The following is a 50,749-nucleotide window of genomic DNA, read 5'->3' on the forward strand; positions in this document are numbered from 1 at the left end:
TTTTTTGTTTTCTACACCGTTTGACTGGAGAAACACCATGAGCCTCAAGGACCAGATCACCGAAGACATGAAAACCGCCATGCGCGCCAAGGACAGCGAGCGCCTGGGCACCATCCGCCTGCTGCAGGCCGCCATGAAGCAAAAGGAAGTGGACGAGCGCATCACGCTGGATGACGCGGCCATCCTGGCCATCGTGGACAAGCTGATCAAGCAGCGCAAGGACAGCATCACCGCCTTCGAGGGCGCGGGCCGCCAGGACCTGGCCGACAAGGAAAAGGCCGAAATGGCCGTGCTGCAGGCCTACCTGCCCGAACGCATGTCGGCCGACGAAGTGGCTACCGCAGTGAAGTCCATCGTGGCCGAAGTCGGCGCAGAACTGGGCAAGACGGTGGGCCCCGGAGACATGGGCAAGGTGATGGGCGTGGTCAAGACCCGCCTGGCCGGCAAGGCCGACATGGGCCAGGTGTCGGCCGCCGTGAAGGCCGCGCTGAGCAGTTAATTGCCACTATGCTATTCATAGCTGCTCGCGCTTGATGTGTCTCGATCACAGACCCATTTGGCATTGAGTTCATTCGCTGGCAAGCGCTGGTAGCTATCGTTTTCGCTGCGCCGCACACGCCCCGCTCAACAGCCGCTCGGACACCTACAGACCTGGCTGCTGGCAGACCGCTGGGCTGCGCGGGGCGCGGCCCCCGTACTGGGCGTCCCCCCGCCATTCCGTGCGCAGCGGCAAACGTCCTGCCAACGTCACGAAAGACGCAGACACGGGCGCGCACATTGAACGGACGCTCTCCTCGGTGAACAATGGCGGGCTTACATCGTTTGAAAAGCCACCCATGCAGCAGCAACGCACCCACAAGATCGCCGTGATCGCCGGAGACGGCATCGGCAAGGAAGTCATGCCCGAAGGCCTGCGCGCCGTGCAGGCCGCCGCCCGGCGCTTCGGTCTGAACCTGGAACTGCACACCTTCGACTGGGCGCATTGCGACTATTACGCCCGGCACGGCCAGATGATGCCCGACGACTGGAAGTCGCAGCTGTCGGGCATGGACGCCATCTTCTTCGGCGCCGTAGGCTGGCCGGCGACCGTACCCGATCACATCTCGCTGTGGGGTTCGCTGCTAAAAATGCGCCGCGAGTTCGACCAGTACATCAACCTGCGCCCCGTGCGCCTGTTCGAGGGCGTGCCCTGCCCGCTGGCCGGCCGCAAGCCCGGCGATATCGACTACTACGTGGTGCGCGAAAACACCGAGGGCGAATACACGTCGCTGGGCGGCATCATGTACGAGGGCACGGACCGCGAGATCGTGATCCAGGAATCGGTCTACTCGCGCCACGGCGCCAACCGCCTGCTGAAGTTCGCCTTCGACCTGGCGCAAAGCCGCCCGCGCAAGCACGTGACGCTGGCCACCAAAAGCAACGGCATCGCCATCAGCATGCCCTGGTGGGACCAGCGCGCCGACGATGTCGCCAAGGGCTACCCCGAAGTCACGCTGGACAAGCAGCACATCGACATCCTCACCGCACGCTTCGTGCTGCAGCCCGGCCGCTTCGACGTGGTGGCCGCCACCAACCTGTTTGGCGACATCCTCTCCGACCTGGGGCCCGCCACCACCGGCACCATCGGCCTGGCACCGTCGGCCAACCTGAACCCCGAGCGCACCTTCCCCAGCCTATTCGAGCCCGTGCACGGCTCGGCGCCCGACATCTACGGCCAGAACATCGCCAACCCGATCGCCATGATCTGGTCCGGTGCGCTGATGCTGGACTTCCTGACCCACGGCCAAGGCGCGGGGCGGCAGGCCCACGATGCCATCATTGCGGCCATCGAAGAGATCATCAAAAGCGGCCCGCGCACGCCAGACCTGGGCGGTGCGGCAAGCACCACGCAGGTGGGCGAGGCCATCGCCGCGCGCATCGCGCACGGGTAACCCCCGCCCGCAGGGCGCGGCATGTTTCCGTCAACGGACTTACGCTATTGATTAAATAGCATGTAGCGCTTGTCCATCAAGCGCTGCAGCCCATTTCAGCAACATATTGCGCACGCGCCCGCTGCGCGCAATGGCCGCATTCCCGCCGCGGTCCGTGCGGCCGGGTTAGCATAGCCCCCCACACTATATTTTCGAGTCATTCCATGTCCCACACCCGCGGGCAAAAAGACAAGCTGATCGCACGCGTGCGGCGCATCAAGGGCCAGATGGAGGGCATCGAGCGCGCCCTGGAGGGTGACGCCGCGTGCGCAGAAGTGCTGCGGCAGCTCGCTTCGGCACGCGGCGCCATGAATGGTCTGACCACCGAAGTCATGCTGGGCCACCTGCAGGCTCATGTGGTGGACGCCGGCACCGATGCCGAGCGCCGCACCGGCGGCGAAGAAATGATGGACATCCTGCGCTCGTACCTGAAATGACTTCCTCCACCCTGCACACCGCGGGCGCGGCGCCCGCACCCTTCCCCGCCGACCATCACCACGTCTTCCTGGGCGCAGAGCACCAGCGCAACGAGCGGCGTGTGTGGCTCGTGATCGCGCTGACGGCCGGCATGATGGTCGCCGAGATCCTGGCGGGCAAGCTGTACGGTTCGATGGCCCTGGTGGCCGACGGCTGGCACATGTCCACGCACGCCGGTGCCATGCTGATCACGGCGCTGGCCTATGGGTATGCACGCCGCCATGCGGCCAACCCACGCTTCTCGTTCGGCACCGGCAAGATGGGCGACCTGGCCGGCTTCGCCAGCGCCGTGGTGCTGGCCATCGTGGCGCTGCTCATCGCGTGGGAGAGCTTCCTGCGGCTGACCAACCCCGTGCCCATCCGCTTCGAGCAGGCGATCGCCGTGGCGGTGATCGGCCTGGTGGTGAACCTGGTGTCCGCCCGCCTGCTGCATGGCGGACATGGGCACCACCACCATGGCCACGATCACGGGCACGACCATCACCACGCCGACCACGACCACGATCACGGCCGCCATGGCCACGACAACAACCTGCGCGCGGCCTACCTGCATGTGCTGGCCGACGCGCTGACCTCCGTGCTGGCCATCGCGGCGCTGCTCGTGGGGCGCAGTTACGGCTGGCTCTGGGCCGACCCGGCCATGGGCGTGGTGGGCGCCCTGGTGATCGCCCGCTGGTCCTGGGGTTTGATCCGTGACGCCGGCAGCGTGCTGCTGGATGCGCCGGCGGAAGGGCCGCAGGTCCGCCAGGAGATCGAGGACATCCTCGCCGCCACGGGCGACACGCTGAAAGACCTGCACGTCTGGCAGGTCGGCCCGGGCCATTTTGCTGCCATCGTTTCCGTCGCCTCGGCCACGCCGCAGCCCGCACAGCACTACAAGGCCCTGCTGCTGCCAGTGCACGAGCTGTCGCACGTCACCGTGGAAGTACAGGCGCTTTGAGCACACATGCCATGAGTCACCCTCCCCTGCCGTTTTCCCAGGCCTGCGAAAACAACCAGGCGCCCATCTTCGCCGTGCTGCAGCAGGCCTTTGCCGACCGGCGGCATGTGCTGGAGATCGGCTCGGGCACAGGCCAGCACAGCGTGTATTTCGCGCCGCGCCTGCCCCACTTGGTGTGGCAGACCAGCGACCTGGCGGACAACCACGCGGGCATACGCGCCTGGCATGCGCAGCACCCGGCCCCCAACCTGCGCCCGCCGCTGCTGCTGGACCTGGCGCACAGCGATTGGCCGCAGGGCGAGCCTGACAGCGGGCCGTTCGACGCGGTATTCAGCAGCAACACCGCGCACATCGTGGCCTGGCCGCTGGTGCAGCGGCTGTTCGCGCTGGCCGGTGCCCACCTGCCTGGCGGCGGCGTGCTGGCGCTGTACGGCCCCTTCAACTACGGCGGCACCTACACCAGTGACAGCAACCGCGCCTTTGATGCCTGGCTGCGCCAGCGCGACCCGCACAGCGGCATCCGCCACTTCGAGGACATCGTGGCACTGGCGGCACAGCACGGCCTCGCGCTCGCGCACGACCACGCCATGCCTGCGAACAACCGGCTGCTGGTGTTCCACCGCACCGCCGCCCCGGCGGAGCCTGCCGTAGAGTGACGCCGACACCCCCTCGCCGTCTGCCATGAACCCATCCGAGCCACTGCACCACGGCGCCTGCCTCTGCCAGGGCGTGCGCTTCACGATCCGCGGGCCGCTGGCCCCGATCCAGATCTGCCACTGCGCGCAGTGCCGCCGCGCGCAGGGCAGCGCGTTTGCTGCCAATCTGCCGGTGGACGTGGATCGGCTGCAGTTCCAGGCCGGCCAGGACCTGCTGCGGCGCTTCGAGTCCTCCCCCGGCAAGCGGCGCGTGTTCTGCGGCATCTGCGGTTCGCCAGTATTCAGCCAGCGCGACAGCCTGCCCGGCGTGGTGCGCATCCGCGCAGGCCTGCTGGACGAGCCCGTGGCCACGGCGCCGGCATTCCACATGCATGTGGCCTCGCGCTGCAGCTGGTGGCCCCTCCAGGACGATCTACCCCAGCACCCGCAGGGGTACGTACTGCCCGGCGCGGCCTAGGGCCTGTTCACACTATTTTTGCCAGATGCGTTGCGATCAAAAAGGGCCAGGCGCAAGGCGCCAAACGAAGCTGGGGTGCTACCCCAGCGAGGCTTGGCAACGCCGCGAATGGCCCTTTTTGATCGCAACCCGGAGGGAACGGAGTGAGAACCGCGCCACGCGTCGTTGCCCTCCTAGCCAAGGCCCCGGCCTTGGCGTCGTCACGCGCCTAGATTGGCGCGGTTTTCACGCCATTCGCACTGGCAAAAATAGTGTGAACAGGCCCTAGAGCGCACCCCTGCAGCCCGGCCACCGCACGGGCATACTGGAGGCCCGTGCGCCGCCGCCCCCTCCTAGCGGTGCCCTTTCCCCGATTTCTTGCCACGCCTTCCATGACATCGCCCCTTGCCGCCCGTCCCATTGGTGTGTTCGACAGCGGCATTGGCGGCCTGAGCGTGCTGCAGGCGCTGCGCCACGAACTGCCGCACGAGCATTTCGTCTACCTGGCCGACAGCGGCAACGCTCCCTATGGGGACGCCAAGGGTGACGCCTTCGTGCAGCAGCGCACGCTGGCCATCGCCCGCTGGCTGCGCGAACACCACGGCATCAAGGCGCTGGTGGTCGCCTGCAACACGGCCACCGCCGCCGCGGTGGAACAACTGCGCGCCGCCCTGCCCGACCTGCCCGCCATCGGGGTGGAGCCGGCGCTCAAGCCAGCCGCCGCCAGCAGCCAGACGCACCACGTGGGCGTGCTGGCCACGCGCGGCACGGTGGGCAGCGCGCGCTTTCAGCGCCTGCGCGATGGGCATTCGGCCGGCACGCGCTTTTCGGTGCAGCCTTGCGACGGCCTGGCGCGCGCCATCGAGCAAAGCACCGAGGAGCCGCTGCCCGCCGCCGCATCCATGGCAAAAATAGAAGCGCTTTGCGTCCAGTACACGGGCGCGCTGGGCACTTTTGGCTTGAAAACGGGCGAGATCGACACGCTGGTGCTGGGCTGCACCCACTACGTGTTCGCCAAGGACATGCTGCGCGCCCTGGTGGGACCGGATGTGCAGATCATCGACACAGGTGCGCCCGTGGCGCGCCAGACCCGGCGCATCCTCGACCAGGCCGGCGCCCTCGCACCCGAGCACGCGGCGGATGGCGCGCCCGCCGCGCCGGGGCACATCCAGCTCTACACCACCGGCCAGTTGGCCGCGCTGCAGTCGGCAGCCGAGCGCTGGCTACAGTTGCCCGCGCAGTACTGCGCGGCGCTGCAGATCGACTGAGATTTAAGCCAAAACGGGCCGTAGCGCTTACCTATCAAGCGCTGGCAGCTATTTTTTCAATAGCATTTCACCACAGCAGCTCACCGCCCGCGTCCAGGTGCGTGAGGTACAGGCGCAGGTCGAACTCGAACTGGTGGTACTGCGGCTCCATGTGGGTGCACAGCTGGTAGAAGGCCTTGCCATGGTCCTTCTCGCGCAGGTGGGCCAGCTCGTGCACGACGATCATGCGCAGGAACTCGTCGGGCGTCTGCTTGAACAGCGCGGCCACGCGGATCTCATGCCGCGCCGCCAGCCGCCCGCCCTGCACCCGCGTGCGGTGGGTGTGCAGCCCCAGCGCATGGCGCACCACGTGGATCTTGCTGTCGAACAGCACCTTGTTCACCGTGCCCGCGTTGCGCAGGTGGCGCGCCTTGAATTCCTGGGCGTAGTCGTACAGCGCCTTGTCGCTGCGCACCGCGTGGCCCTCGGGGTACTTGCGCTGCAGCAGCGCGCCCAGCTGGCCCTGCGCCAGCAGCGCATGGGCCTGGGCCTGCAGCGCGGGCGCGTAGGCCCGCAGGTAGGGCAGATCGAGAGGGGCTGTCATCAGGGCGCCGGGCAGCGGCACCGGGCGTGCCGCCGCATTCCAAAGGGCGCCCAGTGTAGGGCGGATTTATTCCGCCTCGATCTTGGAGCTCTTGATCACGCCCGCCCAGTTGGCGAAGTCGCTCTTCACGCGCTCGCCCAGCTGCTGCGGGCCCTGGTAGTCGGCCGCGGCACCCTGTTCCTGCGCCTTCTTGCGGAAGGCCGGGTCTTCTACCACCTTCTTCATGTCGGCGGCCAGCTTGTCGATGACCGGCTTGGGCACGCCTGCGGGCGCAAACAGCGCGAACCACGAGGTGGCGTTCACGCCCGGGTAGCCGGCCTCGGCCGTGGTGGGCGCGTCGGGCAGGCTGGCCAGGCGCTCCTTACCCGTGACGGCCAGCACGCGCAGCTTGCCGGACTGGATGTGGGGCATGAACGGCGGTGCGGTGCCGAAGGTCAGGTCCACCTGGCCGCCCAGCAGGTCCTGCAGCGCGGGGCCCGTGCCCTTGTAGGGCACGTGCACCATCTTGATGCCGCCTTGCTGCTCCAGCATGGCGCCGGTCACGTGCTGCAGCGAGCCGTTGCCCGACGAGGCGTAGTTGAGCTTGCCGGGGTTGGCCTTGGCGTAGGCCACCAGCTCGGCCAGGGTCTTCACCGGCAGGCCGTCGCGCACCACGATGATCTGCGGCGCCGAGATCACGTTGGCGATGGGCTGGAAGTCCTTCTGATCCCACTGCGGTGCCTTGGTGAGATGGGGCGAGATCACGTGGTAGCCCGAGTACTGCATGAGCAGCGTGTAGCCATCGGGCTCGGCGCGCTTGACGATGTTGGCCGCGATGGCGCCGTTGCCGCCACCCTTGTTGTCCACCACCACCGACTGGCCCAGCACCGGCGCCAGCGCCTGCGCGGCCATGCGGGCCGAGATGTCGGTGGTGCCGCCGGCGGCGGCCGGCACGACGAAGGTCACCGTGCGCGATGGGTAGCCGCCCTGCGCCCAGGCCGTGGACAGCGCCAGGGGCGCCAAAGCCGCCAGCGCCAGTGCGCCGAAATGTTTGCGTGTGATGCGCGTGGTCATCATGGGTTGTGTCTCCTTGTTGAAAGTTGTGCGAAATCGGGATGGAAGAATCAGTCCACGGTGGCGCCGGTGTCCTTGACCACGCGCGCCCACTTGGGCAGGTCGGACTGCACCAGCGCACCCAGCTGGGCAGACGTGCCCTTGAACGGCTCGCAGCCCACGACGGCGAGCTTGTCCACCACATCCTTGTGGTCCAGCGCGCGTGCCACTTCGGCCTGCAGCCGCTCGACGATGGGCGCGGGCGTGCCCGCCGGGGCGAACATGGCGTACCACGGTGCCTGGCCGAAGCCCTTGAGCGTCTCGCCGATGGTGGGCACGTCGGGCAGCGCGGCGACGCGCTTTTCGTTCACCACGCCCAACACCTTGATCTTGCCCGCCTTGATGAAGGCGATCGACGAGGGCAGGCTCTGCACGGACAGCGGCACCTGCCCGCCCGCCACGTCGGTGGCGGCCGCCGCCGAGCCCTTGTAGGGAATGTGCTGCAACTGGATGCCAGCGGCCTTTTGCAGCAGCTCACCGATCAGGTGGTTGAGCGTGCCGTTGCCAGCCGAGGCGATGGCGTACTTGCCGGGGCTGGCCTTGGCCAGCCGGATCAGGTCCGCCACGTTGTTGCCCGGGAACGAAGGATGCGCCACCAGCACATAGCCGGCGGTGGCGACGGGCGCCACGGGCTCGAAATCCTTGACGGCGTCGAACCCCGGGTTCTTGTAGAGCGCCGGGCCGATCACGTGCGCGCTGTCGGCCGTGACCAGCAGCGTGTAGCCATCGTGCTTGGCACGCGCCAGGGCCGCCGTGGCCAGCGTGCCGCCCGCGCCGGGGCGGTTGTCCACCACCACGCTCTGGCCCATCTGCTCGCTCAGGCGCTGCGCCAGCACGCGCGCAATCGCGTCGTTGGCGCCGCCCGCGGCCTGCGGCACCACCAGGGTGATGGGCTTGGAGGGGTACTTGTCCTGCGCGACGGCGCCCAGGGGGGCGCTGCACAGCAGTGCGCCCACAGCGGCCCCAAAGGCCAGCGCGGCCCTGCGGCCGTGGAATGCAGTGGTCAAAGGCATGGGTTGTCTCCTGTCGTTATGGATGTGCGGTGAAAGCTACCGCGCCAGCGCGCGCTCGCGGATTGCGTCGAAGCCGGCCGGCACCGGATGCAGGTCCAGCCGGCACCCCGCCTTCACGATCTGGCTGGGCACCTCGTGGCCGATCAGCGCGGGCAGGCGGGCCGCAGTGGCAATCAGCGCCGGCAGATCAATGCCCGTGTCGTAACCCATGAGCTGCAGCGCATGCACCACTTCTTCGGTGCACACATTGCCCGTGGCACCCGGCGCATAGGGACAGCCACCCAGGCCGCCCAGCGATGCGTCGAAGCGCTGCGCCCCCGCATCGATGGCCGCCAGCACATTGGCCAGGCCCATGCCACGCGTGTTGTGAAAGTGCAGCGTGAAGGCCATGCCCGGCCAGCGCGCGCGCGCAGCGGCCACCACCTGCCCCACCTGCGTGGGAAAGGCCATGCCCGTGGTGTCGCACAGCGTGATGCCCGCAACGCCCAGGTCGGCGAAGCGCTGCACATGGTCCCACACGGCGTCCAGCGCCACGTCACCCTCCATGGGGCAACCGAACACGCACGACAGCGACACGTTCACCGGCACCTGCGCCGCCTGCGCCATGGTGATCACCTGTGCCAGTGCCGCGAACGACTGCGCGCGCGTCATGCGCAGGTTGGCGAGGTTGTGCGTCTCGCTGACGGACATGACCAGGTTCAACTCGTCGGTGCGCGACTCGATGGCGCGCTCCGCGCCGCGCGCGTTGGGCACCAGCGCGGTGTAGGTCACGCCGGGGCGGCGCTCGATCTCACGCATCACCACCTCGGCGTCGCGCAGCGCGGGGATGGCCGTGGGCGAGGTGAACGAGGTCACCTCGATCTTGGACAGGCCCGCGTGGGACAGTGCATTCACCAGCGCGATCTTGTCCTCGGTCGGCACGAACTGCGCCTCCATCTGCAGGCCGTCGCGCAGGCCCACGTCGCACAGCTCGATGCGCCGCCCGGCGCCGTTCCACACGCTGGTCGTCATTGGATCACTCCCTTGCTTCGCAGCAGCGCGATCTGCTCGGCCGTCAGCCCCGCCTCGGCCAGCACGGCATCGGTGTCGTCCCCCAGGCGCGGCGCGCTGGTGCGGATGGTGCCCGGCGTGACCGAGAGCTTGGGCACGATGCCCGGCACCTGCAGCTCGTAGCCGTCGCGCGTGCGCTGCGTGAGCAACATGTCTCGCGCCTGGTAGTGCGGGTCCTCGGCGATGTCCTTGGCGGTATAGACCTTGCCCGCCGGCACGCGCGCTGCGGCCAGCAACTCCATGACTTGCGCCACGGTGCGCTCGGCGGTCCAGCGGCCAATGGCCGCGTCGATCTCGGCCACGCGCGCCACGCGGCCGGCGTTGTCGGCCAGTTGCGGGTCATCGGCCAGATCCTGGCGGCCGATGGTGGCCATCAGGCGCTTGAAGATGCTGTCGCCATTGCCGGCCACCAGCACCCAGCCGTCCTGACAGGGGTAGGCGTTGCTCGGCGCAATGCCCGGCAGCGCGCTGCCCGCGGCCTCGCGCACGGCGCCAAAGGCGCTGTACTCGGGGATCAGGCTTTCCATGCAGTTGAACACCGCCTCGTGCAGGGCCACGTCGATCACCTGGCCCGCGCCGCCGTTCACCTTGCGATGGTACAGCGCCATCATCACGCCGATGGCGCCGTGCAGCGCGGCCAGCGTGTCGCCGATCGACACGCCCACGCGCACCGGCACGCGGCCCGGCTCGGCCGTGAGGTGGCGCAGGCCGCCCATGGCCTCGCCGATCACGCCAAAACCCGGCAGGTCGCGGTACGGCCCGGTCTGCCCGTAGCCCGAGATGCGCAGGATGACCAGGCCCGGGTTGAGGGCGTGCAGCGCCTCGGGCGACAGGCCCCAGCCCTCCAGCGTGCCGGGACGGAAGTTCTCGATGAGCACGTCGGCTTCGGCAATCAGGCGGCGCGCAATGTCCTGCGCCTCGGCCTGGCGCAGGTCCAGCGCCACCGACTTCTTGTTGCGCGACTGCACCTGCCACCACACGGAGGTGCCCTCCTTGATGAGGCGCCAGTTGCGCAGGGGGTCGCCCGCGCCCACGGTCTCGATCTTCACCACATCGGCGCCGAACTCGCCCAATGTCTTGCCGCAGAACGGCCCGGCGATGAGCTGGCCCATTTCGATCACGCGCACGCCGGCCAGTGCCGCGGGCGTGGGGGCAGCGGTGTTGTACTTGGGGGTCATATGTCTCCTGCAATCCAGGCGGCATGATGCGGCGCCCCGGCTGGGCCGCAAAACGCTCAAGCGCGAAGCTGCCATCGCAAACCGGCATGGCCCGCCGCCGCCGCAGTACCATCCCCGCCCATGAAGCTCGACCCGGTCTCCCTGCGCCTGTTCGTCGCGGTGATGGAGGAAAACGCCATCGCCCGCGCCGCCGCACGCGAACACATCGCACCCTCCGCCGCCAGCCGCCGCCTGGCCGAGCTGGAGGACGCGCTGCGCGTGGAGCTGTTCGCCCGCAGCAACCGCGGCACCGAGCCCACGGCCGCGGCCTACGCCCTGCTGCACCTGGCGCGCGGCGTGCTCAACGACCTGGACGGCATCGCCACGCAGATGCAGGACTTTCGCGCTGGCGTGCGCGGCCACGTGCGCGTGGTGGCCAACATCTCGGCCATCACGCAGTTCCTGCCGGGAGAACTGCAGCGCTTCATGGCCGCGCACCCGCAGGTCGATGTGCGGCTGCAGGAGCAGATCAGCACCGCCGTGGCGCAATCGGTGGCCGAGAACGCAGCCGACGTGGGCATCCTCAACCACGGCAGTTATGGCGAGCGCGTGAGCCTGCTGCCCTACCGCGAGGACGAGCTGGTCCTCATCGTCCCTGCAGGCCATGCGCTGGCGCGCCGCCGCAGCGTGCGCCTGAGCGATGCCCTGGCCTGCGACTTCGTGGGTATGCATCCGGGCAGCGCCATCAACAACCTGCTCACACGCGCCGCGGCCGAGCAGGAGATGCCGCTCAAGCTGCGCATTCAGGTCACGAGCTATGACGCCCTGTGCCTGATGGTGTCCGCCGGTCTGGGCGTGGCCGTGCTGCCGCGCGGCAGCGCCCAGATCTACCGCGGCACACTGGCCCTGCGCGCCATCACGCTGGATGAGCCCTGGGCACGGCGGCGGCTGTCGCTGTGCGTGCGCTCGGAGGAGTCGCTGTCCAGCGTCGCACGCTTGCTGGTGGACCACCTGCGCGCCGGCGCCCAGGAGGCGCCATGACGAAGGCCACGGCCCACCTGCGCTGGGACATCTTTTGCCAGGTGATCGACAACTTTGGCGACATCGGCGTGTGCTGGCGCCTGGCGGCCGATCTGGGCAGCCGCGGCCACCGCGTGCGCCTGTGGGTGGATGACGCCAGCGCTCTGGCCTGGATGGCGCCGCAGGGCGCACCTGGCGTACAGGTGCTGCCCTGGCCCACGCAGGCGCCCGCAGACGGGCCTGGCGACGTGGTGGTGGAGGCCTTCGGCTGCGAGATTGCTCCGCAATTCATAGCTGCCATCGCTCACCACACAAACGCTACAGGCCCAAAACCCTTATGGATCAACCTGGAGTACCTGTCGGCCGAGGCCTATGTGGAACGCTGCCACCGGCTGCCGTCTCCGCTCATGAGCGGCCCGGGGGCGGGCCTGACGCGCTGGTTCTACTACCCCGGCTTCACCGAGCGCACGGGCGGCCTGCTGCGTGAGCCAGACCTGCTGGCGCGCCAGGCCGCATTCGACCGCGCCGCCTGGCGCGCCGGCCACGGCATCGGGGCAGATGAAGTCGCCATCTCGCTGTTCTGCTACGAACCACCCGCCCTGCCCCAGCTGCTGGCGCAATGGCGGCCGCGCAGCGACGTGCGGCTGCTGGTCACGCCCGGACGTGCCACGGCGGCCGTGCGCCAATGGCAGCAGCGGTTTGAGAGTCAAAAAAGCCTCAAAGGCTCATACAGCAAGCGCGAGCAGCTATCAATTTCATATCTGCCACCCTGCCCTCAGCCGGCCTTTGACGAAATGCTCTGGGCCTGCGACCTGAACTTCGTGCGCGGCGAGGACTCACTGGTGCGCGCCCTGTGGGCGGGCCAGCCGTTCGTGTGGCAGATCTATCCGCAGCACGACGATGCGCACCACGCCAAGCTACTGGCCTTTCTGGACTGGCTGCACGCCCCTGCATCGCTGCGGCGCTGGTCGGCCCTCTGGAACGGTCTGGAGCCCCGCAGCGAGTTGCCGCCGCTGGACGCGGCCACCCTGGGCGAATGGCGCGCATGTATACAGTCCGCACGTGCGCGGCTGCTGGCACAGCAGGATTTATTGACCTTACTACTAGGGTTTGTGGCGGAGAAAAGCTAGAATCCCTGGTTTTGCGCCATACGAAGGCGGCACTCGCGTGCCCAGCCGGCGCCCCCGCCGCGGAACATGCGCCGGGGTGGAAGGCGGCCCAGTTCACGCAAACGCCTGGGCCACGCCCGCCCGCCCCGACTTGTGGAGCGGTCAACCTTTCCTTCCCAAGCAAGCCATGAAAATCGCTCAAGAAATCCGCGCCGGCAACGTGATCATGCAGGGCAAAGACCCCATGATCGTGCTGAAGACCGAATACGCCCGCGGCGGCCGCGGCGCCGCTACCGTGCGCATGAAGCTGAAGGCGCTCCTGTCCAACATGGGCACCGAAGTCGTCTTCAAGGCCGACGACAAGATCGACAACGTGATCCTGGACAAGAAGGAGTGCACCTACTCCTACTTCGCCGACCCGATGTACGTGTGGATGGACGCCGAGTACAACCAGTACGAAGTGGAAGCCTCCAACATGGGCGATGCCATCAGCTACCTCGAAGACGGCATGGCCGCCGAAGTGGTGTTCTACGACGGCAAGGCCATCTCCGTGGAACTGCCCACCAGCGTGGAGCGCGAGATCACCTGGACCGAACCCGCCGTGAAGGGCGATACGTCCGGCAAGGTGCTCAAGCCCGCGAAGATCGCCACCGGCTTCGAAGTGGCCGTGCCGCTGTTCGTGGACCAGGGCGACAAGATCGAGATCGACACGCGCACGGGCGAGTACCGCAAGCGCGTCTAAGAACACCTTGCGTCCGGCTGCGGACGCTGTTCATGCAAGGGGAGCGTGTCATGCACGCTCCCTTTTTTATTGAGGACTGGGTGGGTCCGGCAGGGGCCAGCCCAGCGCCGCATTCACGCGAACAACGCCCTCTCCAGCCTGGTGTACTTGGCGTCTCCCACGGCCTCGCGGATCTTGGGAGCCAGCGCCGCCAGATCCTCATACCCCGCAGCGCCCTCGACCGCCAGATTCAGGCGGAAGCCCTTCAGCCCAAGGCTGGCGGTAAGTTCGGTGGCGATCGGGTAGGCGGCCTGATAGCGCTCGCGCTGCGTGCGCCCCGTGCCATCGACCTGCACCTCGGCGCCGTCCGCCGGCGCTGCGGCCGCGGGTGCCGGCGCTCCCGGTCCGCTCTCCAGCAACCCCTGGTCGATCATGAGCTGCACGTCCTCGCGCGAGATACCCATGGCCGCCGTGGCCGTCAGCACCTGGTCCAGGGTGCGCTTGCCGTCGAACAGGATGAAGGCTGAGCGCTGGCGCGGCGACAGCGCACCCTGGCGATCCTTCAGCGCTAGTTGCCCAGCCGGTGTTTTCACGAGAATCATGCCCACCTCTTCGCTTGGTACGTGATGGAAAAGCGGCATGGAACGCCGCACGGGATCAGCGTCGCACGAATGTGACCATTTGTGAATGAGGTCAAACCGCAGGTCGCCCGTGGGCGCTCAGCCGCGGGGCGCGGCGCGCTACAGCCCGTCCGCGGGAGCCGGCCGCACGCGGACGGGTCGCGTGGTCAGGCTGACGCTCCACGCCACAGCCAGGCCTACCGGCACGCCGAAGACCCCGGCCGAAATCGGATGGATGCCGAACCACAGGCCATCGACGAGCAGCGCGGAAGGCACCCAATCGCGCACGCTGTCCACCTGCGCCAACAGGTAATACACCGTGACGGACAGGCCGGCGAGCATGCCGGCCACCGCGCCCTGGCGCGTAGTACCGCGCCAGAAGATGCCCAGCACCATCGCGGGCACGAAGGCCGATGCGGCGATGGAAAACGACGCCGACACCATGGGCAGGATTTCCGACGGCTTGAGCGCCGCCACGAACGCCGCGGACAGCGCCACGGAGAGCAGCGTGAACTTGGTCAGGATCACCCGCTGCTCGGGCGACGCCTTGCGGCGCGTTTCCTGGTGGTACAGGTCGCGCACCAGCGCGTTGCTGATGGTGAGCAGCAGGCCATCGGCAGTGGACAGCGCAGCGGCCAGCCCGCCCGCGGCCACCAGGCCGGAGATCACGTAGGGGAGCCCGCCGATCTCGGGCGTGGCCAGCATGATGAGGTCGGCCCCGAAGCGGATTTCGCCGAACTGCACGATGCCGTCGCCGTTCACGTCCTCCACGGACAGCAGCGAGGCGTCCACACGCGCCCATTGCGCCATCCAGTTGGGCAGTTGGTCGAAGCTGCTGCCCACAAGGTTTGTTCATGACCTCGAACTTCACCAGCACGGCGAGCGCCGGCGCACTCAGGTACAGCAGTGCGATGAAGAACAGCGACCACGCGACCGACGCGCGCGCGCCCGCCACCGAGGGCACCGTGTAGTAGCGCGTCAGCAGGTGCGGCAGGCCGGCCGTTCCCACCATCAGGCAGAACATCAGCGCCAGGAAGTTGCGGCGCGCATCGTCGAAGGTCTGGCGCTCCTGCGGGGTGCCCTGCGGATCGCCCGCAAACGCCTGGCTGTGGCGCGGCAGGCCGCCCATGGCGCGGGCACGCTCATAGTTGTCGCGCATCTCGCGCGTCCAGCGATCGCGCGCGGCAGCCTCGTCGCGCGGCATGGAGGCCAAATCCCGGCTGGCGGCCACGATCAGCCCCACGTCGGCGTTCTGGGCGCGCAGGCGCTGGATGCGCTCGCGCGCCGCTTCGCGCTCGCGCGCGAGTGCGGCGGGCACGTCGGCCAGCCGCGCCTTGTAATCCTCGGCGCGCTGCAGGTAGGCCGCGACCACGTCTTGCTCGACCTCCGAGGCCAGCAGCCCGCCCTCCAGCATGGCGATCTTGCCGATCTGTGCCCCCGCCACCACCGGTGCAACGGGGTTGCCGAGCTGCTTGTACGCCAGCCACGACACCGGGATCAGGAACGCCAGCAGGATGACGATGTACTGCGCCACCTGCGTCCAGGTGATGGCGCGCATCCCCCCCAGGAACGAGCACAGCAGCACGCCGCCCAGGCCGAGCATGATGCCGATCTCGAACTGCACGCCGGTCAGGCGCGAGGCGATCAGCCCCACGCCGTAGATCTGCGCCACCACGTAGGTGAAAGAGCACAGCACGGCCGACAGGGCCGCGATGATGCGTGGCCAGCGCCCGCCAAAACGCACCTGGAAGAAGTCCGGAACGGTGTAGAGGTTCATCGCCCGCAGGTGCGGCGCGATGAGCATGGCCACGAGCACGAAGCCGCCCGTCCAGCCCAACAGATAGGCCAGCCCGCCCGGCTGCTCCGGCGTGCCCGAAAAGCCCTGCAGATACAGCGCGCCCGACAGGCTGATGAACGAGGCCGCGCTCATCCAGTCCGCGGCGGCGGCCATGCCGTTGTAGAACGGCGGAATGCGGCGGCCCGCCACGTAGTATTCGTCCGCATCCGTGGTGCGGCCGTACACGCCGATGGCGGCGTAGGCCATCACGGTGAGAAACAGGAAGATGGGGCCGATCCACTGGCGCGACAACCCGCGCTGCTCGGCCCAGGCCATCAGGGCCACGAACCCCAGCAGCCCCGCGATGTACAGCGCCACGATGCGGTTCAGGCGCGCCATGTAGCTGCGCCCCTCGCCGCCGCGTTCAATCATGGGATGGGGCTGTGGCAGCGTCGCGCTGCGCCGCCATGTCCTGCCGTTCGAAGTAGCTCATGGCGGCACAGTAAACGCAGACGATGCCAATGAACATCAGGACTGCCCCCTGGGAGGCAATCCAGTAGCTCAACGGCCACGGGCCCACCAGGAATTGCAGGTCGCGCGCGAAGTAGCCGGTGCCGAACGACACCAGCACCCACACGAGCAGCAGGCCCGCCTTCAGCCACAGGTGGCGTGCATCGTGCAGGTCGGGGGCAAAAGGCGCCCCTTCGATCTCTTCCTGCGTGAGCGACCGGCGGTGGGGCATGGCCTGCGGCTGCGGCTGCGGCGCGGTCAGCGCGCCAGTTGCTGCCAGGTATCGATCACGCTGTCAGGATTCAGCGAGATCGACGTGATGCCCTCACGCGCCAGCCACTGGGCAAAGTCGGGATGGTCGCTGGGGCCCTGCCCGCAGATACCGATGTACTTGCCCTGCGCGCGGCACGCCTTGATGGCCAGGTGGATCAGCGCCTCCACGGCCGGGTCGCGCTCGTCAAAGTCGGCGGCCAGCAGTTCCAGGCCCGAGTCGCGGTCCAGGCCCAGGGTGAGCTGGGTCAGGTCGTTGGAGCCGATGGAGAAGCCGTCGAAGTACTCCAGGAAGCGCTCGGCCAATATCGCGTTGCTCGGGATCTCGCACATCATGATGAGCTTGAGCTCGTTCTCGCCGCGCTGCAGGCCGTGCTGTGCCAACAGCTTGGTGACGCGCTCGGCCTGGCCCAGCGTACGCACGAAGGGCACCATGACCTGCACGTTGGTCAGGCCCATGTCGTTGCGCACGCGCTTGATGGCCTCGCACTCCATGGCGAAGGCCTCGCCGAAGTCCTGGCTCACGTAGCGCGCTGCGCCACGGAAGCCCAGCATGGGGTTCTCTTCCTCGGGTTCGTAGCGGCTGCCGCCGATGAGCTTGCGGTACTCGTTGGACTTGAAATCCGACAGGCGCACGATGACGGGTTTGGGCCAGAACGCGGCGGCGATGGTCGCCACGCCCTCGGCCACCTTGTCCACGTAGAACGCGCGTGGGCTGGCATGGCCGCGCGCCACGCTCTCCACGGCCTTCTTCAGGTCGGCATCCACGGCGGGGTAGTCCAGGATGGCCTTCGGGTGTACGCCAATGTTGTTGTTGATGATGAACTCCAGGCGCGCCAAGCCCACGCCTTCGTTGGGCAATTGGGCGAAGTCGAAGGCCAGCTGCGGATTGCCCACGTTCATCATGATCTTGGTGGAGATGGGCGGCATCTCGCCGCGCTGCACCTCGGTCACCTCGGTCTCGAGCAGGCCGTCGTAGATACGGCCGGTGTCGCCCTCAGCGCAGCTCACGGTGACCAGCGTGCCGTCCTTGAGCACGTCGGTGGCGTGGCCGCAGCCCACCACGGCCGGAATGCCCAGCTCGCGTGCAATGATGGCCGCGTGGCAGGTGCGCCCGCCCCGGTTGGTCACGATGGCGCTGGCGCGCTTCATCACCGGCTCCCAGTTGGGGTCGGTCATGTCGGTGACCAGCACGTCGCCGGGCTGCACCTTGTCCATCTCGGCGATGTCGTTGACCAGTCGCACCGGGCCGGTGCCGATCTTCTGGCCGATGGCGCGGCCTTCGGCCAGCACCGGGCCGTGACCCTTGAGCTTGAAGCGCTGCTCGGCCTGGCCCTTGGCCTGGCTCTTCACCGTCTCAGGGCGCGCCTGGAGGATGTAGAGCTGGCCATCAGTGCCGTCCTTGCCCCACTCGATGTCCATGGGACGGCCGTAGTGCTGCTCGATCACCAGCGCGTAGTGGGCCAACTGCTCGATCTCGTCGTCGGTCAGCGAGTAGCGATTGCGCAGCTCGGTTGCCACCTCGGTGGTCTTCACCAGCTTGCCGCTGGCGGCCTTTTCCTGCGCCGTGGAGAACACCATCTGGATCAGCTTGGAGCCCAGGTTGCGGCGGATCACGGCCTGCTTGCCGGCCTGGAGCATGGGCTTGTGCACGTAGAACTCGTCGGGGTTCACGGCGCCCTGCACCACGGTTTCGCCCAGGCCGTAGCTGGAGGTAATGAACACCACGTCCTCGAAGCCGCTTTCCGTGTCGATGGTGAACATCACCCCGGCCGCGCCCAGGTCGGAGCGCACCATGCGCTGCACGCCCGCCGACAGGGCCACCACGTCATGGGCAAAACCCTTGTGCACGCGGTAGGAGATGGCGCGGTCGTTGTACAGCGACGCGAACACTTCCTTCATCTTGTGCAGCACGGCTTCGATGCCCACCACGTTCAGGAAGGTCTCCTGCTGACCGGCAAAGGAGGCATCGGGCAAGTCCTCGGCCGTGGCGGAGGAGCGCACGGCGAAGCTGGCCTGGTCGTTACCCGCCGACAGCGCGGCAAATGCCTCGCGCACGGCCTTTTCCAGGTCGGCGGGGAACGGCTGGTTTTCTACCCAGCCGCGAATCTCGGCGCCGGCCTCGGCCAGCGCGCGCACGTCGTCCACGTCCAGCGCGGCCAGGCGCTGGCTGATGCGGTCGTGCAGGCCTTCGTACTTGAGGAACTCGCGGAACGCATGCGCGGTGGTGGCGAAGCCCGTGGGCACGCGCACCCCCTGGGGCAGTTGGGAGATCATCTCGCCGAGGGAGGCGTTCTTGCCGCCAACGACCTCGACGTCGCTCATTCTCAGGTTCTCAAACGGTACGACCAGGGCGGTCGCCTCGAAACGTGCAGACATGGGAAAGCTCCAGAGTTTAAAAACCGGTCTGCGCCCACCGTCGCGTCAAGGGAAGGCGGGCAGTCGTCGCTCATGCAGCGGCCACGGCTTTGCTGTTGTGGTTGTGGGCCGGCGCGGTGCATGGGGAGAAATTGGGAATAATGGGCGCCATTGTAGGCGGGCTGCCCGCCGCAGCGCACGCGCCATCGCATCACCACGCTCTCCTTCCCGCTCTTCCTTTCCCATGCTTGCCACGCACACGCGCACCGTGTTCTATATCTCCGACGGCACCGGCATCACGGCCGAGACCTTCGGCAATGCCATCCTGGCGCAGTTCGACATCCGCCCGCGCCACGTGCGCCTGCCCTTCATCGATACCGAGGACAAGGCGCACCAGGTGGTGCGCCAGATCAACCACACGGCCGAGCTGGAGGGCAAGAAGCCCATCGTGTTCACCACGCTGGTGAACATGAGCGTGCTCAAGATCATCGAGGACGGCTGCAGGGGCATGCTGCTGGACATGTTCGGCACCTTCATCCGCCCGCTGGAGTCCGAGCTGGGCGTGAAGTCACACCACCGCGTGGGGCGTTTCTCGGACATCAGCGTGTCCAAGGAATACAGCGACCGCATCGAAGCCATCAACTTCAGCCTGGACCACGACGACGGCCAAAGCCACCGCGACCTGTCGGGTGCGGACGTGATCCTGATCGGCGTGTCGCGCAGCGGCAAGACGCCCACGAGCCTGTACCTGGCCATGCAGTGCGGCCTGAAAGTGGCCAACTATCCACTGATCCCCGAGGACTTCGAGCGCCGCCAACTGCCGCCCGCACTGGTGCCGCACCGCAAGAAGATCTTCGGCCTGACGATCGACCCGCAACGGCTGTCGCAGATCCGCAATGAGCGGCGCCCCGGCTCCCGGTACGCCGATCTGGTGAACTGCCGCAACGAGGTGGCCGAGGCCGAGGCGATGATGCGCCGCTCGGGCATTCGCTGGCTGTCCACCACCACCAAGAGCATCGAGGAGATCGCGACCACCATCCTGCAGGAGGTGCGGCCGGAACGGCTGCAGTACTGACCGCCCCTGCATCAAAACAAAAACGCCCCGAAAGGCGCTTTGTTTTTGATAGCTATCAGCGCTTGACCGGTAAGCGCTAAAGGCCAATTTGGCTTAGATATCAGTGGCGAATCAGGTGGTCGAAGGCCGACAAGGCCGCCGTCGCGCCCGCCCCTGCGGCGATGATGATCTGCTTGTACGGCACGTTGGTGCAGTCTCCCGCGGCGAACACGCCCGGCACGTTGGTGTGGCCCCGGGCGTCGATGATGATCTCGCCAAAGCGCGTCAGGTCCACCGTGCCCTTGAGCCAGTCGGTGTTGGGCAACAGACCGATCTGCACGAAGATGCCCTCGACCGCCACGGTCTTGGCCTCGTCCGTCGTGCGGTCCTTGTAGGTCAGGCCGGTGACCTTGCTGCCGTCGCCATTCACTTCCGTGGTCTGGGCGTTCAGGATGACCGTCACGTTGGGCAGGCTGCGCAGCTTTTTCTGCAGCACGCCATCGGCCTTCAACTCGCTGGCGAACTCCAGCACCGTCACGCTCTTGACGATGCCGGCCAGGTCGATCGCGGCCTCCACGCCCGAGTTGCCGCCGCCGATGACCGCCACGTCCTTGCCCTTGAACAGCGGGCCGTCGCAGTGCGGGCAGTACGTCACGCCCTTGGTGCGGTACTGCTCCTCGCCCGGCACGTTCATGTTGCGCCAGCGCGCGCCGGTCGACAGGATCACGGTCTTGCTCTTGAGCGTTGCGCCGTTCTCGAGTTCGATTTCCACCAGGCCGCCTTCGGTTGCGGCGGGCTTGAGGGCCTTGGCGCGCTGCAGGTTCATCACCTCGACGTCGTAGTCATTGACGTGCTGCTCCAGCGCGATGGCGAACTTCGGGCCCTCGGTCTTGCTGACCGAGATGTAGTTCTCGATGTCCACCGTATCCAGCACCTGGCCGCCGAAACGCTCGGCCACCACGCCGGTACGAATGCCCTTGCGCGCCGCATACACGGCGGCCGCGGCACCGGCGGGACCACCGCCGACCACCAGCACGTCGAACGGCTCCATGGCATTGAGCTTGGCGGCCACGCGGGCATGGGCGCCGCTGTCGATCTTGGCGACGATCTCCGCCAGCTCCATGCGGCCCTGGCCGAAATTCTTGCCGTTCAGGAACACCGTGGGCACGCCCATGATTTGGCGTTCCTTGATCTCGTCCTGGAACACGGCGCCGTCGATGGCCGTGTGCGTGATGCGCGGGTTGAGCACGCTCATCAGGTTCAGGGCCTGCACCACGTCCGGGCAGTTGTGGCAGGACAGGGAGTAGTAGGTCTCGAAATGGAAATCGCCGTCCAGGTTCTTCACCTGCTCCAGCAGGTCCGCCGATTCCTTGGAGGGATGGCCGCCCACCTGCAGCAGCGCCAGCACCAGCGAGGTGAACTCATGGCCCAGGGGGACGCCCGCGAAACGCACGCCGGTGTCCACGCCGGGGTTGGTGATCAGGAAGGACGGCTTGCGCACGGGCGCGTCGTTCTTCTCGACCACGGTGATCTTGTCGGAGAGAGAGCGGATCTCCTGGAGCAGTTCCCGCAGCTCTTGGGAAGTGGCGCCATCGTCCAGCGTGGCGACCAGCTCCACCGGGCGCTGCAGGCGCTCCAGATAGGCTTTCAATTGGGCTTGGAGGTTGGCGTCGAGCATAGGGTTACTCCTAATCAATCTAGTTATGGGAAAAAAAACCCGGGCGCCTGGCACCCGGGCGTCTTGGTCAGCCGCCGCGGCGGCTGAACGTGGCTGGTGCCAGCTTAGATCTTGCCGACCAGGTCCAGCGAAGGAGCCAGCGTCTTGGCGCCCTCTTCCCACTTGGCGGGGCACACTTCACCGGGGTGGCTGGCCACGTATTGGGCTGCCTTGACCTTGCGCAGCAGATCGGCGGCATTGCGGCCGATGCCTTCGGCGGTGATTTCCATGGCCTGGATCACGCCCTGGGGATCAACGATGAACGTGGCACGGTCTGCCAGGCCCTGGCCTTCGCGCAGGCAGTCGAAGTTCTGGCTGATTTGCCAGGTGGGGTCGCCCAGCATCGTGTACTTGATCTTGCGGATCGTGTCGGAGGCGTCATGCCATGCCTTGTGCACGAAGTGCGTGTCGGTGGACACGGAGTACACCTCCACGCCCAGCTTCTGCAGCTCGTCGTAGTGGTCGGCCACGTCGCCCAGCTCGGTGGGACACACGAAGGTGAAGTCGGCCGGGTAGAAGAAGAACACGGCCCACTTGCCCAGGACGTCCTTCTCGGTCACTTCGATAAACTTGCCGTTCTTGAAGGCTTGCGCCTTGAAAGGCTTGATAGTGGTGTTAAGCACGGACATTGCTGTTTCCTCTTACTTAGGTTGATGGGCTAGAACAAGACTGAAGTTTAGGCCGGATCGAATGATAAATCCAATAAATTGAACACATCAATTGAATTGATATTGACTATCGGCTCATTCCATTCGAGAACACGACTCAGCATCACACGCAGGCAAAGCCTGCATGCAGGGGCATTGTCTTGCCCCCTGGTGCCAGGGTCATGACAATGCCCCTTTCTGACTGAAAGGAGAAGCCCCATGAAAGGCGACGCGCAAGTCATCGCACACCTGCAGGCCCAGCTGAAGAATGAGCTCACGGCCATCAACCAGTACTTCCTGCACTACCGCATGCTCAAGCACTGGGGCTTCGACAAGCTGGCCAAGAAGGAATACGACGAGTCCATCGGCGAGATGAAGCACGCCGACCGGCTGATGGACCGCATCTTCATGCTGGACGGCCTGCCCAACCTGCAGGACCTGGCCAAGCTGCAGGTGGGCGAAGACGTACCCGAGATCCTGGAATGCGATTTGCGCGCCGAGCGCGGAGCGCAGGCCACCATCAAGGAAGGCATTGCCTACTGCGAGTCCGTACGCGACTATGTCTCGCGCGAACTGCTGGAAGACATCCTCGAAGACACCGAAGAGCACATCGATTTTCTGGAAACCCAGATCGAACTGGTCGCCAAGGTCGGGCTGCAGAACTACCTGCAGTCCCAGATGGGCGACGCCGACTGAGCCAGGCGCCAGGCGCCTGACACGGTGCCTTCCACCCTGCGCACGACCGCGTGCACTCCATCCAACGGGCTGCGGCCCGTTTTTTCATGCCTGTATCGGCGAAACCACCACCGCAAACACGCGCCACACGCCGACGCCGCTGTAAGGCAAATTCCCACAAAGGCTGCTCATCCGCCAGACGCCACGCAGCGCCGAACCCCGACTTAATTTCTTTTTGCCCCGGTTTCACAATCCATTTCATCGGATCACGCAACACATGCAACGTTATGCAACGCAGTGATCCCCTCTTGGAAAGGATTGCCCCATGACCTCCGAACAACTGCTCGCCGAAATCCGCGAAGCCAACCTCACTTACCTGATGCTGGCGCAGACCCTGATCCGCCAGGACAAGGCCGAAGCCGTTTTCCGTCTGGGGCTGAACGAAGAAGCGGCCGACATTCTGGCATCGCTGTCCGCCGCACAGGTGCTCAAGCTGGCCTCGCGCAACACGCTGCTGTGCAGCTTCCGCGTGGACGACGAACTGGTGTGGAGCCTGCTGACCAGCCACAACACGCCGCGCAAAGCCGCCAGCGAAGCCACCAACACGCTGCACGCCAACATCCTGATGGCCAGCCGCGTCTCCGAAGTGCTCTGAAGTCCCACGCCAGCGTTCTCCTCTTCCTCCGAAAGCCTGCCATGTCCGCACCCGCCAAGAGCGTTCTCAACGAATCCAAGCAAATCGAACGCGCCGCCATGCTGATCGAGATGGGAGCCCGCATGCAGGTGCTGGAGTCCGAGACCACGCTGTCGTACGAACGCCTCATCCGCCTGTACAAGGAGATCGCGGGCAAGTCGCCGTCCAAGGGACAGCTGCCCTTCTCCACGGATTGGTTCCTCACCTGGCAGGAAAACATCCACAGCTCGCTGTTCCTGAACATCTACGAATACCTGTCCAAGGGCGTGAGCCTGGACGCGGTGGAGCTGCTCACCAAGGCCTATCGCCTCTACAACGAGCAGGTGGCCGCAGCGCAGATCGACCCGCTGCTGTCCTTCACGCGCGCCTGGCGGCTGGTGAAGTTCGTGGATGCCGGCATGCTCACGCGCACCAAGTGCTCGCAGTGCGGCGGCCAATTCGTCACCGAGCTGTACGAGAACCGCCACTACACCTGCGGCCTGTGCAACCCGCCCGCACGTGCCGGCAAGAGCAAGAGCGCCGGCGCACTCACGCTGCACTAATTCAAGTCAAAATGGCTTCTAGCGCTTACCCATCAGGCGCTAACAGCTATTAAATAAATAGCATAACGGCGCGGCAATGGGCTACCGGCCCGCCAGCAGACCGCGCACGTTGGCATCCATGGGCAGTGCATAGTCGTGCGCCGCCAGCACCGCGTTGCCCGCGCCCACCAGCTTCAGACTCACGTAAACCGCCTGCGGCGCCACCGCGTAGGTGCCCACCAGCACGGCCTGCGCCGCCTGGGCGCGCGCCACCTCCTGTGCGTGCCGCGACAGCAGCAGCTCGCCCTGTCCGGGACGCATCGCCAGGGTCTCGCGTATGCGCAACTCGGTCACGCGCAGCCCGCGCTGGACCAGCCGGCCCGCCAGTTGCTCGGCCACCAAGCGCCCCAGGCGCGAAGATTCATCCAACCGGTCCAACTGCACCACCGTTGCCACCAGCACAGGGGTATCGGGATCCAGCGGCACTTGCAGCAACAGCGCATCCGCGGCGCCGTGGTTGCTGGCCATCAGGTCCACGGGGTCGCTGCTGGCCGCAGCGCCGTAGTAGTAGCGTGCGCAGCCCGGCAGGGCCAATGCGCTGGCGGTCAGCACCGCTGCCAGCAGCACGCGCCGCTGTATTCCAATGCGTTGCGTCATGCGGTCTCCCTCCTTCATGGCACGACCCGCCAGGTCGTGAGGGGCCCCGGCGCCGCAGCGGGGCGCTGGTACAGCGGTGCGTCCGGCTGCGCGATCGTGTACACGTCAGATGTGCGCACCAGCACCCGGCCCTCGCTTTCCAGCGACGTGACGACCAGCACCTCGGTGCGCATCGGCACACTCGCGTCCGCATGCGTTGCGTTGCGCTGCACGTACACACCTTCGGCCAGGCGCTGCAACGGCGCCGCGGACGCCGCACCCGCGTGGTGCTGCACCAGCTGGCTGCTGGCCCGCAACTGCAGGGCTGCGGGTTCGGTGGTCACGGCGATGCCCCGCTCCACCAAATGCGTGACCAGCAACTCGCGAAAGCCGCGCTGAAAGTCGGAGGCCTGGGGGGCCATCTCCACATGGATCGGGTGCTGCCCCGCGGGCCACGCACGCAGCCGGTCGGCCACACGCGCCGCCACGTCGGCAGCCAGCACGTCCCATTGGCGGACTGCGTTCACCGCCTGTTGCTCCGTGGGCGCGTGCGCCCCCTCCGGCGTCGCGCCGTGCAGCGCCGTTGGCAGGGGCGCGCAGCCGGCCGCCAGCCCGGCCAGGACGCAGAAGGCCAAAACCCGGTTTCTCATGATCGAAGAATATGTATTGCGTGACGATCGGCCATGCTAGCCGGTGCGCCTGCGCGCCAAGGGTGGAACAAGACGGGCTTTGCGGGCCAGATCAGCCTCAGGCCGCCGCGCCCTGCCCGGCAAGCGAGCGCACCGCGGCCCGCAGCGGCGCCACCTGCCGGCACACCAGCGCCAACTGGGCCTGCACGAGCGATAGGCCGTCGCCGGAGGCATCGGCCGCCTGCTCCAGCGCCAGCGCCAACCCCTCGGCAGCGCCATCCTCCTGCGCCAGCGCATGCCGCCCGCGCAGCGCCTGGGCCATCTGCTCGATCTGGTTCGCGGCCTCACGGGCGGCGCGCTCTGCCAACGAATCGGCCGCCACGTCGGCCGGCAGACCGCGGTGCGCACCCAAGGCCGACAGATAGCTCAACAGCGTGTGCGAGAGCACCAGCAACTGCAGTCCCACGCGCGCGTGGCGGCGCACCCAGCGCGGCTCCAGCAGCATGTGCGACAGGGCGGCGGACAGGGCCGCATCGGCGTTGTGCGCCACGCGGCGCGCCAGGCGGTAGTCCAGGTCGTCGTCCTTGCCCGTGGCGTACTGCGACATGATCTCGCGCAGGTACAGCGCATGGGCCTCCAGCGCCTCGGCCGCAACGGCACCCAGGCGCTTGCCCTGCCAGTCAGGCAATACCAGAAACATGGCGGCCGCCGCGATGAGACTGCCGATCACCGTGTCCAGCAGGCGCGGCAGGATGAGCGTGTAGCCTTCGCCCGTGGTCTGGTTGAAGCACAGCAGCACCATCAGCGTGATGGCCGCCGTGGCCAGCAGGTAGCGCTGGGTGCGCGTAAGGAAGAACAGCACCCCCGCCGCCACGGCCAAGAGCGCCTGCAGGGTCGGGCTGGGGAACAGCTCCAGCAACGCCCAGCCCGCCACCAGCCCCAGCGCGGTGCCCAGCACGCGCCGCGCCACGCGGGACACGGTGGCCCCATAGGTCGGCTGGCAGACGAACAGCGTGGTCAGCAGGATCCAGTAGCCATGCCGCGGGTCCGTGAGCTGCATGGCGGCATACCCCGCGGCCAACGCCAGCGTGAGGCGCACCGCATGCCGAAACAGCACCGAGCGCGCATGCAGCTGCGCACGCACGCGGCCCCACGCATCGGCCAGCGAGCGCGGCGTGCGGTCGAACAATGCGATGTCCCCCAGCACCGCGTTTTGCATGGGCAGCGTGGCAGTGGTGAGTTGCGCGTCCAGCGTGCTGAGGTTGCGCGCCAGCGCGCGCAGCGAGCGCAGCGGGCGCTGCCAGGCGCTCTGGCCCTGGCGCTCCAGGTAAGTGATGGAATCATGCAGGTCTGCCAGTGCCTGCGCATGCCCCGCATCGCGTACCAGCGGGCGGCGCCGGCGCAGTGCTTCACCCAGTTGCGTGCAGGCCATGCCCTGCAGCGTGAGGACGCGCTGGCAGCGGTACAGCACATCGCTGTGAAAGAGCACGTCCGCCCATTCGTTGTAGTGGTAGTGTGAGGAGCTCGCGCGCTCGTGAATATCCTGGGCGATGAAATACAGGTTGAGCAGTTGCAGCAGCCGGCCCTGGGGCGGCTGCGCGTCCATGCGGCTGAACAGGCTTTCCTTGGCGCTGTTGAGCGCCGCCACCACGCGCGCATTGGTCTGTGCCAGCGCCAGCCGCCTCTGCTGCACATCCACGCCGCGCACGGGCTCGAAGACGCTGGCCTTGAGCCGCAGGTAGGCGCCCAGCTCCTCGTACAGCGCAGCCATGCCATGCCGCAGGGGCAACAACGGCGTGAGCACACACCACGCCAACGACAACAGTCCGTACCACCCCGCGCCCGCCAGCAGCAGCGCAGGCATGCGCCACCAGGGCTGCGTGTCGCCCGCACCCTGGGGCACGCTGAGGGCCGCATACAGCGCCAGGATCACCGTGGCCGAAGCGATCGCGCGGTAGCGCCCGCCGACCGCGCCCAGCAATGTGAAGACGAAGCTGCACACCAGCAGCACCACCAGGAACCACAGCGGCTGGTCCACGAGCGCCGCCACCGGGAAGGCCACCAGCGCGAAGCACGCCAGTGTGACCACCAGCGCCTTCAGGCGGCCGCGCCAGCTGTCATCCGTCTCGGCCAGCGCAGACGCGAGCACGCCCAGGAACAGCGGCACCACCAGCTCCACCTGGTGCGTGCCCCAGCTCCAGGCCATGGCGCCGCCCAGCGCGAGCAGCACGCGCAGGCCGTAGGCCCAGGCGACCTGCGCGCCCAGGCGTTGCAGCCACTGCGCCGTGATGCCGTCTACCACGCCCGTACCTCAGCCCGTGTTGCGCAGCCCCGCGGCAATGCCGTTGATGGAGATGTGAATGCCGGTCTGCACGCGCTCGTCGCCCTGGCCCGCGCGCCAGCGGCGCACCAGCTCCACCTGCAGGTGGTGCAGGGGGTCGATGTAGGGGAAGCGGTGCCGTATGGAGCGCGCCAGCGCCGTGTTGGCCGCCAGGCGCTGCTTTTCCCCTGTGATGCGCGTGAGCGCGTCGGCCGTGCGCTGCCATTCGGCCTCGATCACACCGAACACCTTTTTGCGCAGGCGCACATCGGCCACCAGCTCGCTGTAGCGCGAGGCCAGCGCCAGGTCGCTCTTGGCCAGCACCATGTCCATGTTGGACAGCAGCGTGCGAAAAAACGGCCACTGCCGGTACATCTTCTGCAACAGCGCCAGCTGGGCCTTGGGATCCTTGCCCGGCGCGTGCGTGAAGGCATCCACCGCCGCGCCGAAGCCAAACCAGCCCGGCAGCGTGAGGCGGCACTGGCCCCAGCANGAATTGAAGAAGTAATCGGTGAAGCCCGGTGTCTCGTACACCAGCGCGCGGTAAGCCTCCATGCTGGCCTGCGAGAGCTGCTCGGCCGCTTCCAGGAAAGCCTTGGTGGCGGACTTGGTGGGTTGCAGCAGCGTGGCTTCCAGCGTGGCGGCCACCAGGGTCTCCAGATTGCGCCGGCCGATCTCGGGGTTGGCGTATTTGGAGGCGATCACCTCGCCCTGCTCGGTCAGGCGGATCTGCCCGCGCACGGTGCCTGGCGGCTGCGCCAGGATGGCCTGGTAGCTGGGTCCGCCGCCACGCCCCACCGTGCCGCCACGACCGTGGAACATGCGCAGCTGGATGGGCGCGCCCGCCTGGGCGGCGTTCATCTCGTCGAACAGCGCCACCAGCGCGATCTCGGCGCGGTACAGCTCCCAGTTGCTGGTGAAAATGCCGCCGTCCTTGTTGCTGTCGCTGTAGCCGAGCATGATGTCCTGCTCGGCCCCGCTGGCGCGCACCAACTGCACGATGCCAGGGATCGCGTAGAACTCGCGCATGATGGGCGCGGCATTGCGCAGGTCCTCGATCGTCTCGAACAGCGGCACCACGATCAGGTCCGCCCTGGCGCCCGTGTCCAGCGTGCCTTGCAGCAGGCCCACTTCCTTTTGCAGCAGCAGTACCTCCAGCAGGTCGCTCACCGTCTCGGTGTGGCTGATGATGTAGTGGCGGATGGCGTCGTCGCCATAGCGCTCGCGCATCTGGCGCGCGGTCTCGAAGATGGCGACCTCGCCCGTCGTGTGCTCGGAATACGGCGCCCCCACCACGCGCAGGGGCCGTGCGTCACACAGCAGGCGCAGCAGCAGCGCGCGGCGCGCGGGCTCGGGTAGGGCCTCGTAGTCGGACTCCACCCGGGCGGTGGCCAGCAGTTCGGCCACCACGCGCTCGTGCTGGTCGGAGCTTTGGCGCAGATCCACCGTGGCCAGGTGGAAACCGAACACTTCCACTGCGCGCATCAGCGGGCGCAGGCGTTCGCCCACCAGGGCCGCACCGCGGTGCGAGCGCAGCGAAGCCTCGATCACGCGCAGATCGGCCAGGAAGTCGCCCGCGCTGGCATACGCATTCTGTGGAGCTACGGCATGGCGTGCAGCCTCGCCGCCCGTCAAATCCCTGAGCGTGGCGGCCAGGCGCGCGTACACGCCCGTGAGTGCGCGGCGGTAGGGTTCGTCGCGGCGGTGCTCGCTGGTGTCGGGCGAGCGTGCGGCGAGCTGCAGCATCTCGGCCGAGACCTGCACCAGGTTGCTGGAGAGCGACAGCTCGCGCCCCAGGTGATGCACCTCGGTCAGGTAGTGGCGCAGCGCCACCTCGGCCTGGCGGCGCAGGGCCAGTGCCAGCGTGTCGGCGCTCACGTTGGGGTTGCCGTCGCGGTCGCCGCCGATCCACTGGCCCATGCGCAGGAAGCTCGCCACGGGGTGGCTGCCGCCCAGCTCGCGCTCCAGCTCGGCATAGATCTTGGGGATCTCGTGCAGGAAGGTGTATTCGTAGTACGAAAGGGCGTTCTCGATCTCGTCGGCCACGGTGAGCTTGGAGTAGCGCAGCAGCCGCGTCTGCCACAGCTGGGCCACGCGCGCGCGCAGCTGCGCCTCGTTGGCGGCCAGCTCGCGCGGGGTGAGCGTGTCTTTCGCGCTGTTGTAGAGCTGGGCGCGCGCCTGGATATCGTCGCGCTGGGTGAGCAGCAGGGCGATCTCGCGCTCCGCGTCCAGGATGCTCTTGCGCTGCACCTCGGTCGGGTGGGCCGTGAGCACCGGCGCCACATAGCTGGTGGCCAGCGTCTGCGCCACGGTGCGCGGCGCGATGCCGGCCCAGCGCAGGCGCGCCAGCGCCACCTCGATGCTGCCCTCCTGCGCGCTGCCCGCGCGCTCATGCACGGCGCGGCGGCGGATGTGGTGGCGGTCCTCGGCCAGGTTGGCCAGGTGGCTGAAATAGGTGAAGGCGCGAATCACGCTCACCGTCTGGTCGCCCGTCAGGCCCTTGAGCAGCTTCTTCAGCGCCTTGTCGGCCTCGTGGTCCGCGTCGCGCCGGAAGGCCACTGACAGTTTGCGGACCTGCTCCACCAGGTCGTAGGCGGCCACGCCCTCCTGTTCGCGGATCACGTCGCCCAGGATGCGCCCCAGCAGGCGGATGTCCTGGATCAGCGGCAGATCCTTGTCGGCTTTGCGGGTGGGCGGCGGCGCATCGGTGGCGTCGGTGGTGCGGGCAGAGTCGTTCTTGCGGGTGGTTTCGGTCTTGCGGGCGGGTGCGGTCATGCGCAAATATCTCCTGCGCGCCGGTGAAATCGGGGGGGTCTTTGGGGGCCGGCCGCGCCAGCGCAGCATGCTAGCATCCCCCGCTGCCCTTGCCGCCCTGCCGGCACAGGCCCGAGACACCTGCCGCAATGACCCACCCCACCTCCCCGCTTCCCCCCATCGTGATTGCCACGCGCGAGAGCCAGCTGGCCCTGTGGCAGGCCGAACATGTGCAGGCCCTGTTGCGCGCGCGCGGCCACACCGTGTCGCTGCTGGGCATGACCACGCGCGGCGACCAGATTCTGGACCGCACCCTGTCCAAGGTGGGCGGCAAGGGCCTGTTTGTCAAAGAGCTTGAAGTAGCGCTGGAAGAAGGCCGTGCCGACATTGCCGTGCATTCGCTGAAAGACGTGCCCATGGAGCTGCCAGACGGCTTTGCCCTGGCCTGCGTGATGGAGCGCGAAGACCCGCGCGACGCCTTCGTGTCGCCCGGCTACGCATCGCTGGACGACCTGCCCCAGGGCGCGGTGGTGGGCACCTCCAGCCTGCGCCGCCAGGTGCTGCTGCAGGCGCTGCGCCCCGACCTGCAGATCGAGCCGCTGCGCGGCAACGTGCAAACGCGCCTGCGCAAGCTGGACGAAGGCCAGTACGCCGCCATCGTGCTGGCAGCTGCGGGACTCAAGCGCCTGGCCCTGCACGAGCGCATCCGCAGCACTTTCGAGCCCGAACAGATGCTGCCCGCGGCCGGTCAGGGCGCTCTGGGCATCGAGATCCGCGGCGACCGCCACGACCTGCGCGAGGCGCTGGCGCCGCTGGCCCATGAGCGCACCTGGCTCACGGTGACGGCCGAGCGTGCCGTGAGCCGCGCCATGGGGGGGAGCTGCTCCATGCCGCTGGCCGCGCATGGCCAGTGGGACGGCGACACGCTCTCGCTGCGCGCCGCCTGGGGCGACGTCGCGGCCCGGGTGCCGCTGGTACGCGCCGAGGGCGCGGCCCCCGTGCATACGCTGGAGCAGGCCGATGCGCTGGGACTGGCCGTCGCCGCACAGCTGCGCACTGCGGGCGCGGTGGGAGCGCTCTGACCTTGCCCGTGCCGCCGCCCCGGGCCATCGTCACGCGCCCCGCGCGCGAGGCCACGCAGTGGGCCGCCGATCTGCAGGCGCGCGGCATCGCCGCGCTGGCGCTGCCACTCATCGCCATCGGCCCGGTGACCAACCCGGCTCTGCGCGAGGAACTGCAACAGGCCCGCGCACGCATAGACCGCTACTGCGCGGTGATGTTCGTGAGCGGCAACGCGGCGCAGTATTTCTTCGAATCAAATATGCCTCTAGCGCTTTCTGGACAAGCGTTAGCAGCTATCAAAACGAGAGTATGGGCTCCCGGCCCCGGTACCGTGGCGGCACTCGTGCAGACCGGGGTTGCGCCCGAGCGCATTGACGCTCCCGGCGCCGACGCCGCGCAGTTTGACTCCGAAGCCCTGTGGCAGGTGGTCGCGCCGCAGATCGGCCCGGGCGACCGCGTGCTCATCGTGCGTGGATCCAACGCCCCCACGGCCGAAGGCGGCAACGGGCGCGAATGGCTGGCCCGGCAGATTGCCGCTGCGGGTGGCGCGGTGGACTTCGTCGCCGCGTACGAGCGCGGCGCACCCTGCCTCGACGCCCAGCAACTGGTGCTGGCGCAAGCGGCCGCCAGCGACGGCTCGGTCTGGCTGCTGAGCAGTTCCGAGGCCATTGCCAACCTGCGTGCTGTGTTGCCCGCGCAACACTGGGGCATGGCCCGCGCCCTGACCACCCACCCGCGTATCGCGCAGGCCGCACGTGCGGCCGGCTTTGGCAGCGTGCACGAATGCCGTCCGGCGTTCGATGAAGTGGCAGCCTCGATAGAATCGCTTTATGAGCAATGAGTCCTCATCCGGGCTGCCCGCACCGGCGCCCGCCGCTCCCCGGCCCGCCGCGGCCCACGGCGGCCGCGCGACCCTGTTCGCGCTGAGCGCCATCGCCATTGCCGCGCTGGCCAGTTCGGTGATGCTGTGGCAGCGGCTGTCGTCCATCCAGGAGCAGTTGGCACGCCAGTCGGCCGACTCCGGCGCCCAGGCCATCGAGGCGCGCACCATGGCCCAGCAAGCGCAGGAACTGGCGCGCGAGACCTCCACGCGCCTGGCCGTGGCCGAAGCCCGCGTGAGCGAAGTCGCGCTGCAGCGCAGCCAGCTGGAAGAGCTCATGCAAAGCCTCTCGCGCACGCGCGACGAGAACCTGGTGGTGGACGTGGAAGCCGCCATCCGCCTGGCGCAGCAGCAGGCCCAGCTCACGGGCAGCCTGCAGCCCCTGGTGGCCGCGCTCAAGAGCGCGAGCCAGCGCGTGGAGCGCGCATCGCAGCCGCGCCTGGCGCCCGTGCTGCGCGCCATGGGCCATGACCTGGAGCGCCTGGAGCGCGCCAACGTCATCGACACTGCGGGTCTGCTCGGCCGCCTGGACGACCTGGTGCGCCAGGTGGACGAGCTGCCCCTGCTGGGCAGCGTGGCCCAGTCAGCCAGCATGCGCCGCCCGGCGGGCGAGGCGACGGCGCCCGCCCCCGCTGCGAGCACCGCCAGCCAGCCCNCAAGCCACGCTGCACCGCACCTGGGAAGGCGTGCGCGACGAGGTGCGCGGCCTGGTGCGTGTGAGCCGCATCGACCATCCCGACGCCATCCTGCTCGCCCCCGACCAGGCCTTCTTCCTGCGCGAGAACCTCAAGCTCAAGCTGCTCAATGCACGGCTGGGCCTGCTGGCGCGTCGCATGGATTCGGCGCGCGCCGACCTGGCCGGCGCCTACAGCGCGCTGGGCAAGTACTTCGATCCCGCCTCGCGCCGCACGCAGAACGCCATCGCGGCCCTGCAGCAGCTGCAGGCGCACATGAAGACCGTCGAAATGCCCGCGCTGGAGGACACCTTCGCCGCGCTGGCCACGGCCGCGGCCGGCCGTTGACCCGCCCCTAGGACACTCTGCCCATGCGCGCAGCACTCTGGTTCCTGGCCCTGTTCGGTGTGGCCGTTGCCGTCGCCCTGTTTGCGGGCAACAACCAGGGCACGGTCACGTTGTTCTGGCCGCCCTACCGCATCGACCTGTCCCTCAACATGGTGCTGATGCTGCTGTTCGGCGGCTTCACGCTGCTGTACGCGGCGCTGCGTGCCCTGGCGGCGCTGCTGGAGCTACCCATGCAGGCGCGCCGCTGGCGCCTGCTGCAAAAGGAGCGTGCCATGCACGGTGCGCTGCTGGATGCGCTGTCGCAGATGCTGGGAGGGCGCTTCCTGCGCGCCCGCAAATCCGCGGAATCCGCGATCGCGCAGGAGCGCGCCCTCGAAGACGCCAAGGAAGCCCTGCCCCATGGCCGTCGGCTGCGCACGCTGGCCCACATGGTGGCCGCGGAAAGCTCGCATGCGCTGCAGGACCGTGCCACGCGGGAAGCACACTTGCAGCAGGCGCTGGACAACATTCCCGATCGTGCGGTCGCCATCGAGCAGGAATTGCGCGAGGGCGCGCAGCTGCGCGCTGCACGCTGGTCGCTGGACGAGCGCGACGCCACCACCGCGCTGGAGCGCCTTTCCGTCCTGCCGGCCGGCACGGCGCGCCGCACGCTGGCACTGCGCGCCAAACTCAAGGCATCGCGCCTGTCGCACCAGACCGAGCAGGCGCTGGAAACCGCCCGTCTGCTGGGCAAGCACCACGCTTTTTCGCCGGCCGCCGCCGAGAGCATCGTGCGCGGCCTGGCAATGGAACTGATCAACGGCGCCTACGACCCGGCCCAACTGCAGCGCATCTGGCTGGGGCTGGAGCCCCATGAGCGCGCCATGCCCGAGATTGCCGTGCATGCGGCGCAGCGCCTGGGCCAGTTGGGCGGCGATGCGATGCAGGTGCGCGCATGGCTTCTGCCGGTGTGGGAACGCATGACGGACCCCGCTCAGCCCCCGCTGCCCGATGCCCAGGTGCTCAAGCTGGTGCGCGCGCTTGAGGGCAGCCTGCAGGCGCTGGATGCCAACTGGCTGGCGCGCATCGAGTCCGCCCAGCAGGCGGCTCCGCGCAACGCGCGTCTGCAATACCTGTCGGCCAAGGCCTGCCTGCAGCGCAACCTGTGGGGCAAGGCCCAGCAGCTCTTCACCCAGGCCGCTCAGCAGCTTCCCGATGCGTCGCTGCGCGCCAGCGCTTGGCGCCACCTGGCCGAGCTGGCCGAGCAGCGCGGCGACGCAGAGGCCGCCGCGGATGCCTGGAAGAAAGCCGCCCAGGCGAACGCCTGAGCACCACTCCCCCTTTCCCGTTTGAAGCCACCGGCCGCCTTTGCCGCGGCGGCTGCGCCATGCCTGCTGGACAGCGGTTTTTCAGATTCACTTAACGCAAATTAATTACGAATAGTAGAATTTCAGGCAGTTCTTCATACCAGCATGCGCCCTGGCGCCCTATCCCGGAGACAACGCCATGACTGCTCCCCACGACACCCTCCCGCCCCCCGCCGCCATCCAGCAGCTGCACCACTACGCCTACAAGGCGCGCGACGCGGAGGAGACGCGCCATTTCTACGAGGACATCCTGGGCCTGCCGCTGTACCACATCATCCAGAGCGACTACGTGCCCAGCACGGGCGAGTACTGCCCCTACACCCACTTCTTCTTCCGGCTGCAGGACGGCTCGTTCATCGCGTTCTTCGACCTGGGCGACGACGTGAAGCCCGAGCCCTCGCCCAACACACCCCCGTGGGTCAACCACATCGCCTTCCGCGTGAACACCGTGCAAGAGCTGGAGGACACCAAAACCCGTCTGGAGGCACACGGTGTGCAGGTGCTCGGAGTGACCGACCACCACATCTTCAAGAGCATCTACTTCTTCGACCCCAACGGCATCCGGCTGGAGCTGTCGGCCCAACTGGCCGACACCGCGCAGATGCAGCGCGAAAGCACCACCGCCCACGCCCGGCTGGCCGAGTGGACGGCGCGCAAGGAGCAATGGCGCAAGGAACGCGCCGGCGGCCATGCCAGCGCGCCGCTCAAACCCCAGACCAACGACCGCCCCGAATTCGTGCCCACCACAGGGTCTGAGTAAAAAGCGCCTCCAGCGCTTATCCAGCAAGCGCAAGCAGCTATCAGTATGGAAGCATGGCGGTAACCGAATAAAATGCCCCCATCCTCCGAACCACTGCCCAGGCGGCATCCCACGGGATGCCGTTTTTCATTGCCATGAGCGACACGATCGAACAACCCGGCCTGAACAGCCTCTCCAAGTCCTTTGAGCCCGCCGCCCTGGAGGCCCACTGGGGCCCCGAATGGGAAAAGCGCGGCTACGGCGTGGCAGGCTACCGCGGCACGGGCGCGGCGCAGGCCGGGCAGCCGGCGTTCGCCATCCAGCTGCCTCCGCCCAACGTGACGGGCACGCTGCACATGGGCCATGCGTTCAACCAGACCATCATGGACAGCCTGACGCGCTACCACCGCATGCTGGGCTACAACACGGCCTGGGTGCCCGGCACCGACCACGCCGGCATCGCCACGCAGATCGTGGTGGAGCGCCAGCTGCAGGAGCAAGGCGTGAGCCGCCATGACCTGGGCCGCCCCGACTTCGTGAAGAAGGTGTGGGAGTGGAAGGAAAAGAGCGGCAACACCATCACCACCCAGATGCGCCGCCTGGGCGACAGCGTGGACTGGAGCCGCGAGTACTTCACCATGGACGACAAGCTCTCCAAGGTGGTGACCGACACCTTCGTGAAGCTCTACCAGCAGGGCCTGATCTACCGCGGCAAGCGCTTGGTGAACTGGGACCCCAAACTGCAGTCCGCCGTGTCGGACCTGGAAGTGGAGAACGAGGAAAAAGACGGCTCGCTGTGGCACATCGCCTACCCCTTGGCCGACGGCAGCGGCCAGCTGGTGGTGGCCACCACCCGCCCCGAGACCATGCTGGGCGACGTGGCGGTGATGGTGCACCCCGAGGATGAGCGCTACGCGCACCTGATCGGCAAGATGGTCAAGCTGCCGCTGTGCGACCGCGAGATCCCGGTGATTGCCGACGCCTACGTGGACAAGGAGTTCGGCACCGGCGTGGTCAAGGTCACGCCCGCGCACGACAACAACGACTACCAGGTGGGCCAGCGCCACAAGCTGCCCATGATTTGCGTGCTCACCCTGCAGGCCACGGTGAACGAGAACGCGCCGCCCAAGTACCAGGGCATGGACCGCTTCGTGGCGCGCAAGGCCATCGTGGCCGACCTGGAGGCCCAGGGCCTGCTGGTCGAGACCAAGAAGCACAAGCTGATGGTGCCCATTTGCACCCGCACCGGCCAGGTGATCGAGCCCATGCTGACCGACCAGTGGTTCGTGGCCATGAACAAGGTGGCCCAAGAAGGCACGGGCGACGCCACCGGCAAGAGCATCGCGCAAAAGGCCATCGACGCCGTGGCCAGCGGCCAGGTGCAGTTCGTGCCCGAGAACTGGGTCAACACCTACAACCAGTGGATGAACAACATCCAGGACTGGTGCATCAGCCGCCAGCTGTGGTGGGGCCACCAGATCCCCGCCTGGTACGACGAGGACGGCAATGTGTACGTGGCCCGCAACGAACAAGAGGCCCAGGCCCAGGCCCCCGGCAAGACGCTGACCCGCGATGCGGACGTGCTCGACACCTGGTACTCCAGCGCCCTGGTGCCCTTCAGCACCATGGGCTGGCCAAACCAGACCGACGCTGCCACCGACGACTACAACCTGTACCTGCCCAGCAGCGTGCTGGTCACGGGCTACGACATCATCTTCTTCTGGGTCGCCCGGATGATCATGATGACCACGCACTTCACCGGGCGCGTGCCGTTCAAGCATGTCTACATCCACGGCCTGGTGCTGGACGCACAGGGCAAGAAGATGAGCAAGTCCGAGGGCAACGTGCTCGACCCGGTGGACCTGATCGACGGCATTGCGCTGGAGCCGCTGCTGGACAAACGCACCCAGGGCCTGCGCCGCCCCGAGACCGCGCCCAAGGTGCGCCAGAACACGCAAAAGGAATTCCCCGAGGGCATTCCCGCCTATGGCGCCGACGCGCTGCGCTTCACCTTCGCCGCGCTGGCGTCGCTGGGCCGCAGCATCAACTTCGACAGCAAGCGCTGCGAGGGCTACCGCAACTTCTGCAACAAGCTGTGGAACGCCAGCCGCTTCGTGCTGATGAACTGCGAGGGCTACGACTGCGGCATGGACACCGCGCAGGGCTGCACTGAAAGCTACCTGCGCTTCAGCCAGGCCGACCGCTGGATCGTCTCGCAGCTGCAACAGGTCGAGGCCGAAGTGGCCAAGGGCTTCGCCGAGTTCCGCTTGGACAACGTGGCCAACACCCTCTACGACTTCGTCTGGAACGAGTTCTGCGACTGGTACCTGGAAATCGCCAAAGTGCAGATCCAGACTGGCAACGAGGCGCAGCAGCGCGCCACGCGCCGCACGCTGATCCGCGTGCTGGAGGCCATCCTGCGCCTGGCGCACCCCGTCATCCCCTTTGTCACCGAAGCGCTGTGGCAGGTAGTGGCCCCGCTGGCGGGCCTGAAGGGCGACTCCATTGCCATCGCCGCCTATCCGCAGTCCCAGCCCGAGAAAATCGACGAGGGCTCCATCGCCTACGTGGCGCGCATCAAGCAGGTGGTGGACGCCTGCCGCACGCTGCGCGGCGAGATGGGCGTGTCGCCCGCACAGCGCCTGCCGCTGCTGGTGGCGGGCGACGCGGACTTCATGCGCGACATCGCCCCGGTGCTGCAGAACCTGGCCAAGCTCAGCGAGGTGAAGGTGTTCGACGACGAGGCCGCCTGGGCCCAGGCCGCGCAAAGCGCGCCCGTGGCCGTGGTGGGCGACGCCCGCCTGGCGCTGTTCGTGGAGATCGACATCGCTGCTGAAAAGGCCCGCCTGTCCAAGGAGGCCGCGCGCCTGTCCGGCGAAATCGCCAAGGCCAACGGCAAACTGGGCAACGAGGCTTTCGTGGCCAAGGCCCCGCCGGCCGTGATCGAGCAGGAAAAGAAGCGCGTGGCAGACTTCGGCGCCACGCTGGCGCGCATCCAGGAGCAGCTCGCGCGCCTGGGCTAAGATCAGCCCGATCACCGGACAAGGGCGCTGCAGGCGCCCTTGTTTTTACCCGGCACCCTTTTTCGTGAGGCACCCGACTTGAACGCACCCACCCGTGTCCGCAAGGCCGTCTTTCCCGTCGCGGGGCTCGGCACCCGCTTCCTGCCCGCCACCAAGGCATCGCCCAAGGAGATGCTGCCGGTGGTGGACAAGCCCCTGATCCAGTACGCCGTCGAGGAGGCCTACGAGGCCGGCATCCGCGACATGGTGTTCGTCACCGGCCGCAGCAAGCGCGCGATCGAGGACCATTTCGATACCGCGTACGAGCTGGAGAACGAGCTGGAGAACGCCGGCAAGCGCGAGATGCTCGCGCTGGTGCGCAGCATCGCGCCCGACGACATGAACTGCCTGTTTGTGCGCCAGCCACGCTCGCTGGGCCTGGGCCATGCCGTGCTGTGCGCCGAGCCCCTGGTGGGCAACGAGCCCTTTGCCGTCATCCTGGCCGACGACCTGATGACCGGCGAGCCCGGCGGCCCCGGCGTGATGGCGCAGATGACGGCCGCTTTCGCCAAGCAGGGGCGCTCGCTGCTGGCCGTGCAGGAAGTCCCGCTGGAGCACACCAAGCGCTACGGCATCGTCAAGGGCGAGAGCGCCGGCGGCGCGCTGATCCGCGTCGACGAGATCGTGGAGAAGCCCGCACCCGAAAAGGCACCGTCGCGCATGGGCGTGGCCGGCCGCTATGTGCTCACGCCGCGCATCTTCGAAGAGATCCGCAACCAGCCGCAGGGCGTGGGCGGCGAGATCCAGCTCACCGATGCGATCGCGCGCCTGATGCAGCACGAGACGGTGTATGCCTTCCAGTACGCCGGCAAACGGTACGACTGCGGCAGCAAGGAAGGCTTCCTGGAAGCCACGGTGGAACTCGCTCTGCAGCATCCGCAGGTCGGCGAGCATTTCCGGGAATATCTGAAAAAGCTGGCGCTGTAGTTCGCCCCGGGCCAGGGCACTGCGTACGACACCTGTTGACGCAGCCCTGTGGATACTGATTCTTCTTTATAGCCAAATTGGCCTCCAGCCCTTATCCGTCAAGGGCCAGAAGCTATCAAAGAAGGAGCACCCATGCCCAAAACACCCCGCGACCCGCTGTACTACCACGCCCGCCGGGCCGTGCTGCACGCCAACGATACCGGCATCTCCCACCTGCAGCGCCGCCTGCGCATTGGCTACCAGCACGCCATCGACCTGCGCCACGCCCTGCGGGGTGACGTGCTGGAGCACCAGGCTGACACCGACACCTGGCACATCCGCGCTGAGGCCGACCGGCACACCGACTTCCTGCTCGAAGAAAAACTGGCCCAAGCCGCACGCCTGATCGGCAGCGCCAAGGCCCTGGTCATTGCCGCAGGCGCGGGCATGGGCATTGACTCGGGCCTGCCGGATTTTCGGGGCGACGAAGGCTTTTTGCGCGCCTACCCCGCGCTGGGTCGGCAAGGGCTCTGCTTTCAAACCATCGCCTCGCCCCCGGCGTTTGAACAGGTCCCCTTGACCGCTTGGGGCTTCTACGGCCACCGGCTCAATCTGTACCGCGCCACCGCGCCACACGCCGGGTTTGGGGTGCTCCACGCCTGGGGCCAGCGCATGGCGCAGGGCTGCTTCGTCTTCACCAGCAACGTCGATGGGCACTTTCAAAAAGCGGGTTTTCCCACGGCCCGCGTTCATGAATGCCACGGCTCCATCCACCGCCTGCAATGCACGGCTCATTGCAGCGGCGAGATCTGGCCCACGGCCCACCTGCACCCGCAGGTGGACGAAGCCGCTTGCCAGTGGCAGGGCGAACTGCCCCACTGCCCACGCTGCGGCGCGCTGGCGCGGCCCAATGTGCTGATGTTTGACGACCGGCACTGGAACGACACCCGCAGCCAGCAGCAGCGCATGCTGCTCGACATGTGGCTGGACAGCACCACCGCCCCGCTGGTGATCGAAATCGGCGCTGGCCGCGCCGTGCCCACCGTGCGCAACTTCACCCGGCGCATGCAGCAGCGCGGCAGCGCGCTGGTGCGCATCAACCTGCGCGAGGCCAGTATTCACAACCCGGATGCGATTGAGATTGCGCTGGGGGCGCGAGAGGCGCTGGAGCGGATTCAGCAGCACCTTGCGGCTGATATATGAATCGGCCGCGTCGGCACATCAAAATTGATAGCTGCCAGCGCTTTACAGCAAAGCGCTGGAGCCTCAAATCACCTAAAACTCTCGCGCTGCCCGCCACAACACCTGCCAGCGACACAATCCGTCGCATCCCCGTGGATGATGAACCCCGTCACACGAGGAGAACGCCCATGGCCTACCGCCACCCCCGCCCGCCCCAGCAGCTGGCCCCGCAGATTGCGCTGTGGATGCTGCGCCTGCTCACGTCACCCACGGGCCTGCGCAACTTTGTCAACAAGCATGGCTTTGTCCGCGACGACATCGCCTATGCGCTGGGCCTGAACCACTGGATCGACCCCGAGGACCGCAGCTTCGACCCGCAGGCAGTGCGGGCCGAGATGTACAAGTTGCTGGAGCAGGCACAGCGCACCTGCGCCAAGGCGCAGCTGCCCGGGCTGCTGCAGGCCAACGTGCAGCGCCTGGCCGCGCTGGTGGGGTTGGATGCGGTGGACCAGCGCATCCTGGCGTTTGCCGTGTGCCTGCACAACGACCCGCTGCTGGACGACGCTGCCGACACGCTGGATTCGCTCTCCACCACGCAGGTGGTGCAAACGCTGGCCATGCTGCTGGAGCTGCCCGACGCGCAGGTGCGGCAGGCCCTGGGCAGCCAGGGTTTGCTGGCGCGCTCGGGCCTGCTGGCGGTGGACCGCAGCGGCTCCAGCCGCCTCAAGGGCAAGATCGAACTGCTCTCGCACACCTTTGCCGACCTGATGGTGGCCAGCGACGCCGACCCCATCCACCTGCTGCGCGGCAAGATCCAGCCCGCCGCGCCCGGACAATTGCGCCTGGCCGATTACGGCCACATCCAGCCCACGCTGGACATCGTGCGCCCCTGGCTGCGCCACGCGCAGGGCACGCAGCGGCGCGGTGTCAACCTGTACCTGCACGGCGCGCCCGGCACCGGCAAGACCGAGCTGGCCCGCGCCCTGGCGCAGGACATGGGCTGCGAGCTGTTCGAGGTGGCCAGCGAAGACGAGGACGGCGACCCCATCAGCCCCGTCAGCCGCCTGCGCGCCTTCCGCGCCGCGCAGAGCTTTCTGGCCCAGCGCAAGGCGCTGCTGCTGTTTGACGAAGTGGAAGACGTGTTCTGCGACAGCCCACTGGAGCGCAGCACCGCCCAGTCGCACAAGGCCTGGCTCAACCGCATGCTGGAAGACAACCCCGTGCCCACGCTGTGGCTGTCCAACACCGTCGCCGGCATGGACGCCGCCTTCATCCGCCGCTTCGACATGGTGTTCGAGTTGCCCGTGCCGCCACGCAGCCAGCGCGCGCGCATCGTGCAGCAGCATTGCGGCGCGCTGCTGGACGCACCGCGCCTGGCGCGCGTGGCCGAGGCCGAGCACCTGGCCCCCGCCGTGGTCGCCCGCGCCAGCATCGTGGCCCATGCCATCGAGGCCGAGGTGGGCCGCGCAGCCAGCGCCAACGCCTTCGAGCACCTGGTCAGCCACACGCTGCAAGCCCAGGGCCACCGCGCGCTGCCACGCCACGACCCCCACCCCCTGCCCGGGGTGTATGACACCGCCTTCTTGAATGCCGACGCCGACCTGGCCCAGGTCGCGCAGGGCCTGGTGGCTGCAAGCGCCACCGGTGGCGCCCGCCTGTGCCTTTACGGCCCGCCCGGTACGGGCAAAACGGCTTTCGGCCGCTGGCTGGCCAAGCAGCTCGACCGCCCGCTGATGGTGCGCCGCGCGTCCGACCTGCTATCGATGTTCGTCGGCGAAGCCGAAAAAAACATCGCCCGCGCCTTCCGCGAGGCCGAGGAAGACGGCGCGCTGCTGCTCATCGACGAGGTGGACAGCTTCCTGCAAGACCGCCGGGGCGCGCAGCGCAGCTGGGAAGTCACCCAGGTGAATGAAATGCTCACGCAGATGGAGGGCTTCGCGGGCGTCTTCATTGCCAGCACCAACCTCATGGGCGGGCTGGACCCGGCGGCACTGCGCCGCTTCGACCTGAAGGTGCGGCTGGACTACCTGCGCCAGGATCAGGCCTGGGCGCTCTTGCTGCGCCACTGCGCCCAGCTCGGCCTGCCCGCACCGGGCGCAACAGAGCAGGCACGCCTGACGCGCCTGCGCCAGCTCACCCCTGGCGACTTTGCCGCAGTGCTGCGCCAGCAGCGCTTTCGTCCCCTGACCAGGGCGCAGGCGCTGGTGGATGCACTGGAGGCCGAGTGCGCACTCAAACCCGGCGACTCTCGCGCCATCGGCTTTGTTTGACACAATTTGGCACTCCTACCGCCCCACAAAAGAACCGCCCTCATGGCCCAACGCCCCGACTCCCTGGACACCGCCCTGCTGATGCTGGAACTGCTGCGGCGCATCCCGCGCGGGCGCAAGATCACCACCAGCGAACTGCACCAGCAGCTCAAGGGCGCGGGCTTCGAGCGCGACCTGCGCACCATCCAGCGCCAGCTGGAAATCCTGAGCGAGCACTTCGACATCGAGCGCGACGAGCGCAGCAAACCCTACGGCTACCGCTGGCTGGAACGCGCCCAGGGCCTGGCCGTGCCCCACCTCACGCCCCAGGAATCGCTGCTCCTGCAACTGGCCGAGGAACACCTGAAAAACCTGCTGCCGGCCCGCCTGATGCAGTCGATGGAAGGGTTCTTCACCCAGGCCCGGCGCAACCTGGGCGACAGCCCCAACGCCCGCCTGGAGCGCGAATGGCCGTGCAAGGTGCGTGTGGTGGCCACCAGCCAGCCGCTGCTGGCGCCCACCATCGCCAGCGGCGTGCTGGAAGCGGTGAGCGAGGCGCTGTACGCCAACCACTGGCTGGACCTCGACTACCGCAACGCCGCCGGCAAGCGCCGCCAGGCCCGGGTCATGCCGCTGGGGCTGGCCCAGCAAGGCCCGCGCCTGTACCTGGTGTGCCGCTTCGAGGGCTTTGACAACGAACGCAGCCTGGCCCTGCACCGCATCGGCAAGGCCGAGGTCTCGACACTCACCTTCGAGCGCCCGCGCGGCTTCGACCTGCAGAAATACGACGCCGATGGACGGTTTGGGTTTGGCGAGGGGCGCCGCATCCGGTTGCAGTTTTACATCGAACACGATGCCGGTTTTCACCTGCGGGAAACGCCTTTGTCCAAAGACCAGCAGATTCGGGAAGTGGATGACTGTTGGATGGAAGTCTCCGCGACGGTGGTGGACAGCGCGATGCTGGAATGGTGGCTGCGCGGGTTTGGGGATGCGGTGCGGGGCGTCAGCCGCCAGGCCGTTCCCGCCGAGCAACACTGAAAACAGCACAGAAAGAGAGAAGGAAAGCCCATGGCAATCAAGAACACAGGGGTCAGCGCCGTCAGCGTAGGTACGCTGCTGGAGCAGAAACTACGCATCCCCGCATACCAACGCCCCTACCGCTGGTCGCCCGCAACGGCCTTGCAACTGTTGGACGACCTGAGCGATGCGCAGGCTCGCAGCAACGACGTGCCCTACGTGTTGGGCGCTGTCATTCTTCATGAGCAAGATGGCTGGCTGGATGTGGTGGACGGCCAGCAACGGCTGCTGACACTGCGCATGCTCTTTGCCGTGCTGCAATCTGAAAACCTGCTACCGGACGGCCACGGCAAGGACGACCCGCCGGTGCTCCAAGTATGGCAAACGCTCCGGCACCGGCTGGCCAGCCTGGCGGGCCCCAAGAAAGCCCGCCTGCACGACTTCATCAGCAACCGGTGCCAGTTGGTGCGCGTGGTGACCGATGACGTGGACGAGGCCTTCCGCGTGTTCGACTCGCAAAACTACCGTGGCAAGCCGCTGGCCCCCCATGATCTGCTCAAGGCGCACCACCTGAGAGAGATGCGAAGCGAATCCACCGAGATACAAGCCGCCGTGGTCAAGACCTGGGAATCCACGCCGGATGAAGCGCTGAACCGGCTTTTTTCCATTTTTCTCTACCGCATTGCGCGTTGGTCGCGGGGTGAAAGCGCACCGGGGTTTTCCGTCCACGACATCGGCATGTTCAAGGGCATTGCACGCAAGGGCGCACTTGCGCCGTTCGAACGCTACCACTTGGCGGCACAGGCAGCGACTCCCCTGCTGATGGCCTGGGTTGCGCCCGGAGCCTCAGATGAGCGGGACGCAGCGCGCAGTCGGTTCCAATTGGATGCACCATTAGTCGCGGGGCGGCCCTTTTTCGAGATGGTGTCCTTCATGCTCGAGGAACTGGCCACGCTGGAACGGGAAGCCAAACAACACGCTGGCCCCTTCGACAATTCGCGCAGCCGCTACCGGTACGTGTACGAGCTGTTTGCCGCTGCCCTGCTCTACTACACCAACAAGTTTGGCAACAACGGCCTGCCGCAAGCCCGCAACAAGCTGTTTGCCTGGGCCTATGTCCTGCGTGTGCAGATGGCCCGTGTGCAGTTTGCCTCCATCGACAACCGGGCACGCGGCAAAGACGATGCAGCCGCATCGCCCTTTGTGCTGATGCGCAATGCCGTAACAGGACAAGCAATCCAAAGGCTGACTGTCAGGGAGCCCGTGCCGTACCACGCGGAACACGAAAAAGAACTCCTGACTTTCATCCAACCAACGAGCACACCATGAACTACAACCAGTTGCACCCCGAATTGCTCACCGTCAGCGAGCTGTTTGACCATGACACGGTTTACACCGTGCCCATTTATCAGCGCAACTATGCGTGGCGGGCCCCGCAGATTGAGCAGCTCATCAGTGACATCCAGGACGCAGTGGTGCGCCAGGAAAGCGGCTACTTCCTGGGCAACCTCGTCGTCACACCCAGGGAGAATCAACGCAAGGACTTCGAGGTTATCGACGGACAGCAGCGGCTAACCACCCTCTACCTGCTGCTGACGTTCTTGGAGAACGATGGAACCAGCCCCTTGGCCCATCACCAGGGCCGCCTGCAATACCAATCCCGCGCTCGGGCCACCGAGGCGCTGCGCCGCGTGGGGCAGGAACCCCATCTGCGTGCGGGGCAGGTGCAGGACTCCATGACCGATGAAGATGGCGCCATCCACGAAGGCTACAACATCATTCACCAGTACATCGAGCAGCACGCAGGGCTCGACCGGAACACCTTCGCGGATTTCCTGCGCACCCGCGTCACGGTGGTGCGCGCATCGCTGCCGCCCAAGACCGATCTGAACCGCTACTTCGAGATCATGAACACGCGTGGGGAGCAGCTCCAGCCTGTGGACATCGTCAAGGCACGCCTGATGAGCCACCTGCCCGACTCCGAGCGCTCTGTTTTCGCGTGGATCTGGGATGCCTGCGCCGACATGGATACGTACGTGCAAATGGCATTGACCCGCGGCAACACCGCCTTGCGCGAAACCATCTTTGGCACCGATTGGTCTTGGCTGGTGCTGACGGACTTTGCCGCCCTGTGCAACGTGCACGCTCCCACCCAGACCAGCACGGCCGTGGCCATGCCCAGCCAGCCCCTGTCGCTGGACGCTGCCCTGCAGAAATACGCCCACGGCGGCAAAGACGAATCCGGCACAGAAGAAATTAACGAGCGCTTTCGCTCCACCATCGAATTCCCGGTCTTTCTGCTGCACGTCCTCAAGGTCAAAAACGGCGGCTGCGACGAAGACGAGGGGCATTTGGACGACAAGCGCCTTATCCAGTCATTCACCACAGCAATAAAAAATTCCCCTGGCAAGGAAGCGCAATGGGTGCAGGACTTTGCCTTCACCCTCCTGCGATGCCGCAACCTTTTTGACAGCTTCATTCTGAAGCGCCAGTTCGCGGTCAGCGCCGAGGATGACGAAGGAGACTGGTCACTGCAGCGCCTGAAGAAAAACGTGTCCAACGGTAAGTCAACCTCAGGCTATGTCCATGTCTTCCGCCCCGGTGATGCCTCTGAAGAAAGCGAACCCGATTCCGGCACACGCGACGTGCTGTTGCTGCAGTCCATGCTGCGCATCACCTATACCTCGCCGCGCACCATGCACTGGATGACCCAAACCCTGCAATGGCTGGTACAACAGCCCAAGCCGCAGGACATTAAGAGCGCCGACCTCGCCCATTTGCTCAAGAACTTTGCCCGCGCCAAGGTCGCTTCCGCATTTCTGGACGCCGAGGAACAGCCGCGGGGTTTTGGCATTGCCCGCATTGTGTTCACCTACCTGGACTACCTGCTGCTGGACGAGAAGGCGAAAAGAAACTTCAAATTTCAGTTCCGTAACTCTATCGAGCACTACTACCCGCAGAACCCGAACGAAGCGCAATCAGGTGCATCTGTATCGCCTCAAAATCTCCACCTGCTGGGCAACCTCGCGCTGGTCAGCGTCAGCGCCAATTCCCATTTCAGCAACAGCCTGCCCAAGGCCAAGGCCGAAAACTTCCAGCGCACAATGGAAACGCAAAGTCCCAAGCTCCAGCGAATGGCAGAGATCACGCGCAGCGAAGGCTGGAGCGACACGCAGGTGCAAAGCCACCACAAGGCAATGGTGGATCTGCTGAAGGCGGATATTCAAAAACCATAGCTGCCAGCTATTGCTGGATAAGCGCCAGAGAGTAATTTGGAATCTTCAGCGCCGGCGCAGTATGTGGATGAACTCCTCGCCCACCGTCTGCTGATCCACCAGCTCGTTGCCCGTCTGCTTGGCAAAGGCCTGAAAGTCGCGCAGCGAGCCCACGTCGGTGGCCAGCACCTTGAGCAGTTCGCCGCTCTCCATGTCGGCCAGGGCCTTCTTGGCCTTGAGGATGGGCAGGGGGCAGTTCAGGCCCCGGGTGTCGATTTCCTTGTGGATGTCCATTTTTCTCAGTCCTTCGGCGCGTCCAGTCCGCGGCGGCGCTCTGCATTTTCCTCGGCGGTGAAGAACACCGGCTCGTGGCCGCGCGAGCGCAGCCAGTCGGCCAGCGCATAGCCTGTGCCCGCGGGCCAGCACTTGAGCTGGTCCAGCTCATAAAAGCGGTGCTCCAGCAGCTCCGGCGACAGGCGCACCTCGCCTTCGGCCCGTACATGGTAGGCGATGATGACCTGGTTCATGCGCATGAACTCATACACGCCCACCAGCTGCACACTGCGCGCGTCCAGGTTGGTTTCTTCCTTGACTTCGCGGGCAATGCCGTCCTCGGGCGTCTCGCCGGCCTCCATGAAACCCGTGATCAGCGCGAACATCTTGGGTGGCCACAGTGCATTGCGCGCCAGCAGCACGCGGCCGTCCACCTCCACGATGGCCGCCAACACGGGCGTCGGGTTGTTCCAGTGCGTCCAGCCGCAGGCGGGGCAGCGCAGGCGTTCCTTCTCGCCGCTGTCCTCAATGACCACGATGGGCGCCAGCGCCGTGGCGCAGTGGGTGCAATAGCGGGTTTCGTACGACATGGCGATGCTCCTCCAGCATGCGCCATGGCCGTCACAGCGCTCCGTAATTGATAGCTGCTTGCGCTTGACTACCGGGCGCCTGCGGCCTTATTGATGCCCACTGTGATCTTCACGTTCACGCCGGGAAGACGCCGGTGGAGAGGTAGCGGTCGCCCCGGTCGCACACCACGAAAACGATGGTGGCGTTTTCCTCGCGCTGCGCGATCTGCTGCGCCACCCAGCAGGCGCCGGCGGCGGAGATGCCGGCAAAGATGCCCTCTTCGCGCGCCAGGCGCCGCGCCATGTCCTCGGCATCGTCCTGGCTCACCAGCACCAATTCGTCCACCAACTGGGGCTCGTAGATCTTGGGCAGGTATTCCTCGGGCCACTTGCGAATGCCCGGGATACGCGAGCCTTCCTGCGGCTGCGCACCCACGATGCGCACCGCGGGGTTCTTCTCGCGCAGGAAGCGCGCGACGCCCGTGATGGTGCCCGTGGTGCCCATGGCGCTCACGAAATGGGTAATGCGCCCCTCGGTCTGCTCCCACAGTTCGGGGCCGGTGGTCTCGTAGTGGATGCGGGGGTTGTCCGGGTTGGCAAACTGGTCCAGCACCACGCCCTTGCCCTGCGCCACCATCTGGTCGGCCAGATCCCGCGCGTATTCCATCCCCCCGCTCTTGGGCGTGAGAACCAGCTCCGCGCCGAAGGCCTTCATGGTCTGCGCGCGCTCCACGGACAGATCCTCCGGCATGATCAGCACCATGCGGTAGCCCTTGATGGCCGCAGCCATCGCCAGGGCAATGCCGGTGTTGCCCGACGTCGCCTCGATCAGCGTATCGCCGGGTTTGATCTCGCCGCGCTCTTCGGCCCGGCGGATCATCGACAGTGCCGGCCTATCCTTCACCGAACCCGCCGGGTTATTGCCTTCTAGCTTGCCCAGAATGACATTGCCGCGTGCCGCGTTGTCCTGTGCACCGATGCGCTGCAGTGCGACCAGCGGCGTGTGTCCGATCGCGTCTTCAATGGTGGGGTAGGTCTTCATACCGCGTTACTGTGCCATAATTTGCGACTTCGCTTTCGCGCCTGCCCGGGTGGTGAAATTGGTAGACGCAGGGGACTCAAAATCCCCCGCCGCAAGGCGTGCCGGTTCGATTCCGGCCCCGGGCACCACATACAAGGCCGCACAGTTCCCAGAACGTGCGGCCTTTTCTTTTTTCCCTATGAAACCCTCGATAGCGTCGTGCGCAAAGGTGCGGGGGACTGTGCAGCAATCCGGGGCCCTAAGACGCCTGCTGGTCGGTATCGGGCACATCCACAAGAATTAAGTTTGCTTTTTTCATTTCGGCGAGTAATAATCCGCCAACGCGCTACCCACTGCTTGCTTCGATAGCGCCTGCCTGACAGCATCCTGGCTGATGCGCCTTGCGCCGCACTTCTTGCAAAGTGTCGGCCGTCACTCTCCAAAGCAGCAAGCTCATCGCAGACCTTCAACCTCTTACAGGGTCTGCCCCGCCTTTCCTGCGCCGACGCGCGGCAGGTCTTTTCCCCTCTTTTCTTTCCTGGATGGTCGCCTTCGCGATTACATCCTGTCTGTTTGCAATGCTTGAAAAACAAAACGCCGAGCGCGTGGGCAACTACGTTGTCACGCCGCTGACCAAAACCACCAATGTCGGTGTTACTGCTTCGGTTTCCATACGCCGGGGAATGTACGACCGCATCTTCCGCTTCCTCCCAAGCTTCCCCTGCGATGCACAAGCAGTCCAGTACGCCATGGCGCAAGGACGTCGCATGGTGCTACACAACCAACTGGGCTGATCCTGCTATTGACGGAGGTACCCGTGGCCAAAGAAGAGTTGATTGAAATGCAGGGCAAGGTCGATGAAGTTCTGCCTGACGCCCGTTACCGCGTCACGCTTGACAACGGGCATCAGCTCATCGCGTATACCGGAGGCAAGATGCGTAAGTTCCGCATCCGCATTCTGGCCGGTGACCTGGTGACCCTGGAGATGTCTCCGTACGACCTCAACAAGGGGCGAGTGACATTTCGGCATATCGAGAACCGCACGCGCACCACCCCTCCAGCGCGCCGGCGCCATTGATTTTGGTTCCCCCACTCATTTCCTCTGGGATGCGCTTACAAGCCGTCCCTTCATTTCCCGAAAGAAAGACACTGACATGAACAACCGACTGTACGTGGGCAACTTGGCCTATTCCGTGCGTGATGAATCGCTGCACCAGCAGTTTTCCCAATTTGGTTCCGTCACCTCCGCCAAGGTGATGATGGAGCGCGATACAGGCCGATCCAAGGGCTTCGGCTTTGTAGAAATGGGCAGCGATTCCGAGGCACAGGATGCCATTAACGGTCTGAACGGCCGTTCTGTCGATGGACGTGCCCTGACGGTCAACGTCGCACGCCCCATGGAAGCTCGCCCAAGTTTTGGCGGTGGCGCAGACCGTGGTGGCTACCGCGGTGGCCGCTACTGATAGGGCCTTGCCGCGGCAATTGCCTTAGCAGGCCGTTGAAAAATCCCCCGCCGACGCCCGCGTTGGCCG

At 66.7% G+C, this 50,749-nt stretch carries 46 protein-coding genes, 1 tRNA gene and 3 pseudogenes; 31 read left to right on the forward strand and 19 right to left on the reverse strand.

The features are described from left to right. The first annotated feature begins 37 nt into the window (after window positions 1-37). The 7 genes from OX89_RS10030 (at window position 38) to murI (ending at window position 5,747) form a co-directional block, all read left to right on the forward strand. Complete coding sequence (locus tag OX89_RS10030) at window positions 38-499, forward strand: GatB/YqeY domain-containing protein (RefSeq protein WP_047350510.1); 462 nt, start codon at window positions 38-40, stop codon at window positions 497-499. A 337-nt stretch (window positions 500-836) separates the two neighbouring features. Next, window positions 837-1,931, forward strand: coding sequence for a tartrate dehydrogenase (locus tag OX89_RS10035; RefSeq protein WP_047350511.1), 1,095 nt, complete (start codon window positions 837-839; stop codon window positions 1,929-1,931). A gap of 203 nt (window positions 1,932-2,134) precedes the next feature. Next, entirely contained in the window at window positions 2,135-2,407 is a 273-nt protein-coding gene (locus OX89_RS10040; protein WP_047350512.1) for a metal/formaldehyde-sensitive transcriptional repressor, read from the forward strand. Further along, the gene (gene dmeF, locus OX89_RS10045; RefSeq protein ID WP_047350513.1) at window positions 2,404-3,387 is read left to right on the forward strand and encodes a CDF family Co(II)/Ni(II) efflux transporter DmeF; all 984 of its coding nucleotides are present in this window, start codon (window positions 2,404-2,406) and stop codon (window positions 3,385-3,387) included. The genes OX89_RS10040 and dmeF overlap by 4 nt, the downstream gene beginning before the upstream one ends. Before the next feature lie 11 nt (window positions 3,388-3,398). Then, the gene (locus OX89_RS10050) at window positions 3,399-4,043 is read left to right on the forward strand and encodes a DUF938 domain-containing protein (protein ID WP_047350514.1); all 645 of its coding nucleotides are present in this window, start codon (window positions 3,399-3,401) and stop codon (window positions 4,041-4,043) included. A 25-nt stretch (window positions 4,044-4,068) separates the two neighbouring features. Then, the gene (locus OX89_RS10055; RefSeq protein ID WP_047350515.1) at window positions 4,069-4,500 is read left to right on the forward strand and encodes a GFA family protein; all 432 of its coding nucleotides are present in this window, start codon (window positions 4,069-4,071) and stop codon (window positions 4,498-4,500) included. Between the two features lie 371 nt (window positions 4,501-4,871). Then, window positions 4,872-5,747, forward strand: a complete 876-nt coding sequence (gene murI / locus OX89_RS10060; protein ID WP_011806020.1) for a glutamate racemase — start codon at window positions 4,872-4,874, stop codon at window positions 5,745-5,747. Window positions 5,748-5,814: 67 nt separating this feature from the next. Here the strand turns inward: murI and OX89_RS10065 are convergent, their stop codons facing one another. The 5 genes from OX89_RS10065 to OX89_RS10085 form a co-directional block, all read right to left on the reverse strand. Continuing rightward, entirely contained in the window at window positions 5,815-6,330 is a 516-nt protein-coding gene (locus tag OX89_RS10065; protein ID WP_047350544.1) for a M48 family metallopeptidase, read from the reverse strand. 66 nt (window positions 6,331-6,396) lie between these two features. Next, the gene (locus tag OX89_RS10070) at window positions 6,397-7,383 is read right to left on the reverse strand and encodes a tripartite tricarboxylate transporter substrate binding protein (RefSeq protein ID WP_041836343.1); all 987 of its coding nucleotides are present in this window, start codon (window positions 7,381-7,383) and stop codon (window positions 6,397-6,399) included. A 50-nt stretch (window positions 7,384-7,433) separates the two neighbouring features. Next, on the reverse strand, window positions 7,434-8,435 hold the full coding sequence (locus OX89_RS10075) for a tripartite tricarboxylate transporter substrate binding protein (protein WP_047350516.1): 1,002 nt from the start codon (window positions 8,433-8,435) through the stop codon (window positions 7,434-7,436). A 36-nt stretch (window positions 8,436-8,471) separates the two neighbouring features. Beyond that, the gene (locus OX89_RS10080) at window positions 8,472-9,446 is read right to left on the reverse strand and encodes a hydroxymethylglutaryl-CoA lyase (protein ID WP_047350517.1); all 975 of its coding nucleotides are present in this window, start codon (window positions 9,444-9,446) and stop codon (window positions 8,472-8,474) included. Then, window positions 9,443-10,663, reverse strand: coding sequence for a CaiB/BaiF CoA-transferase family protein (locus tag OX89_RS10085; protein WP_047350518.1), 1,221 nt, complete (start codon window positions 10,661-10,663; stop codon window positions 9,443-9,445). The genes OX89_RS10080 and OX89_RS10085 overlap by 4 nt, the downstream gene beginning before the upstream one ends. A 120-nt stretch (window positions 10,664-10,783) precedes the next feature. On the opposite strand from OX89_RS10085, the gene OX89_RS10090 reads away from it, so the two are divergent. From OX89_RS10090 to efp, 3 genes are all read left to right on the forward strand, one after another. Next, a complete protein-coding gene (locus tag OX89_RS10090) occupies window positions 10,784-11,683 on the forward strand; it encodes a LysR family transcriptional regulator (RefSeq protein WP_047350519.1) in 900 nt (299 codons plus the stop codon). After that, complete coding sequence (earP, locus tag OX89_RS10095; RefSeq protein WP_047350520.1) at window positions 11,680-12,792, forward strand: elongation factor P maturation arginine rhamnosyltransferase EarP; 1,113 nt, start codon at window positions 11,680-11,682, stop codon at window positions 12,790-12,792. Before OX89_RS10090 ends, earP begins: the two co-directional genes overlap by 4 nt. Window positions 12,793-12,958: 166 nt before the next feature. Next, window positions 12,959-13,513: an elongation factor P gene (efp, locus tag OX89_RS10100; protein WP_011806028.1), complete on the forward strand. Its 555-nt coding sequence runs from the start codon at window positions 12,959-12,961 to the stop codon at window positions 13,511-13,513. 113 nt (window positions 13,514-13,626) lie between these two features. Here the strand turns inward: efp and OX89_RS10105 are convergent, their stop codons facing one another. The 4 genes and pseudogenes from OX89_RS10105 to ppsA all read right to left on the reverse strand — a co-directional run bounded on the left by OX89_RS10105 (window position 13,627) and on the right by ppsA (window position 19,048). Beyond that, window positions 13,627-14,094 (reverse strand): hypothetical protein, encoded by a 468-nt coding sequence (locus OX89_RS10105; protein ID WP_047350521.1) that lies wholly within the window; start codon window positions 14,092-14,094, stop codon window positions 13,627-13,629. Window positions 14,095-14,232: 138 nt separating this feature from the next. Further along, window positions 14,233-16,321, reverse strand: a pseudogene (locus OX89_RS10110) (VC_2705 family sodium/solute symporter). Beyond that, complete coding sequence (locus tag OX89_RS10115; RefSeq protein WP_047350522.1) at window positions 16,314-16,631, reverse strand: DUF4212 domain-containing protein; 318 nt, start codon at window positions 16,629-16,631, stop codon at window positions 16,314-16,316. Before OX89_RS10115 ends, OX89_RS10110 begins: the two are co-directional and overlap by 8 nt. A gap of 26 nt (window positions 16,632-16,657) precedes the next feature. Continuing rightward, window positions 16,658-19,048, reverse strand: coding sequence for a phosphoenolpyruvate synthase (ppsA, locus tag OX89_RS10120; protein ID WP_047350523.1), 2,391 nt, complete (start codon window positions 19,046-19,048; stop codon window positions 16,658-16,660). Window positions 19,049-19,271: 223 nt separating this feature from the next. Here ppsA and OX89_RS10125 point away from each other — a divergent pair, with 223 nt between their 5' ends. Next, the gene (locus tag OX89_RS10125; protein ID WP_011806033.1) at window positions 19,272-20,102 is read left to right on the forward strand and encodes a pyruvate, water dikinase regulatory protein; all 831 of its coding nucleotides are present in this window, start codon (window positions 19,272-19,274) and stop codon (window positions 20,100-20,102) included. Window positions 20,103-20,202: 100 nt separating this feature from the next. Here the strand turns inward: OX89_RS10125 and ahpF are convergent, their stop codons facing one another. Both ahpF and ahpC read right to left on the reverse strand, forming a co-directional pair. Beyond that, window positions 20,203-21,759 (reverse strand): alkyl hydroperoxide reductase subunit F, encoded by a 1,557-nt coding sequence (ahpF, locus tag OX89_RS10130; RefSeq protein WP_047350524.1) that lies wholly within the window; start codon window positions 21,757-21,759, stop codon window positions 20,203-20,205. A 104-nt stretch (window positions 21,760-21,863) separates the two neighbouring features. Further along, window positions 21,864-22,427: an alkyl hydroperoxide reductase subunit C gene (gene ahpC / locus OX89_RS10135; protein WP_047350525.1), complete on the reverse strand. Its 564-nt coding sequence runs from the start codon at window positions 22,425-22,427 to the stop codon at window positions 21,864-21,866. A gap of 237 nt (window positions 22,428-22,664) precedes the next feature. Here ahpC and bfr point away from each other — a divergent pair, with 237 nt between their 5' ends. The 3 genes from bfr (at window position 22,665) to flhC (ending at window position 24,356) form a co-directional block, all read left to right on the forward strand. Continuing rightward, entirely contained in the window at window positions 22,665-23,141 is a 477-nt protein-coding gene (gene bfr, locus OX89_RS10140; protein WP_011806036.1) for a bacterioferritin, read from the forward strand. A 304-nt stretch (window positions 23,142-23,445) separates the two neighbouring features. Next, the gene (gene flhD, locus OX89_RS10145; protein WP_011806037.1) at window positions 23,446-23,775 is read left to right on the forward strand and encodes a flagellar transcriptional regulator FlhD; all 330 of its coding nucleotides are present in this window, start codon (window positions 23,446-23,448) and stop codon (window positions 23,773-23,775) included. Between the two features lie 41 nt (window positions 23,776-23,816). Continuing rightward, on the forward strand, window positions 23,817-24,356 hold the full coding sequence (gene flhC / locus OX89_RS10150; RefSeq protein WP_011806038.1) for a flagellar transcriptional regulator FlhC: 540 nt from the start codon (window positions 23,817-23,819) through the stop codon (window positions 24,354-24,356). Between the two features lie 81 nt (window positions 24,357-24,437). Here the strand turns inward: flhC and OX89_RS10155 are convergent, their stop codons facing one another. The 5 genes and pseudogenes from OX89_RS10155 to ppc all read right to left on the reverse strand — a co-directional run. Further along, window positions 24,438-24,992 (reverse strand): FlgO family outer membrane protein, encoded by a 555-nt coding sequence (locus OX89_RS10155; protein WP_234305545.1) that lies wholly within the window; start codon window positions 24,990-24,992, stop codon window positions 24,438-24,440. 14 nt (window positions 24,993-25,006) lie between these two features. Continuing rightward, window positions 25,007-25,606 (reverse strand): hypothetical protein, encoded by a 600-nt coding sequence (locus tag OX89_RS10160; protein WP_234305546.1) that lies wholly within the window; start codon window positions 25,604-25,606, stop codon window positions 25,007-25,009. A gap of 112 nt (window positions 25,607-25,718) precedes the next feature. Further along, on the reverse strand, window positions 25,719-27,902 hold the full coding sequence (yccS, locus tag OX89_RS10165; RefSeq protein WP_047350528.1) for a YccS family putative transporter: 2,184 nt from the start codon (window positions 27,900-27,902) through the stop codon (window positions 25,719-25,721). A gap of 9 nt (window positions 27,903-27,911) precedes the next feature. Next, window positions 27,912-28,412: phosphoenolpyruvate carboxylase (locus tag OX89_RS19110; RefSeq protein ID WP_234305547.1), on the reverse strand; the 501-nt coding region annotated here is incomplete at its 5' end. Between the two features lies 1 nt (window position 28,413). Continuing rightward, window positions 28,414-30,695 (reverse strand): annotated as a pseudogene (ppc, locus tag OX89_RS10170) (phosphoenolpyruvate carboxylase); the annotation flags it as partial. Between the two features lie 128 nt (window positions 30,696-30,823). On the opposite strand from ppc, the gene hemC reads away from it, so the two are divergent. The 13 genes and pseudogenes from hemC to OX89_RS10230 all read left to right on the forward strand — a co-directional run bounded on the left by hemC (window position 30,824) and on the right by OX89_RS10230 (window position 47,375). After that, window positions 30,824-31,756, forward strand: coding sequence for a hydroxymethylbilane synthase (gene hemC, locus OX89_RS10175; protein WP_047350530.1), 933 nt, complete (start codon window positions 30,824-30,826; stop codon window positions 31,754-31,756). 2 nt (window positions 31,757-31,758) lie between these two features. Further along, on the forward strand, window positions 31,759-32,577 hold the full coding sequence (locus OX89_RS10180; protein WP_047350531.1) for a uroporphyrinogen-III synthase: 819 nt from the start codon (window positions 31,759-31,761) through the stop codon (window positions 32,575-32,577). Then, window positions 32,567-33,271: uroporphyrinogen-III C-methyltransferase (locus tag OX89_RS10185; protein ID WP_234305548.1), on the forward strand; the 705-nt coding region annotated here is incomplete at its 3' end. The genes OX89_RS10180 and OX89_RS10185, both read left to right, overlap by 11 nt. Window position 33,272: 1 nt before the next feature. Continuing rightward, window positions 33,273-33,638: pseudogene (locus tag OX89_RS19115) on the forward strand (uroporphyrinogen-III C-methyltransferase); the annotation flags it as partial. A 23-nt stretch (window positions 33,639-33,661) separates the two neighbouring features. After that, complete coding sequence (locus OX89_RS10190) at window positions 33,662-34,945, forward strand: heme biosynthesis HemY N-terminal domain-containing protein (protein ID WP_047350532.1); 1,284 nt, start codon at window positions 33,662-33,664, stop codon at window positions 34,943-34,945. Window positions 34,946-35,123: 178 nt separating this feature from the next. Further along, window positions 35,124-35,744, forward strand: a complete 621-nt coding sequence (locus OX89_RS10195) for a VOC family protein (protein WP_047350533.1) — start codon at window positions 35,124-35,126, stop codon at window positions 35,742-35,744. Window positions 35,745-35,878: 134 nt separating this feature from the next. Continuing rightward, on the forward strand, window positions 35,879-38,746 hold the full coding sequence (locus OX89_RS10200; RefSeq protein ID WP_047350545.1) for a valine--tRNA ligase: 2,868 nt from the start codon (window positions 35,879-35,881) through the stop codon (window positions 38,744-38,746). 78 nt (window positions 38,747-38,824) lie between these two features. After that, window positions 38,825-39,712, forward strand: a complete 888-nt coding sequence (gene galU / locus OX89_RS10205) for a UTP--glucose-1-phosphate uridylyltransferase GalU (RefSeq protein ID WP_047350534.1) — start codon at window positions 38,825-38,827, stop codon at window positions 39,710-39,712. Window positions 39,713-39,844: 132 nt separating this feature from the next. Continuing rightward, window positions 39,845-40,894 (forward strand): Sir2 family NAD-dependent protein deacetylase, encoded by a 1,050-nt coding sequence (locus OX89_RS10210; RefSeq protein WP_084002045.1) that lies wholly within the window; start codon window positions 39,845-39,847, stop codon window positions 40,892-40,894. Window positions 40,895-41,061: 167 nt separating this feature from the next. Further along, entirely contained in the window at window positions 41,062-43,143 is a 2,082-nt protein-coding gene (locus OX89_RS10215; protein ID WP_047350535.1) for an ATP-binding protein, read from the forward strand. 42 nt (window positions 43,144-43,185) lie between these two features. Further along, on the forward strand, window positions 43,186-44,160 hold the full coding sequence (locus tag OX89_RS10220; protein WP_047350536.1) for a YafY family protein: 975 nt from the start codon (window positions 43,186-43,188) through the stop codon (window positions 44,158-44,160). A gap of 30 nt (window positions 44,161-44,190) precedes the next feature. After that, the gene (locus OX89_RS10225) at window positions 44,191-45,468 is read left to right on the forward strand and encodes a DUF262 domain-containing protein (RefSeq protein WP_047350537.1); all 1,278 of its coding nucleotides are present in this window, start codon (window positions 44,191-44,193) and stop codon (window positions 45,466-45,468) included. Next, window positions 45,465-47,375, forward strand: a complete 1,911-nt coding sequence (locus OX89_RS10230; RefSeq protein ID WP_047350538.1) for a DUF262 domain-containing protein — start codon at window positions 45,465-45,467, stop codon at window positions 47,373-47,375. Before OX89_RS10225 ends, OX89_RS10230 begins: the two co-directional genes overlap by 4 nt. A gap of 45 nt (window positions 47,376-47,420) precedes the next feature. Here OX89_RS10230 and OX89_RS10235 read toward each other — a convergent pair whose 3' ends face one another. The 3 genes from OX89_RS10235 to cysM form a co-directional block, all read right to left on the reverse strand. Next, window positions 47,421-47,648 (reverse strand): sulfurtransferase TusA family protein, encoded by a 228-nt coding sequence (locus OX89_RS10235; RefSeq protein ID WP_047350539.1) that lies wholly within the window; start codon window positions 47,646-47,648, stop codon window positions 47,421-47,423. Between the two features lie 5 nt (window positions 47,649-47,653). After that, the gene (locus OX89_RS10240) at window positions 47,654-48,217 is read right to left on the reverse strand and encodes an NUDIX domain-containing protein (protein WP_015913780.1); all 564 of its coding nucleotides are present in this window, start codon (window positions 48,215-48,217) and stop codon (window positions 47,654-47,656) included. A gap of 115 nt (window positions 48,218-48,332) precedes the next feature. Next, complete coding sequence (cysM, locus tag OX89_RS10245) at window positions 48,333-49,238, reverse strand: cysteine synthase CysM (RefSeq protein ID WP_047350540.1); 906 nt, start codon at window positions 49,236-49,238, stop codon at window positions 48,333-48,335. Between the two features lie 43 nt (window positions 49,239-49,281). Here cysM and OX89_RS10250 point away from each other — a divergent pair. The 4 genes from OX89_RS10250 (at window position 49,282) to OX89_RS10265 (ending at window position 50,680) form a co-directional block, all read left to right on the forward strand. Next, window positions 49,282-49,366 (forward strand) — tRNA-Leu (locus OX89_RS10250). 429 nt (window positions 49,367-49,795) lie between these two features. After that, complete coding sequence (locus OX89_RS10255; protein WP_047350547.1) at window positions 49,796-50,011, forward strand: hypothetical protein; 216 nt, start codon at window positions 49,796-49,798, stop codon at window positions 50,009-50,011. A gap of 23 nt (window positions 50,012-50,034) precedes the next feature. Continuing rightward, complete coding sequence (gene infA, locus OX89_RS10260) at window positions 50,035-50,295, forward strand: translation initiation factor IF-1 (RefSeq protein WP_011806104.1); 261 nt, start codon at window positions 50,035-50,037, stop codon at window positions 50,293-50,295. Between the two features lie 76 nt (window positions 50,296-50,371). Next, on the forward strand, window positions 50,372-50,680 hold the full coding sequence (locus OX89_RS10265) for an RNA-binding protein (protein ID WP_011806105.1): 309 nt from the start codon (window positions 50,372-50,374) through the stop codon (window positions 50,678-50,680). The last annotated feature ends 69 nt before the right edge of the window (window positions 50,681-50,749 follow it).

Origin of the sequence: Diaphorobacter sp. J5-51 (assembly GCF_001023515.1) — a bacterium.
Classification (GTDB): domain Bacteria; phylum Pseudomonadota; class Gammaproteobacteria; order Burkholderiales; family Burkholderiaceae_C; genus Diaphorobacter; species Diaphorobacter nitroreducens.

Excerpts from the sequence above, each read along its gene's own strand:
- OX89_RS10040 (WP_047350512.1), top strand. The coding sequence starts at position 2,135 with ATGTCCCACACCCGCGGGCAAAAAGACAAGCTGATCGCACGCGTGCGG.
- OX89_RS10195 (WP_047350533.1), top strand. The coding sequence starts at position 35,124 with ATGACTGCTCCCCACGACACCCTCCCGCCCCCCGCCGCCATCCAGCAG.
- murI (WP_011806020.1), top strand. The coding sequence starts at position 4,872 with ATGACATCGCCCCTTGCCGCCCGTCCCATTGGTGTGTTCGACAGCGGC.
- OX89_RS10200 (WP_047350545.1), top strand. The coding sequence starts at position 35,879 with ATGAGCGACACGATCGAACAACCCGGCCTGAACAGCCTCTCCAAGTCC.
- OX89_RS10050 (WP_047350514.1), top strand. The coding sequence starts at position 3,399 with ATGAGTCACCCTCCCCTGCCGTTTTCCCAGGCCTGCGAAAACAACCAG.
- OX89_RS10080 (WP_047350517.1), bottom strand. The coding sequence starts at position 9,446 with ATGACGACCAGCGTGTGGAACGGCGCCGGGCGGCGCATCGAGCTGTGC.
- ahpF (WP_047350524.1), bottom strand. The coding sequence starts at position 21,759 with ATGCTCGACGCCAACCTCCAAGCCCAATTGAAAGCCTATCTGGAGCGC.
- OX89_RS10115 (WP_047350522.1), bottom strand. The coding sequence starts at position 16,631 with ATGCCCCACCGCCGGTCGCTCACGCAGGAAGAGATCGAAGGGGCGCCT.
- OX89_RS10225 (WP_047350537.1), top strand. The coding sequence starts at position 44,191 with ATGGCAATCAAGAACACAGGGGTCAGCGCCGTCAGCGTAGGTACGCTG.
- OX89_RS10055 (WP_047350515.1), top strand. The coding sequence starts at position 4,069 with ATGAACCCATCCGAGCCACTGCACCACGGCGCCTGCCTCTGCCAGGGC.
- OX89_RS10035 (WP_047350511.1), top strand. The coding sequence starts at position 837 with ATGCAGCAGCAACGCACCCACAAGATCGCCGTGATCGCCGGAGACGGC.
- OX89_RS10125 (WP_011806033.1), top strand. The coding sequence starts at position 19,272 with ATGCTTGCCACGCACACGCGCACCGTGTTCTATATCTCCGACGGCACC.
- OX89_RS10210 (WP_084002045.1), top strand. The coding sequence starts at position 39,845 with ATGCCCAAAACACCCCGCGACCCGCTGTACTACCACGCCCGCCGGGCC.
- efp (WP_011806028.1), top strand. The coding sequence starts at position 12,959 with ATGAAAATCGCTCAAGAAATCCGCGCCGGCAACGTGATCATGCAGGGC.
- earP (WP_047350520.1), top strand. The coding sequence starts at position 11,680 with ATGACGAAGGCCACGGCCCACCTGCGCTGGGACATCTTTTGCCAGGTG.
- OX89_RS10105 (WP_047350521.1), bottom strand. The coding sequence starts at position 14,094 with ATGATTCTCGTGAAAACACCGGCTGGGCAACTAGCGCTGAAGGATCGC.
- OX89_RS10070 (WP_041836343.1), bottom strand. The coding sequence starts at position 7,383 with ATGACCACGCGCATCACACGCAAACATTTCGGCGCACTGGCGCTGGCG.
- OX89_RS10230 (WP_047350538.1), top strand. The coding sequence starts at position 45,465 with ATGAACTACAACCAGTTGCACCCCGAATTGCTCACCGTCAGCGAGCTG.
- ppsA (WP_047350523.1), bottom strand. The coding sequence starts at position 19,048 with ATGTCTGCACGTTTCGAGGCGACCGCCCTGGTCGTACCGTTTGAGAAC.
- OX89_RS10265 (WP_011806105.1), top strand. The coding sequence starts at position 50,372 with ATGAACAACCGACTGTACGTGGGCAACTTGGCCTATTCCGTGCGTGAT.
- OX89_RS10240 (WP_015913780.1), bottom strand. The coding sequence starts at position 48,217 with ATGTCGTACGAAACCCGCTATTGCACCCACTGCGCCACGGCGCTGGCG.
- hemC (WP_047350530.1), top strand. The coding sequence starts at position 30,824 with ATGACCCACCCCACCTCCCCGCTTCCCCCCATCGTGATTGCCACGCGC.
- OX89_RS10065 (WP_047350544.1), bottom strand. The coding sequence starts at position 6,330 with ATGACAGCCCCTCTCGATCTGCCCTACCTGCGGGCCTACGCGCCCGCG.
- flhC (WP_011806038.1), top strand. The coding sequence starts at position 23,817 with ATGTCCGCACCCGCCAAGAGCGTTCTCAACGAATCCAAGCAAATCGAA.
- OX89_RS10220 (WP_047350536.1), top strand. The coding sequence starts at position 43,186 with ATGGCCCAACGCCCCGACTCCCTGGACACCGCCCTGCTGATGCTGGAA.
- cysM (WP_047350540.1), bottom strand. The coding sequence starts at position 49,238 with ATGAAGACCTACCCCACCATTGAAGACGCGATCGGACACACGCCGCTG.
- OX89_RS10235 (WP_047350539.1), bottom strand. The coding sequence starts at position 47,648 with ATGGACATCCACAAGGAAATCGACACCCGGGGCCTGAACTGCCCCCTG.
- OX89_RS10190 (WP_047350532.1), top strand. The coding sequence starts at position 33,662 with ATGCGCGCAGCACTCTGGTTCCTGGCCCTGTTCGGTGTGGCCGTTGCC.
- OX89_RS10255 (WP_047350547.1), top strand. The coding sequence starts at position 49,796 with ATGCTTGAAAAACAAAACGCCGAGCGCGTGGGCAACTACGTTGTCACG.
- OX89_RS10085 (WP_047350518.1), bottom strand. The coding sequence starts at position 10,663 with ATGACCCCCAAGTACAACACCGCTGCCCCCACGCCCGCGGCACTGGCC.
- flhD (WP_011806037.1), top strand. The coding sequence starts at position 23,446 with ATGACCTCCGAACAACTGCTCGCCGAAATCCGCGAAGCCAACCTCACT.
- dmeF (WP_047350513.1), top strand. The coding sequence starts at position 2,404 with ATGACTTCCTCCACCCTGCACACCGCGGGCGCGGCGCCCGCACCCTTC.
- bfr (WP_011806036.1), top strand. The coding sequence starts at position 22,665 with ATGAAAGGCGACGCGCAAGTCATCGCACACCTGCAGGCCCAGCTGAAG.
- OX89_RS10155 (WP_234305545.1), bottom strand. The coding sequence starts at position 24,992 with ATGACGCAACGCATTGGAATACAGCGGCGCGTGCTGCTGGCAGCGGTG.
- OX89_RS10090 (WP_047350519.1), top strand. The coding sequence starts at position 10,784 with ATGAAGCTCGACCCGGTCTCCCTGCGCCTGTTCGTCGCGGTGATGGAG.
- OX89_RS10075 (WP_047350516.1), bottom strand. The coding sequence starts at position 8,435 with ATGCCTTTGACCACTGCATTCCACGGCCGCAGGGCCGCGCTGGCCTTT.
- ahpC (WP_047350525.1), bottom strand. The coding sequence starts at position 22,427 with ATGTCCGTGCTTAACACCACTATCAAGCCTTTCAAGGCGCAAGCCTTC.
- OX89_RS10215 (WP_047350535.1), top strand. The coding sequence starts at position 41,062 with ATGGCCTACCGCCACCCCCGCCCGCCCCAGCAGCTGGCCCCGCAGATT.
- OX89_RS10030 (WP_047350510.1), top strand. The coding sequence starts at position 38 with ATGAGCCTCAAGGACCAGATCACCGAAGACATGAAAACCGCCATGCGC.